The following is a 57,671-nucleotide window of genomic DNA, read 5'->3' as shown; positions in this document are numbered from 1 at the left end:
GAAATATAGCGTCGTCCAGCTATCCCTTGAACATTAACTAAAACCCGAAAATAATCCACACGTTTCATTACAATCTCACCTGCATCCCCATAACGAGTTATAGCAGTTGGATTACCCGTTAATGGGTAATACCCAGCATCGCAAGCAAGTGCTAAAGGCTGGTTCGGCTCATCACTATTATTTTTGGCATCTTTACGTAAAAAATAACGCTGAACGACAACTTGACGACCACTAGCAAGAGGAAAATTCAGATTATTTCCTTCACAATCTAGACCACCTTTATATTCATCATCATCTTGAGTTGCCGTACCTTTTGTATCAACTATATATTGTGGTACATATTGAATAACGAGCTGGTCACTAGCAATATCACTACCATTACTTTGGATGTTTGATGCACCAGTCCAAGTATTACCGCTACCAACACTATCCCCGTTACTTCGTGAAAGTAAATTAGTGTTAGCCGTTACACCAACAATAGCTTTATAAAGATTGCTAAGAGGTTCATTAGCCGCATCTTTAGCTGAATTAATTGCAGAGGTTAAGACAATACCGCCATAAGCAGTTTGATCATTAATAACTGCTTTAGGGTTATTTAAGTTGGCAAGACGAATACCTTGAGTTAAATAATTAAGACCAAAATTAGCATTATCCTGCACATCAGAAACACCAAGCTGCATAGATAAACTTTTTTGGCTTGTTAAAAATAATAGTATTGCAGCCGCACTAATTATAAGCCCCAAGGCTAAAGAAAGTATGAGCTCAATTAATGTAAAACCCTGATTTTTTATCATTTTAATAGGTCTCCATAATCACACATGTTGAATTATCGCTATATGAAGTATCTTGAGTACAATCTCCCGGACTAGTTCCATTTGTTGCACTCGTATCGCCCCACGCAATATAAATACATTGACGATTGTTAGTTTTTGGACAAGCAATCATATTCATAGTCATACCTAGAGACGATGAACTTTTAACAACCTGTGCAACATCAAAATCAGCTAAATCTGTATCGCTACAATTATCTTGAAAGCAATTTTTAACAAAGTCTTTCTGTTTACTAGGATCTTGAAGTTGTTGTGTATAGATAGATAAAGAATTACGATTAACTCTGATGCGCTCTGCAATATCACGTGCGATCGTAATTGCTTGTACTCGCGATGTGCTTTCTGAACTTGCCTCTAGTGCCCTATATTGCAAAGCAATAAATCCCAAAATACCGATTGCTAAAATCAGCAAAGCAACTAAAATTTCAATCATACCCATGCCACGTTGGTGTTCAATATTTTTCATGAACATGATCCTTCTGTGGTTGACTGAATTATTCCCATTTTAGAAATACTAATAATTTTTGATTTTTTACCATCTGCCTTATTACAAATTTCAAATGTAGTATCTCCAGTAGCATCTTTTACTAAACCGGACATCAAAAATATTATGGAGGTATCAGATCCTATCTTTAATTGAGCTTTTCCACTTGGCATCCAATTGATTTGATTGTCAGTATCGGCGGTATAAGTAGAATTTAATTGCACTTTTATTTGTCTACGCTCTAATACAGCTTTCATACGTGCCTGATTGATATTTGAAATCAGATCTTCCGTACTCTTATTCAAGTTTTGTTTAACCAACATATCCTCAAATAGTGGCGCAGCCATCATCGCGATAATAGCCATTACTGCAATCGTCACCATGAGCTCAACCAAGGTGAACCCTTCTTGCGGAATAATTCCCCTCATCCCCAGAACCCCAAATAAACTTAAGAATTTTTTATTTATTATTGAAATTTTACGGTTTAGATTTACAAAACAAATACAAAGCAGATAAAGGGTATAAAAAAACAGATAACTGTCACATCAACAATTATCTGTTTTACTATTTTAAAATCAGTATGTTAAACAAGTCACACTTTATGCTTGAGTCACATGAATACGTAATTCTTTAGGAAGACTAAAGGTTATGTTCTCTTCACGTCCATCTAATTCTTTAGGTGCTTGCGCGCCCCAGTCCTGTAAACGTTGAATTACTTGCTTAATTAGAATTTCTGGTGCTGAAGCACCCGCTGTCACACCAATTTTGCAAGTAGCATTGAACCATGACTGCTCTAACTGATCGGCATTATCTACAAGGTAAGCAGCTTTACCCATACGCTCTGCAAGCTCACGTAAACGATTTGAATTTGACGAGTTAGGCGAGCCTACAACTAATACCACATCACATTGTTCGGCCAAATCACGTACAGCATCTTGTCTGTTTTGAGTAGCGTAGCAAATATCATCTTTACGCGGACCTTGAATATGAGGAAATTTTGCACGCAAAGCATCAATAACTTTGGCTGTATCGTCAATAGATAAAGTTGTTTGAGTTACAAATGCAAGTTTTTCAGGATGTCTTACTGCAAGTGCAGCCACATCAGCTTCATCTTCAACCAGATAAATCTCACCACCTTTCAATTTGTCATATTGACCCATGGTTCCTTCAACTTCTGGGTGCCCTTCATGACCAATTAAAATCGCTTCAGTACCTTCACGTGCATATTTAGTCACTTCAATATGAACCTTAGTAACCAAAGGACAAGTCGCATCAAAAACTTTTAAGCCTCGGCGATCCGCTTCTTGCTGAACAGCTTTTGAAACACCGTGAGCACTAAAAATTACAATTGAGTCATCCGGAACCTGATCTAGTTCATCAACAAAAACTGCCCCTCTTTGACGTAAGTCATCAACAACAAATTTATTGTGTACAACTTCATGACGTACATAAATAGGAGGGTTAAAACATTCTAAAGCCCGATTGACGATTGCTATGGCTCGATCAACACCGGCACAAAAACCACGCGGATTAGCTAACACAATTTCCATAACAGCCTCAAAATTAATAAAACAGGGGAATTTCTCTTGAATATTTGCAATTAAAACTATTCAGTTTAAACGCACGGTACACTACAATAGCGAAGATATTTTATCATATCAGGAAAAATATCATGTCGGGTCTATTGTTTGTCGTTTCTGCTGCATCAGGAACGGGCAAAACATCTTTGGTGAAAGCCCTGCTTGACCGTGTGAGCAACTTACATGTTTCAGTCTCGCATACTACCCGAGGTCAACGTCCCGGTGAATTAGATGGTGTTCACTATCACTTCACTACAAAAGATGAATTCCTAGACCAAGTCAACCATGACGGTTTTATTGAATACGCTGAAGTATTTGGTAATTACTATGGCACTTCTCAAGCAACTGTAAAACAACAGTTAGCCCAAGGACACGATGTTCTACTTGAAATTGATTGGCAAGGCGCAGAACAAGTACGTAAACTTTTTCCTGAATCCAAGCAAATTTTTATTTTACCGCCAACACAGTTTGACCTACGTCAGCGTTTATCTAATCGCGGCACAGACTCAGTTGAAGTCATTGAACATCGTTTAAGCTGTGCAGTTGAAGATATGCAGCATTACACGAACTTTGATTACATCATTATTAATGATGACTTTAATAAAGCCTTACATGAGATTGAAGCTGTGATTACAGCAAACCGTCTAGTGTTATCTCAGCAAGCGAAACGTTATCAAACATTAATTCAAGACTTGATTACTCCTCAACCAAAACAGGAATAACTTGAGTCTAGATCGAAAGCCTTTTATACTGTTTAGTCTGTTCAAATTCACCATTCCAAAACGAGAACTTTTATGGCACGCGTCACCGTTGAAGATTGTTTAGATCATGTAGACAACCGTTTTGAGCTTGTGCTCGTTGCAAGTAAACGTGCTCGTCAATTGGCACGTCAAGGCATGGAGCCAACTGTAGAATGGGATAACGACAAACCGACTGTAGTTTCTTTGCGCGAAATCGCGGCAGGGCACGTTACGAAAGAAATTCTTAAACAACGTGAACAAGATTATCAAACTTCTAGTCTTGATCTTGCTCTTTCTACAAACAGCTTGAATTTAGAAGGTTTTTCTTTCTAATTTATTCTGTTTCATAAAAAAACCATCGTTTTTCTGCGGTGGTTTTTTATTTGGCTTTGCCTTGAGTTTAAAGATATTGAAAAAAGCAATTATTTTCATTGAAAAAAAAATACACTTTTTCAAATGAAAAAATTGACAAGTTCCGCAATATGCTTTTCATTAAGAAGTAGATAGATTTAGTTTCTCAGCATTAGGAAAAAGGGTGATTTATGCCAGGCGAAGAGGTCAGCCAAGCCAAGCAACAGCTTAAATTGATTATCGACCCTTACTTATCGGTAAGTGAAGTCGAGAAAGTGCTTGCTGCCTGTGATTTTGCCGATCTAGCGCATACTGGCATTACACGTAAAAGTGGTGAACCCTATATTCTGCACCCAATTGCTGTTAGCTGCATTCTTGCAAACATGCGTTTAGATGCTGAAACCTTGATGGCAGCACTTTTGCATGATGTTATTGAAGACACTCAATATACAAAAGAAGACATTACTGAAAAGTTCGGTCTAACAGTTGCCGAGCTTGTTGATGGCGTAACCAAACTTAGCCAGTCGAGTGATAAGGAATATAACAAAGCCGCCTCATTCCGAAAAATCTTGCAAGCGACCTTACAAGACCCACGTGTCATTATTATTAAATTAGCCGATCGCTATCATAATATGACAACTCTAGGTGCTTTACGTCCAGATAAACGTGCCCGCATTGCTCAAGAAACTCTTGATATCTTCGTGCCAATGGCAAGATTAGTCGGCATGAATGAAATGGGCGATAATCTAGAAAATCTTTGTTATCAAAATCTTGATCTTGACTTGTTTGATAACGTGCAAAATGCACTGCTTTTAACCAAACCAGAGCGATGTAAATATCAAAGTATCTGGGAACAAAATCTCGCTGAACTTCTTCACAATTATCACATTCAAGGCCGCATTAAAAAGAAAAATAACAATATCGAATTATTACGCCATTTCGTTAAAAATGAGATGGATCTACAAGAACTTACCCATAGTCATGCTTTTGAAATCGTTTTACAAACAATTGCTGACTGTGACCGCCTAGTTGATGCTTTAAGAGAAAACTTTCAGGTCATTCAATATCAGGATCATATCCGTCGTCCGTTACCTGGTGGCAACCAATCTTTACTGATTAAACTTAAAGGCGAGAAAACCACACTATCTCTTACCATTCAAACTGAGCTTATGCGTAAAGCTGCCCGTTTTGGAGTAGTGCTTGGTGAAAATGCGCCACAAACTTGTCGTTCAGCTATTCAGGCCTCTATGCAAAACCTGAATACGCTTATTGATGGAGAGTGTGCAAAAACAACCTTCAATGACTTATTAGATTACTTACATCAAGAAAAAATTTGGGTTTATACACCCCATGGTCAACTCCATGAGTTACCACAAGGCGCTACCGTAGTCGATTTTGCTTATTCTGCTAGTTTATTTCTAGGTAACCATGCTGTTGGTGCAAAAGTAGATGGTGAGATTAAACCATTGTCGACACCATTAATTAGCGGTCAGGTTATCGAAGTTATTACGGATGTTTTAGCAACACCAAATCCAGACTGGCTAAGTTTTATTAATACGCAAAAAGCTCGACGTGCATTACAGCACGTTCTTAAAGATCAAGACATTGAAGAACAGCGCTTAGTCGGTGCACAAGCACTTTCTCGAGCACTGAAACTCTTTAATCGTTCGATTAACGATCTCTCTGAAGCTGACTGGTTAGATTTACTTCAATGGCGCCACATCGATAATAAAAATACATTGTTTGAACAAATTGCTGTTGGTGACTTACTACCTCAACTCGTAGCGAATCACCTATTTGCTCATGACAAACATCCACAAGTGGAAAATTCAGATCGACTCATTCAAAGTACCGAAGGTATCGACGTTAAATATGCACATTGCTGCAATCCAGTTCTAGGCGACCCAATTCAAGGCCATTTAACACGTCGTGGGTTAATTGTGCATCGTATCCGCTGCCATAACTTGCTACATGAACAACATCTACATCCTGAAAATATTATGCCGCTTCAATGGAAAGCAGACGATGTAGACGATGTTCGTTTTACAGCCTACCTCGCTATAGATATGGCAATGAATGATGAGCAGGTATCAGACCTGATCTATCAATGCCGTAAAAATAATGCAGGGGTAGAAATGGTTCACTCAAATGAGCAAAGAACTTTTGTTAATGTTGTAGTCAACAACCGTAAACATATTGCAAAAGTCATCCGCGACTTACGCATGCATTATGGTTTTCCACGTATTGAGCGTTTGGATGCCCCGACTCCACAAATGGAAATTTCAAAAGTAAGCTAAGTCTTTACAAGGGCTATTGGTCAGGCTTATGTTTCTTTAACAAAATCAAACTTTCCAAATCCACTTAATCAGTTAAATCGATGATACTTTTGTCCAAACCGATCATCGATTATGATGGAAAGAGATTTAATCAAGGAGAACCAAATGTCCCGCCAAGTGATTCATACTGAAAATGCCCCTGCTGCTATCGGCACATACTCTCAAGCTATTTTAGTAGATAATACGTTATATCTTTCAGGGCAAATTGGTTTAGACCCATACAGTATGGAACTTGTAGAAGGTATCGAAGCTCAAATTCGCCGTGTATTTGATAATTTAAAAGCGGTTTGTGAAGCTGCTGGCGGCTCTCTAGCAGACATTGCCAAGCTCAATATTTTTCTAACTGATTTATCAAATTTCCAACTTGTAAACCAAATTATGGGTGAATATTTTGCTCAACCTTATCCTGCCCGTGCAGCTCTTGGTGTAGCAAGCTTACCAAAAGATGCATTAGTTGAAATGGATGGAATTGTAGTTATTAATCAATAAGATATAAAAATATATTAAATATTTTTCGCTGAATTATTAACTATAAATCATGAACCACCTTTGTATAAAATCTGGACACCACTCAGATTTCCGCTCAGGTGGTCTTTTTTTATCCAAAATCCCAATAATAATAAATGAGATTTTAAATGAATTTCATTGACAAACGATAATAATTATCAATAATATCAATTATCGCATTTATATTTGGGGATCACTCCCATGTACGTTTGCTTGTGTCGTGGCATTACCGATCAAGATATTAAAGACGCTGTTGAAAATGGCGCTGAAAGCTATCGCGAAATTCGTGATTTGCTTGATCTTGGTACTTGCTGTGGACGCTGTGCACCAGAAGCGCGTGCTATTATTAATGAAGAATTAGCAGAAATCGCTGCTCGTATTTCCGTAGCTGCGTAAAAGAATTATAAACATTTAACAGTATTTATTAGCTCCTCCACCGCTTTTTGCGGAACGTTAATAGTTCCTCATTCAAGCGGTTTTTTTTGGCTGGAAACTCTCCTTTCCTAATATTGTGTTGTTTTTGATTGCGATTTTCATTTGCTGTTCTATAAATTACTCGCCATATCAGTATTTGTTCACTAAAATGGTTTCATAGATTGCCTTAATTGAATTGAGGCAGAAATTGTTTTGGAGTAGCTACAATGAAAGGCAATCGTGATGTCATTAATCAGCTCAACCAAGTGCTGTATCATCATTTAACTGCAATTAATCAATACTTTTTACATTCACGCATGTTTAATGATTGGGGAATTGAGCAGCTAGGCTCTGCTGAATATAAAGAATCCATTCGTCAAATGAAACATGCAGACAAAATTATTGAACGTATTTTATTTTTGGAAGGCCTACCTAATCTTCAACACTTAGGCAAACTTTATATTGGTCAACATACAGAAGAAGTTCTGCAATGTGATATTCGTAAAGTGAAAGAAAATATAGAGGCAATTCAAAAAGCAGTTGCACTCGCTGAAACAGAACAAGACTATGTGACTCGTGATCTTGTTCAAGAAATTTTAGAAAAAGAAGAAGAATATTGGGACTGGTTAGATACTCAAATTGACCTTATTGGCAATGTAGGTATTGAAAATTACATCCAGAGTCAAATGTAATTTCTCATAAAAGAATCCCCTTGAGCACAAGGGGATTTTTTTATTACTTTTCTTTTAATAACTCTGGTAGCGTTATTTTTTGCTTATAGAGATGCTTTAAAATTAATATTTGCTGCTCTGCTTGCTCTGGTTTTCCATTATAAGCCAGCAATTTTGCATATTTACGTAAATTATATGGAGTTGCTTTATTCTTTACCGAGTTCCCCCACCGGACTAGATCAGCTTCAGGTAATTTAGTTTTTGGATTAAGCTCAATCCATTTTAAACGCTCTTCAAACTGCGTTAAAACAAAAATGTTACGGCTTCCCATAAACTCTGCATTTGGCTTTTTATTCTTATACAGTAAATTACTGTTCAGAACATAGACATTGTAATCACGTAAAATCGCAATAATAAGCAGTAAACTGGCTGCCCATATTAAGCGAAAAAGTTGCTTATTAAGTACAACTCCCTTGAGTACTGGAGTCTGTGCCTGAACAATACCAAGCAAGAAACCACAGGTAAGCAAGAAATAAGCATAGCGCTGTGGGAACTCGAACATGGCATGAATAAACACAGCGCACACCATCATAATCGCTATAATTGAGATGGTTTCTTTAGCCTGTTGATTTAACCAAAGGAACCAACACGCAAAGTAAGCAATGATTACAGTCGCTAATGGAATGCCATTCCAGATAATTAAATCAAGCAGTACATTATGGGCACTATTAAACCATACATGTACAGTTCCATATTGAATACTATCAACTACAGCAACACTAGTTTGACTCCACCCATACCCTGCCCATGGCTGCTGAGCTATAGCATGCAATATTTGTATCCACATACCTACACGTTCATGCCCCGAACCTGCACGAGCAACAAATGTACTTGTTTCAGTAATCTGTGTATTTGTAGAGAATTCAATAAATTGAGTAATATACGGTAAGATAAATCCAGCAATTAAGAAAAATGTTAAGCACCACAAGAAGCCTTGAACAAATCCAAATCTTTTTTGCTTTCTAAACTGCTTAATCATCCAATAGATGAGTAAGAATGGAAAAACTATCCATGAGGTTCTTGACTGACTTAATGCCACCGTAAATAAAATAATGAGCGTTGAAGGCAGCAACAACCAGATTGTTACTTTATTCTTTTCATATAAATACAAACACCCTAATAATCCAATAATTAAAAAGGTTGCCATATTATTAGGTTGACCAAAATTACCGTAAGGACGATTACCCAGTAGCTTAAGCACATAGGGAATATGAGACTCAATATTCAACCATTGGCAAATGGCAATGAAACTAGTAACAAGCGATACAATAATTACGAGTAAACTAAAACCAGAAAAGATTTGATCTCTCTTTTGCTGATCCAAAGACAGGTTATAGCCAGCCAAGACCATAAACCAAAAACCTAGCAAGTAAAATGAACTTAATAAGGCTGTGCTCAAATCAAAAACTAAACCAAAACCCCACTGCACCATTGGAATTAAAATAAATGGTAGCAACAATAGTTGTGCTCTAGGAATTTTAATATTTTGCTGAATTAGAGCGGCTAATACGCATAATCCAGCCCCAAAAGTACTCACTTCACTTGAGAACATAACCCAAGGACTATAGTGAAATGGAGACAACCATGCAAAACCTAACAGGATTGCAGCGAGGAATAAGAAGAATACTTGCATAGTGACAGGTTAGAGACCAAAACTTGAGAGAATTATACATGGAAGAGGATGCTAAGAATTAAGCCCTATTTGTATTCTCTCATCCAATTTCTCACTTCCAAGGTCTTAGATCCACAATTTTAACAACCTGAGCGGAGCTCTGATTCATTAAAACGACCATATCTATAGCATTAGCTTTTAAAGGAACCCATACATCAGCTGATGGATATTTTCTTAGTATTTCTTTTACTTGCTGTTTAGAATTATATTTTTCTAGTTGATTTAAGTTTTGAGCATGTTTTTGTATTTGTAGTTTTACTTGAGTAAGTTCCTTATAATTTTGAGGATCTTGCGTTAAAGAAACACCTTCAAATAACTCTTTAAACATTTCTTTTTGCTTCAATTTAGGATCTTGAGAGTATTGAATACCAACAAATTTTGGCCCTGTTAAAGAAGATTTATATGGTTTAGATACAATCTCATTATCGCGTATCAATTCAAATTGATCGACACTGTAAACTATCCATACTGGCCTTCCCTTAAATACATGGTAACTCCCAAAGAGAAAAGCACTAATTTGCAATATACAAATAATTGCTAAGTCAAATTTTAGAGTTTTTTTGCCTTCTTTATAAACTAATAGGCCTAAAAAAGGTCCAAAAATGACATCGATAAAAATTAATAAAAGTAATATATGCTCTAACCCAGTTGCTTTAGTCAAAGGCGAGGGATACCACATAAGAAAAATAAAGAAAAGCAATGAACTAATAATCAGAACTGAAAAAGTTATATGTAATACAAAAAACTTAATACGTTTACTCATATGTAATCCAAATAAAAAGCTGGAATAAATCCAGCTTTTTACTTTTAAAATTAATTAGTTCTTGCAAGAACCAGGAAGGTATTTAGCATCAATCGTTGTACCATTTGTAGCCTTAGTTGCTAATGTTACACCCTGTGGTTTTGCCGCATTTCCACAAACCCAAGTTACGTTTCTTGCTGCATCAACACCAGGAATTAGAGACAACACTTTAGTCGACAATGCACTTGAGTTTGCTTTATTACCATACGTAATATTAATGCCGCCATCAGCTACATCCATTTGTGATACATAATTACCTTTATAATCTGTATTGGTACCACCAGCACAAACTGTAGCAGCATTTTTACCACAAACCGCTGCTTTAATATCAGCTGGCCAATCACCTACATCAGTATAATAATCATTTACAGCTGTTTTAACACCACCAGCCATATTCAGACCTTCAGTTACTTGTGAACGAACTGTGTAATCCTGATAAGCTGGAATTGCAATTGCCGCCAAAATACCGATAATCGCAACCACGATCATGAGTTCAATTAATGTAAAACCTTTTTGTGCATTCATAGCCTTTTCCCCAAAGATTGTATGTATGTTTTTATATAAGCTTTTTCAGCTATTAACTATATTGCACCATTCATGCCAACTATTATTTTATTTATAAAACAAAAACTTATGTTAATTTTAAAATTTACTTAATCTAAAATCACTGTAAATAACTGACAAAAATCGTCATATAAATTTTGGTTATAACAGATCACACATCAAAAAAAGTAAACAAAACTTATCAAACTTTATATTTGTTTTTGTGAGCAAATTCTCTTTAAAAATAAATAAATAGGTGACATTTTTTGTCAGTCACCTTAAAAAGTAAAAATTTAAAAATTATGAGATACAGAACACTTTTAAAAAATAACTTAATTAATAATAATTGGAGCATTTCCCAATTCATTGGATTGATCCGGCATGTTTTCGTCATAAAAATGTGACAACACCTCTCCAATTTGCTGTACACCAATCACTACAGCTTGTTGATATTGTTGTTCTTTAAGCTGTTGAACGATAGACTCACAAATCTGGTGCCAGACCTGATCATTAGTCGCATTTCTAATACCACGGTCAAATATAATTTCTACAGTACGTTCACATAAATTTAGGTATAACAATACTCCGCTATTTAATGCAGTATCCCAAACGCCTAATTCTGCAAATAACTGCTGTGCTCGTAAACGTGTATTTTGTCTATAGGCTTGCGAACATGGAATATGACCTTCTATTACAACTTGTATTTCGCCAATATGCCCCTGTTCTGCTTGCTGTACAGCATCAGCAATAATTTGCTTATCTTGTTTTGAAAAATAACGACTACTGGCCGGAAAATAACATAAATGTTTAAACCAACGTTTTAGACTCGGTTCTACAGATTCCTCAATTTTGGGCTGAGTAATAATTTGTGTTGTTTCTGATGTTGTTACCATGAGCCTGAAGCACCTCCACCGCCAAAACGTCCACCGCCGCCGCCATAGCCTCCCCCACCACCGCCGAAGCCTCCTCCACGTCCACCGCCGCCGCCAGAGCCACTCAAAATGGCCTGTAAAATAAGTTGGGCAATAGAAGTAATTAATAGAAAGAAGATTCCAAAACCAAGTAATAAGCTAGTCACTAGACCTGCGCCATTTACAAAACCTGCTACCGCAGCAGTAACACCAGCAGTAGATGCGCTAAGAGGTCGTCCTACAATAAATGAACCCACAATTCCAGCAACAAGAATAAATAGAGCCATTGTGAGCGTTGTTTGTTTGGCCTGTTGCTCTTCTGCGGCTTGATGTTGTCGTTCTTTTAAATCTTGAGCCGCTTGCTGAGCGACTTCCGGATCAAGATTTAAAATCCTTCCGATTTCATCAAGACCTGCATTTAAACCTTGCGCATATTGGGCTTGTTTAAAATAAGGTGTAATTTGGTTTCGAATAATCCGACTTGCGACAATATCAGGCAATATGCCTTCTAAACCATATCCAGTTAAAATTTGTATACGGCGATCATTTACCGCAACTGCAATGAGTAATCCATTGTCACGCTTAGCTGAGCCTAATTGCCACTGCTCGCCCACTCGTAATGCATAATCAAAAATATCTTCTTGACCCGTAGTTGGAACAATAACGATGCCAATTTGGGCTTTGCCTTGTTGGTATAAACTCAGAATTTTTTGGTCGAGCTGCTGTTTCTCCGCCTCACTTAAAATATTCGCTTGATCAATAACAGGCTGATTTAAAGTTGGCAAACCACGAATTGACTCACCATCTGCCATATCGTTAGCGACTTTAGACGAAGCAGTAACACTTGAAGCAGGTTGTTCACCCGATTTAGATGCGGTGGCTTGATTTTGCTGCTTTTGAATAATTTTGCCCGCTACTATGGTGTCGGTTTCATCAGTAGCAGTTGCAATATTACTTTCACTCCATGCCGTATTCTGAAAAAGAACACCACAACAGAGCAAAATTAAGGTCGCAATAAAGACCTTAATTTTTTTAGCCTGAAGCAATATAATCTTTCTCATATGGCACTCCTTTGATTTATTAAATTAATCAAAAGAAACTTTTGGAGCCTGTTGTGCAGAAGCTTCTGCAGAGAAATTGGCTTTTGGATGCATACCAATTACTTTTGCTGTTACTGCCTGCGGGAATTGACGTACATATGAGTTATAGTCTTGTACAGTTGTAATATAACGATTACGGGCAACTGCAATACGGTTTTCTGTACCCTCAAGCTGAACTTGTAATTCTTGGAATTGAGTGTTGGCTTTCAAATCTGGATAGTTTTCAGACACAGCAATCAGTCGAGATAATGCTCCTGTTAGCTGACTTTGAGCCTGTTGATATTTTTCAAGTAAAGCTGGATCTTCTAAAACTTCTTTATCAACTTTTAAGCCCGCAACATTTGAGCGTGCCTGTGTTACTTCGGTTAACACCTGCTCTTCATGTTTAGCATAACCTTTTACTACATTTACAAGGTTTGGTACTAAATCTGATCGACGTTGATATTGGTTTTGTACTTCAGACCAAGATGCTGTTACTGCCTCATCTTTTACTTGTAACGTATTATAGCCACACCCCGAAAATAGTAAGGTACTGGCAAGTGTCGTTGCGATTGCAAATTGTTTCAACGTTTTCATCGTCACATTATCCTCAAGTTTTTCTTTATATTTTTAACCTCTTTACCCGATTGTATGATGAATTTGGCATTATTGTGTTGCTTTTATTTTATTGATTTTTAAAAACCGGATTTTTAAATCCGGTTACCTATTAACTTAATCTTTGATCTTTTTCTTGTTGAAAACTTGCCATTTGATATTCTTCGGCTAAAGAACTTTTCCAGTAATCGACCATCTTGTCGTAATCCTTTTGACTCGGATGAAAGTCTTTTTTGTAATATGCGAAGTATTCAGGCATTAATTGGACAAGCATTTTTATCAGTAAATATGACCCAAATAAATTACCTCCAATTTTAGGTAAGCTGTTCCATTTATCTTGCCAAAATAAACGAGTTGTCCCATAAAAAGCGAGACTCGCAAATCCAGTAGTGACACTTCGCATGAGTAAATGACGGATACGGTCATCTCCATATACATGCTGATAGACATCAAATGCGACTGAACGATGCTCAATTTCTTCAATCGCATGCCATACCCAAAGTTTGAGCGCATCTTGATCTAAGGTTTTCAATAGCTCTGGATGCTGTAGAACATATGCTCCAAGTAGAGCTGTAAAATGTTCAAAAGCACAGGTAAGAGCCAATTGAAGTTTAGGTGGAATCGTTCTTAAATATTTATCACGCTCATTTAACCAGTTTTGAAAACTGTCCAGATTATAATCATCACGTCGCCAAGCTTCATTAAACTCGCCATGTGCTTTGGAATGCATAGCCTCTTGTCCAATAAAAGCTGCAATTTGTGCTTGTAATTGAGGGTCTGAAACTTTATCACGTACATTACGTACGCTATTTACAAAAAATTGCTCACCCACTGGAAACGTTGATGAGAGTGCAGTTAAAAAATGAGACATGAGGGGTGAATTTGCAAAATAGTGCCGCTTGATCGCCTTTGGATTAAATTCAAGACGACGCACTGTAATACCCAACGCTTTTCGACGATTTAAATATGATTTTTCTGCCGTCATATCTGCGATGTTCATACTCAACACCTATTGTATTGAAGAAGGAAGTTTTGAGTATGTCGCGAGCTTAAAAAGCTAAAAAGGGCAAAAAAGCTTATTATATTTGCTAAAAACATCAAAGTGACTAATGGTAGACAATAAAAAAGCCTACTTGAAGTAGGCTTTTTTGAGTGTTTTAACACATTACTTTTTAAACACCAAGATAATCCAAAATGCCTTCAGCAGCTTGACGGCCTTCCCAAATCGCAGTCACGACTAGGTCTGAACCACGCACCATATCACCACCAGCAAAGATTTTCGGGTTTGATGTCTGGAATTTGAATTCTTGCTTTTCAGCTGCGACAACACGGCCCGAACCATCAAGACTAATATTCGCATTACCAAACCAGTCAGCTGGACTAGGGCGGAAACCGAATGCAAGTAGAACAGCATCAGCTGGTAATACTTCTTCAGAACCCGGAACTGGTTCAGGGCTACGACGGCCACGACTATCTGGTGCACCCATTTGTGTCGTTACCACTTTTACGCCTGTCACTTTGCCATTTTCACCAACGATTTCGATCGGTTGACGATTGAATAGGAATTTTACACCCTCTTCATAAGCATTTTTTACTTCACGTGCAGAACCCGGCATGTTGCTTTCATCACGACGGTATGCACACGTTACATCATGAGCGCCTTGACGTAATGAAGTACGGTTACAGTCCATCGCTGTATCACCACCACCAAGTACAATCACCTTTTTACCATCTAAGCTGATGTATTCACTTGGGTCTTTTTCCCAACCTTGGCAACGGTTCACGTTAGAGATTAAGAAATCAAGAGCATCATAAACGCCATTAAGATCTTCACCTGGGAAACCACCCTTCATGTAGGTATAAGTTCCCATACCCATGAACACTGCATCATATTCTGCAAGTAATTCATCAATGGTTATATCTGTGCCAATTTCAGTATTTAAACGGAATTCGATACCCATACCCGTGAAGATTTCACGGCGGCGTTTCATCACATCTTTTTCCATTTTAAATTCTGGAATACCGAATGTAAGTAAGCCACCAATTTCAGGACGCTTATCGAATACAACTGGTTTAACACCACCGCGAGCCAGGATATCTGCACAACCTAAACCAGCAGGACCAGCACCAATAATGGCAACTTTTTTGTCAGTCCATTTTACGCCTGACATATCTGGACGCCAGCCCAAAGCAAAGGCTGTATCATTGATATATTTTTCAGCATTACCAATCGTTACTGCACCAAAACCATCATTTAAGGTACAAGCACCTTCACATAAACGGTCTTGTGGACATACACGACCACATACCTCAGGTAGTGTGTTGGTTTGATGGCAAAGCTCAGCAGCTTGGAAAATTTGGCCTTCAGCGATGAGTTTTAACCAGTTTGGAATGTAGTTATGTACAGGACATTTCCATTCGCAATATGGGTTACCACAACCTAAACAACGGTGTGTCTGATTAGCAACAGTTTCCGATGTAAAAGGCTTATAAATTTCCACAAATTCTGCTTTGCGGACAGTAATATCTTTTTTCTCTGGATCTTGGCGTGCTACATCCAGAAATTGAAAGTCATTATTTAGGCGTTCTGCCATGTCTCTCTCCGTGGGTAGGCGCGGTTTTCACTGTTATCCGCACCTGCCTATGTCGTTGCAGTCGTGGAATTATTGTGGATCAGCTTGTGTAGTTTTCAAAAGCGTTTGTAAATTAGCAGCCTTCGGTTTCACAAGCCAGAATTTACGGCTGTAGAAATCGAACTCATTGCGGATTTTATAAGCCCAGGCACTACCTGTTTCTTTAATATGCTCATCGATAATACGCAACAAGAACTCTTTATGATCTTCCATAGATTCTGTTGAAATACGATTTAAATCAATCAATTCGTGGTTGTAGTAATCTACGAAGTCATTGTCAAGGTCAAGTACATAAGCAAAACCACCTGTCATGCCCGCGCCAAAGTTATGGCCTACTTTACCAAGTACAGTCACAACACCACCTGTCATATATTCACAGCAATGATCGCCAGCACCTTCAATTACAGCAAATGCACCAGAGTTACGAACCGCAAAACGCTCACCCGCTGTACCCGCTGCAAAAAGCTTACCGCCAGTTGCGCCATACAAACAGGTATTACCAATAATTGCTGTGTTTTGAGTTTGGAAAGGTGAACCTTTTGGTGGGAAAATTGAGATACGACCACCTGCCATACCTTTACCCACATAGTCGTTAGCATCACCTTCTAGACGGATATGTAAACCACCCGCATTCCATACACCAAGTGACTGACCTGCAGTACCCGTTAAGTTCATCACAACTGGATGTACTTCCATGCCTAAGTTGCCATAGCGACGAGCAATTTCACCTGATACACGAGCACCGATTGAGCGGTCACAGTTCACAACAGTAAAGTTGAACTGGCCACCTGCACTTGATTCAATTGCAGGAAGCATTTCAGCAACCATTTTCTCAGCTAACACACCTTTATCAAATGGCGCATTTCCTTGCACTTCACAATACTGCGCTTTACCGTCAGCAGATGGATGAGAAGTTAACAATGCACTTAAATCAAGATGAGCATGTTTTTCAGTTTCACCCGGTAATACTTCGAGTAAATCAACACGACCAATTAAGTCTTTCAATGAAGACACACCTAGCGCTGCCAACCATTCACGCGTTTCTTCCGCAATAAAGTGGAAGAAATTGATGAGCATTTCTGGCTCGCCAATATAGTGCTCTTGACGCAAGTGATCTTGTTGAGTTGCAACACCCGTCGCACAGTTGTTTAAGTGGCAAATACGTAGATATTTACAACCTAACGCAATCATTGGTGTTGAACCAAAACCAAAGCTCTCAGCACCTAAAATTGCTGCTTTGATTACATCAAGACCAGTTTTTAAACCACCATCAGTTTGTACGCGTACTTTGCCACGTAAATCATTAACGCGAAGTGCTTGATGCGCCTCACTAAGACCCAACTCCCATGGAGAACCCGCATGGTGAATTGATGAAAGTGGAGATGCCGCTGTACCGCCGTCATAACCAGAAATGGTAATGAAGTCTGCATATGCCTTAGCAACACCAGCTGCAATTGTTCCTACACCCGGCTCAGATACAAGTTTTACCGAAACCATTGCTTGCGGGTTAACTTGTTTCAAGTCAAAAATTAACTGAGACAAATCTTCAATTGAGTAAATATCATGGTGCGGTGGAGGTGAAATCAGTGTTACACCCGGCACTGAGTAACGTAAACGTGCAATTAAACCATTTACTTTCCCGCCCGGTAACTGACCGCCTTCACCCGGTTTTGCACCTTGAGCAACTTTAATTTGCAATACTTCAGCAGAAGTCAGGTATGCAGGAGTTACACCAAAACGACCAGATGCGATCTGTTTGATTTTCGAGTTACGAATTGTGCCGTAACGAACAGGATCTTCACCGCCTTCACCAGAGTTTGAACGACCACCAATTGTATTCATCGCAATTGCAATTGCTTCATGTGCTTCTGGAGAAAGAGCACCCAAAGACATTCCTGCCGAGTCAAAACGAGGCAAGATATCTTCAACTGATTCAACTTGCTCCACTGGAATCGAATTGGTGGTTTTTAACTTGAATAAGTCACGAATAGTCGCTACTGGACGGTTATTCACCAGCTCAGCATATTCTTTAAAGTGTTCGTATTTACCAGAGCGAACTGCTTTGTGTAATGAGTTAATCACATCTGGGTTAAACGCGTGATACTCTTTATCAAATACGAATTTAAGCAAACCGCCTTGGTCAATTGGTTTGCGATTTGACCATGCTGTAGCAGCTAATTTTTTCTGATCTTTTTCAAGATCAGCAAATGTTGCACCCTGAATACGACTTGGAACACCCAAGAAGCACTGGTCTACAACTTCTGATGATAAACCCACTGCTTCGAAAAGCTGACCACCACGATACGAAGCAACTGTAGAGATACCCATTTTTGAAAGAACTTTTAATAAGCCTTTCTCAATACCTTTACGGAAGTTTGCTTGAGCATGGATTGGATCACCTAAAAGCTCACCTTTAGCAATCAAATCATTAATTACGTCATATGCAAGGTATGGGTAAACAGCGGTTGCACCGAAACCAAGTAATACCGCAAATTGGTGCGGATCACGTGCAAAACCGGTTTCAACCATGATGTTTGCATCAGTACGTAAACCAGTTTTAATGAGGTAATGGTGTACCGCACCTGTTGCAAGCGCTGCATTTGCAGGTAAGAAACCTTGGCGAATATTTTTATCAGTTAAAACAATTAAAGTTTTACCATCACGAACCGCTTGCGCCGCTTCTTCACAAATACGTGTAATCGCAGCTTGCAAACCTTCTTCTTCAGAATAGTTCAAATTGATGTCAACAGACTCATAGCCTGCACGATCAATACTACGGATTTGCTGCATTTTTGAGTTAGACAGAACAGGGCTCGAAATAATGATTCGATCTGCGTGCTCTGGACCTTGCTCAAATACATTCTGCTCACGACCTAAACAGGTTTCAAGCGACATTACAATCGATTCACGTAGTGGATCAATTGGAGGGTTCGTTACTTGCGCAAATTGTTGACGGAAATAATCAGTCACATGGCGTACTTGACGAGACAATACAGCCATTGGCGTATCATCACCCATAGAACCTACAGCTTCCTGACCACTTTCAGCAATAGGACGCAACAATTGATCACGCTCTTCAAATGTCACCATAAACATTTTTTGAGCTGCTTTTAAAGCATCACCAGTTAAACCTTGATCAACTAATTGTTCTTCAAGTTCTGGATTCGCATTTAGGCGAATTGCATGATCACGTAACCATTCACGGTATGGACGCATGTTTTTAAGGTGTGTATTTACATCTTTTGTATCAAGTACTTTGCCGGTTAAAGTATCAACTACCAAAATTTGACCCGGTCCAACACGACCTTTAGAAACCACATCTTCAGGTTCATAACCCCAAACACCAATTTCAGATGCTAAGGTAATGTAATCATTTTTGGTAACGACCCAACGTGCAGGGCGCAAACCATTACGGTCAAGCATACAAATCGCATGACGACCATCTTGAATAACCAAGCCCGCAGGACCATCCCAAGCTTCCATGTGCTTAGAGTTAAACTCATAGAATGCACGTAAGTCTGCATCTAAAGTTTCAACGTTCTGCCAAGCTGGTGGCACGAGCATACGCAATGCACGGAATAAATCCATACCGCCACCGACCAAGATTTCAAGCATGTTATCTAAGCTTGAAGAGTCTGAACCTGTACGGTTCACGATTGGATTAAGATCAGTTAAGCCCGGCAACAATGGATTTTCAAATTTAGGCGTACGTGCCAATGCCCAGTTACGGTTTGCTGTAATAGTGTTAATTTCACCATTATGCGCAAGATAACGGAAAGGCTGAGCCAAAGGCCAACGCGGTAAAGTGTTGGTCGAGAAACGTTGGTGGAATACCACAATATGAGATTTTAAACGCTCATCTGCCAAATCTGTATAGAACTCAGCAATCGCTGCCGGCATCATCAAGCCTTTATAGCTGATTACTGTCGAACAAAGCGTGTTCACGTAGAACGACGAATCATTTAGTAATTGTTGTTCTGCACGGCGACGTGCCAAAAATAGTTTACGGTTAAACTCAACTTCTGTTACACCCATTGGACAGTTCACAATGACCTGTTCAAAAGCTGGTAAAGATTGAAGTGCAATTTCACCTAGTGCATCGTTATTTGTAGGGACAACACGCCAACCTAGTACGCGTAAGCCATCAGCCTCAATTTCTTTAGTTAAAATATTTTTAGAGTGCTGCGCCAATGCCGGATCAACATTTAGGAATACAGTACCGACAGCAAAAACTTCGCTAAGTGTAATATCACTCAGTTTTTTTGCTTCATCACGAAAAAATTGCTTTGGCATCGCCAATAATAAGCCGCAACCATCTCCCGTCTTGCCATCTGCGGCAATACCACCACGGTGCGTCATGCAACTTAAACTGTGAATCGCGGTTTCTACAAGATGATGACTTGATTCACCCTTCATATGGGCAATCAGTCCAAAACCACAGTTATCCTTAAACTCATCAGGTTGATATAAACCTTGAGCGGGAGCTACAGTATTAGGCGATGGCATGTGCATAGCGTACCCTTCTTTCAATAAGGCTCTTTCGAGCGTCAAACAAACAACTTATTTCTGCGATATTGCCTACGGACGATAGTTAGCTCAATGTTTCGCAAAAAAAAATTTTGGGCTGATAAGCCAATATACGCTGTTCCATTTTTACGTACACTGGTTTTTGCTAGAAAAATGTTTTGACTTATTTCGCACTCTTTTAAAGCAGCTCGACCCCACGACTCTGCATAGACTTCACTCTTTAGAGCGCCAAAATAGTTAGCAGTACATTAATAAGCACAAGAATAAAGCAAAAACTATGCCAATATAATTTTAACAACTTAAGTATTTATATTTATTACAAATAGATCGATTTTATTCAGGCTATCATTTTAATAAATGACCAAATATGCACCACACTTGGTCATTTATTATATATACATCTTATTATTGCACTATATTTGTGCAGATTATTCTTATCGTTAGTTCCCTCTTGTGCCCTCATTTGTTGCATTTTTAGGAGGAGCTTCAGTTGCACGATTTTGTTGAGCCTTTTTAGCCGTATCAGCAGCAGAATTCGATTGATGTACATCCACAACATTTCCTTCAGCATCTCGGCGAATAATGGTTGTCCGAGTCGTAGAGTTCGTTGCTGGAGTAGCTACTTTAGGTTGTGCACTTACAGCACTATTTGCACCTGCGCCCATGAGTAAAGACTCATCAATTTTAGGTAATGCAGCTGGGCGTAAACGCACCTCATAAGTTTGGCTAATCCCACCTTTCATTTCATCTGCACCTAAATCATTAACTAGGGGTACATAAGTAGAAAATTGTTGTGGTTGTGGCTTAATTGATTCAGGCAAATCAAGGTTCAGTTGCGTTAATTGCTGAATTGCATCTTCAGAACGTTTAAATACACCATATGTCAAAACATATTGTTCAGATTGCTTATCACCACTTAACCGGAAGTAAATAAATTTATTTCGGTCTGAACGATTCTTTAAAAAGTTTTTAACAATATCTTCATCAGATGCACGGAACAGCTCAAGCGTCCACTGTTTCTTGTTTTCGCTAATAAATTTTGTACCGCGGAACTCTGCCTCATGCTGACCTGAAGCAACCGTACGAGTCGTTAAATCAAGAGGCCTAACTTCATCAGCTAAAGCCCCTAAGTTAACCGTTGTTGCCACTTTTTCTGGCTGAATTTGTACTGGTGTTTCTGAATCGGCTGCTTTTTCTACTTCTACAAGCTTCTTACTATCAGTCATTACCCAGAAAAGAAAAGCCAGAAACAAGCAGACGATACCACCCACCAACCAGATATATTGTTGAACATTCTGCCAAAGTGTACGTGATACAGTCATGTGTTACCTTAATTTATTATCCGTGTTGATTTGCCAAAATAGCTTGTTTCATGAGTTCAACATCAAAGTCTTTAGTAATTACCGCTTGTCCAAGTTGCTTTAACAACACTAAACGTAATTGACCATTGAGGACTTTTTTATCATGTGCCATATATCCAAGGAATTCATCCAATGGAATTTTTGGACATGATATCGGCAAATTAGCGCGTTGAATAATTTTTTTTGTACGCTCTACATCATCACTTGAAATCCAGCCTAAACGCTGTGATAAATCGGCCGCCATTACCATGCCGGTAGCAACTGCTTCGCCATGCAACCAAGTACCGTAACCAAGGTAAGATTCAATCGCATGACCAAATGTATGACCTAGGTTGAGTAAAGCTCTCTCGCCTTGCTCTTTTTCATCATTTGCAACAATACGGGCTTTATGGGCACATGAACGATAAACAGCTTCTGCTAAAAGATGAGCATCTCGTCCAACCAATCCATCCATATTTTGCTCTAACCACACCAGAAAATCAGCATCACCTAACAAGGCATATTTAATAATTTCTGATAATCCAGCAGACAATTCTCGATCAGGTAAAGTATTGAGTTGGGCCATATCAGCCAAAACAACTTGAGGCTGCTGAAATGCACCAAGCATGTTTTTACCTAGTGGATGATTAATTCCAGTTTTACCGCCTACACTTGAGTCTACCTGTGAAAGAAGTGTGGTAGGAACCTGAATAAAATACACTCCACGCTGGAAACATGCTGAGGCAAAGCCAGCCATATCACCAATAACACCGCCGCCTAAAGCTAGAACCGTACAATCTCGGTTAAAACCAGCTTCAAGTAATGCATCAAAAATTAAATTTAAATGTTGAATATCTTTATATTTTTCACCATCGGGCAAAATACAAGTAGCTATCGTTTTACCCAAATTTTTTAATGCTTCTTGATAGTGAGATAAATATAAAGGAGCGACCGTTTCGTTACTTACAATCATGACCTGTTGACCATGAATATAAGGTTCAAGCAACTGCTTAGGATCAAGTTGACTGCCAATAAAAATAGGGTAACGGCGTTCGCCTAATTCAACATGTAAAGTTTGCATGAGTTTATTAAACCACGAGTAAGTTTGGCTATTTTAGCGTGTTAGACAAAATAAGTTGCAAAATCTTTTGAGCAAGATCACGTGCAGCACCCTGATTGGTTTCAATCGTGTAATGAGCAACTTCACGATATAAAGGATCACGTATTTTTAATAAATCGCGCAATTTTTGTTCAGGGTTTTCAACTTGTAATAGAGGTCGGTTTTTATCGCGATAAGTTCGTTGTAATTGTAGTTCCACTGGAGTGTAAAGATAAACAACAATACCACGCTGCTTTAGAAACTCACGATTGGGGGGTTGAGTAACCGCGCCACCACCTGTTGCCAAAACCAAAGCCTTGCGAGAAGTCAACTCATTCAACACTATAGTTTCACGAGCACGAAATCCAAATTCCCCTTCTTTTTCAAAAATCCAAGGAATAGTAGCACCTGTTTTGCGTTCAATTTCATGATCACTATCTAAAAATTCACGCCCTAATATTTCGGCTAAATGACGTCCAACGGTTGTTTTTCCTGCCCCCATGGGCCCTACCAAATAAATATTTGGCAGGGTTTCAAACGCTTTGCTTGGCAAGGCGCCACCTATTTCAATTGCTTTCATTAAAAAATATATTAATGATTTCTCACCAAAGTGTCATTAACAATTCGTGGCGTAACGAAAATCAGTAACTCTTGTTTATCATCAGATTTCACATCTTTTCTGAATAAATGCCCAAGTACAGGAATATCACCAAAGAAAGGAACCTTGGTTTGTGAGTTAGTTGTCGTCTGCTCAAACACCCCTCCTAAAATGACCGTTTCACCATCATTAACCAATACATTCGTATTAATATTATTTTTATTTAAAATTAACTCACCATTAGGGGCTTCGCCTGCTACAGAATCCTTAGAAATATCTAATTTCATTTGAATTTTACCATCAGGCGTAATACTTGGGGTAACATCCAAGCTTAGGAGTGCATCTTTAAATGAAGTAGTTGCTGTGGAACCAGCACCAGAAGTAGTCGTCATCAGATAAGGAACTTGCTGACCAGTAGCGACTTTTGCAGATTGTTTATCTGCTGTCATGACTTTAGGAGTAGAAATAACTTCACCATAGCCATCGGCTTGTAATGCGGAAAGTTCAAGATCAAGCATAAAATCAGACATGCTAATTAAACCAAAGGCAATACTTCCCGCAGGATTGGTTACCCCTAAATCGACATTTAAGTTATCTGGACGTTCAATCGTATATTTATAGGCACCCGTAGTAGTGTCTTTTTCTGGCTTTCTTAAATTCCATAAGGTTGTTTCACTACCACCAACCAGCAAGTTATTATTATTGGTAATCCCTTGCGACAATATTCCCCATTTAACGCCTAGTTCTTTGGTGAAAGATGTAGATGCTCTTACAATACGCGCTTCGACCATGACCTGCTTCACTTGTACATCAAGCAAATCAATCATTTTACGAATTTTATCAATATTTTGTGCTGTATCATTAATAATTAAAGTATTAGTACGGGTATCAGCCACAGCACTACCGCGTGAACTTAATAAGCTCTCCAACGCAAGAGAATCCGAGTTTGCAGTACGATTCGCAACTGCCCCCTTACCATCACGAGAATCTTCGATTAACTTAAGTAAATCTATGGCTTTAGCATAACTCAAATGAATATAATCAGTTTGAATCGGTGCTAACTTAATCGTTTGTGCTAAAGCTTTTGATTCATCATCTTCGGCCTTAATCAGCTCTGCAACTGGAGCAATCCAAATAACATTGCCATTTCTGCGTTTATCAAGATTTTTGGTCTTTAAAATAATATCAAGTGCCTGATCCCACGGAACATCTTTCAAGCGCAAAGTAATATTACCCTGCACACTATCGGCAGCTACCATATTAATGCCCGTAAAATCAGCAAGTAACTGTAGAACTCTACGAACTTCAATATCTTGAAAATCAAGAGAAAGCTTATTACCAGAATAAGATAGCTTAGATGCAGTATTTACATTTTTGTCCTGAGGACGCTTTAAGCTAATGGTGAGTTTATTTTCCGCCTGATAAGCCATATATTCATAGCTACCACTAGATTGGATCGTAATAACGCCATTACCTTTTTCGTTATAAGACTCGATGGTAGAAACAGGGGTCGCAAAATCGTTCACATTTAAACGTTTAGCCAAATGTGTAGGAATTTTAGAGCCCAGAGTTCTCACTACGACTTTGCTACCTTGTTGCTGAACATCAACAGGGGTATTGCTTCCGAGTAAATCAATAACAATTAACCCTTCACCTTGACTTCCACGCTGAAAACCAATATTTGAAACACCTTGGGATTGCACTGTAGCTGTTGGTAAAGGCTTAATAGCCGCTTGAGCTGAATTAATCTTTAAAATAAAAGTATTGCCTTCAATACGTGTTGTAAACGCACCTGCCTCTTTTAAATTGACAGTTAAACGTGAACGCTGATCGTCAGAACTTACATCAACAGAGCTCGCTTCATTTGTAGCAACCGCTACTTTTGACTGTGTTAAAGTCTGGTTAGCTTTATTAAAATCCAAAATCAAACGTGAAGGATTTTCAAGCTGATATGCCTGTGGCTGTGGTGGCAAACCATTGAACATAACTCTAATTTCTGTACCCTGACCTGCAATTTGTGTCGGTACAATATTGGTCATGCTGACCTGTGCAGAGGCAACCTGCATAAGTGCAATGGCTACAGCCCCCATAGAAAACTGACGGAATACGTGATTCATTGTCTGACCATCCCCAATTAAATAATCTTTAAAAATACTTTTTCTTTGTTATTCCCTAAATTTTAGGGTGCGGGCCCAATTAACACTAAGGTTCTTGGTCTCTCCACATAGCCTTCGCGCCCATCAGGGACAATTTCTACCAGATCAATTTGGGTTGGACCAATATGAGTAATACGTCCTTGATTCATCCCAATATAGTTCCCCACCTGTACCCGCTCAATTTGCTGATCAGGTGATTGGATAAGAGCCAGTACTTGCCCACGGTTATTACGTATACTTCCTTTCATGTTTAAGGATTCTAATGCATAACTTTCTAGGGGCTGAGGTGCACGTGAAAAATTCGGATAGACTCGTTTTCCTGCCATAATTTTGAGCTCAGCAGCAAGTGAGCTTGGTAAAAATGGACTCTTTAGCTGATGAGCCGCATAATTAAATTGTGGCACAGCTGTAAAAACAGGAGCTGGGTCGATCGGCTGTGGTGGCTGATTACGTATATTTGCCATTTGCTGATTTACAGCATCAATTCTCGAGTCACATCCAACTAAAACTAAACATGCCAAAATAGAAAAAGAAATTTGCTTAAGTTTCATTGTAATGCTCCTATTTCGACTGTGTATTAGCAGTAGAGGAAACAGGTGCTACAGAAGCCGAAGCATTATTTTCTGGATGTTCAGCATTTTCTACGGCGCCCATATAGCGATAAGTTTTTGCTTTAATAGAATAGTTAAGTACAGGAATATCTGACTTACTATCTTTAACAGGTGCAGCCTCTACAACAAAATCATGCATCGTCACAATACGTGGTAATGCCGCAATACTACTAACAAAGGCACCAAAAGCGTGATAATCGCCAGTTGCTTCCATCGTAATAGGCTGTTCAATAAAGATTTCCTGCTTCACTTCATCTTCTAAACGGATATTCTTAAACTTCAGACCAGAACTCACACCAGTTAAGTTAATATCCTCAACCAAGCTTGGAATTTCGGTTTCTTTTGGCAGTTGCTCTAACTGCTGATTAAAGTTTGCTTGCATCTCTTGAAGCTGAAGCTGATACTGCTGCAAATTACGTAATTTTGAATCCTTTTCTCGAAACTCATTCAACAAATTACTTTCTTGCGCCTCTGCATTATCAATTGCTTGTAGCTTTGGCTGAATAACAACAAAGTACCCCAAAGCCAATACAGCAAAGAAAATAAAAAACCAGCACGTAATTTTCACAGATAATGGCCAGCTACCATAACTGTTCATATCTAGGGTGTTAAATTGCTGAAGAAATTTTTCTAAAGTGATCTTTTTTTTCTTAGATGGAGCTTGTTCTAACGACAACTCATGAAGTTCATCCGGACTCATTTAACTGCCCCCTTATCCGTGCTTACAGATGTATTGGTGGTATCAGCTGTTGTAGTCACCCCCGCTTCACCCAAATCAACAGTCACAACAAAACTGCCATAGCCATCTTCCACTCTAGGAAGCAGCGAACTCGCAGTCTTATCTTTTTTCTCTTCAGTCGCCAAGAATGAATTCATAAAAGCATTGCGATACCATTGTGATGCTTCGAGATTACGTAATAACTCTGCGACCGTATTTGGACTTTCAGCCTTACCTTCAATGGTAAATTTATCTCCAGTCCGGCTAAATTTAGTCAAGTACATTGCTGCTGGGGTCACTCGTACCAATTCATCTACCAAACGCACAACAACAGGACGTTGACTTTGCAATCCCTGAATAAGTTTCATACGCTCGATAATGGCATCACGCTGTTCTTGCAAGCCATTTAAGGTTTTAAGCTGTTGATCTAGACTCTGGTTTGTACTGGTGATGAGTTGATTAGCTTGTTCTTGATCATCTAATTTTTGATTCAAATAAAACCACCCAGAAAATACAGTGGTGATCCCCAGAACAACGACCCCAAAACATAAAATAATAAATTGTTTTTTGCGCTGTTCCCTAAGCCCATCACGCCAAGGGAGTAAGTTAATTGTTGCCATTAATCAAAACTCCTTAAAGCCAAGCCACATGCCACCATTAATGATGAAGCATCATTTTCAATTTTTTGAATGTCGACTTGAGGAGAAAAACCCATTTGTAAAAATGGATTGGCAATGGTCACACGGTAACCAAGCTTTTGTTGCAACAGTTTAGCAAGCCCAGGAATATTGGCATTCCCACCTGCTAGTAAAATATGGTCTATTTCATTGAACTGTGACGAAGAAAAGAAAAATTGTAGAGACCTAGCCGCTTGCTGCACGACCGCATCTAAAAATGGCTCTAAAACTTCGATATCATAGTCATCGGGTAAAGAGCGCTCTTTTTTAGCTCGCCCTGCTTCTTCTAAAGACAAACCATAACGGCTTTGAATTTCCAGTGTAAGCTGTTTGCCACCGAAGACTTGTTCACGGGTATAAATGATTTTGCCACTTTGCATAACCGATAATGTGGTCATGGTATGGCCGATATCTAAAATACCAATGGTATTTGCACCCATGGGCAAACTATCAGCAAATACACTAAAAGCACGCCCGACAGCATAACTTTCGACATCAGCAAGCTTAGGCGTTAAATCCACCAGTTCCAGCACTTCTACTCGTGTTTCAACATTTTCTGTTCTTGTTGCAACTAGAAGTACATTTACACGGTTTGGATTAGGCAGTCGATCTGGTAAAACCTCAAAATCAAGACTCACCTCATCCAAAGGGAACGGTATATACTGCTCCGCATCTAAACGAATCTGAACTTCTCGCTCATCATCATTCATATCTGCATCCATTTCGATGGTTTTATGAATAACCGTCGATGTTGGAACAGCAATTGCAGCGTTACTGGTTTGGGGATTTGCTAAATTCATCGCCCGTTCCAAAGCTTCTGCCACTGCCTCTGGATTCAAGATATTTTTTTCAACTACACTGTTCTCGGGTAAAGGCATCAAAGCATAGCTTTCCACCCAATATTTACCGTTCTTAACAGAGAGCTCTAACAACTTAACAGAAGTCGAACTAATATCGACACCCATTAACCCCTTATTCGGTTTACGATATAACCTGAGCACACTATTGTCCTATTATTTTTTTATCCCCAAAAAAATTACAAACCAATAATCTAGGTCTTTATTTTTACACGGATACAATATCTCATCTAACAATCCGCATGTCTAAAGGCTATACTGACCACAATTAGTTTGTATTCGATCTTATTAAAGCTTACTTATCATGAAAAAGCTATCCAGTTTGGGCTTCGTGCGTCCAATTTTTTTGATCATTATTATTATCTTAGTCTCACTTCCGATGGGCTTTTATGGCATGTATCTCTATATCGCCCCATCGCTACCTGAAATGAGTTCACTAAAAAAAGCTCCGCTTTTAAAACCTCTACAGGTCTACACATCGGATAATCAACTGATTGCCGAGTATGGTGGTAAGCTTTCTATTCCAGTTGAATACAAACAAATTCCTCCTGCTTTTATTCATGCATTTTTAGCAGCAGAAGACTCTTCTTTCTTTGAACATAGCGGGATCAGTTTTAAAGGTTTAGGACGTGCTTTAAGTGAAAGTGTGACTGGCTCTGATGTGCAAACTGGTGGTTCAACCATTACCATGCAGGTTGCAAAGAACTATTATTTGAGCCCAGAAAGAACCTTAAAACGCAAAATAACTGAGATCTTTTTGGCTCGAAAAATTGAGCAAAATTTATCTAAAGAAGAAATTCTCAGCCTTTATGTGAATAAAATCTTCCTAGGAAAAAATGCCTACGGTATCGCAGCGGCAGCCAAAATTTATTACAACAAAAGTATTAATGAACTCAGCATTGCTCAAATGGCAATGATTGCAGGTTTGCCAAAAGCACCTTCTAAATACAATCCTGTGGTTAATCCTGAGCGTGCGCTTGAAAGACGTAACTGGATTTTAGGCCGTATGTTACAGCTGGGTTATATCTCTCAAGCAGAATATCAAAAAGCTGTAGCTGAACCGATTAACCTAAACATGCCCAATCGGGATTTAAATAATATTCACCCGTATGCGGGCGAAATGGTTCGCTCGGAACTCGTTAAGCATTTTGGCGAACAAGCCATTGATTCTGGTTATAAAGTCTATACAACCATCAATGCTAAACGCCAAGCGATTGCAGAGAAATCTGTACAAGATGGTCTTGAAGCTTACGACCGTCGTCATGGCTGGCGTGGTGCAGAAGCACACGATAAACCATTAAATGAATTTAGAGCATATGCCAATACCTACCCTGCACAAATCACCAAGGTAAATAGCAGCTCTTTTGACGCATTAATGCAAGATGGTACCACCGTTACTGTACAGTGGTCAGGTATGTCATGGGCTCGCCCCTATCGCAATGCGAATAGTGTAGGTGGTGCTCCTTCGCGCGCGTCTCAAATTGTTCAAGTTAAAGATATTGTTCGCTTACGTCCAAATGATGCAAAAACAGCATGGTCTTTAGTTCAGGTTCCAAAAGTTCAAGGTCAACTTATTGCGATTAACCCGAATGATGGTTCAATTGAAGCAATTGTAGGTGGTTATAACTTCTATCAATCGAAATTTAACCGTGCCTTACAAGGCTGGCGCCAACCCGGTTCAACGATCAAACCGTTTGTCTATGCATTGGCATTAGAACGCGGTATGACGCCGTACAGCATGGTGAATGATAGTCCTATCACGATTGGTAAGTGGACACCTAGAAACTCAGATGGTCGTTATTTAGGAATGATCCCTTTACGCCGTGCTTTGTATTTGTCTCGTAATACCGTATCAGTACGCCTTTTACAAACGGTGGGAATTGAACGTACACGCCAGTTATTCATGGATTTTGGTTTACAAGAAGATCAAATTCCACGCAACTACACCATTGCCTTAGGTACCCCTCAAGTCTTACCAATTCAAATGGCAACTGGATATGCAACTTTTGCAAATGGTGGTTATCGTGTTCAACCACACTTTATTCAGCGTATTGAAGACGCATACGGTAAAGTGATTTATGAAGCTAAGCCAGAATATGCATGTATTTCATGCATTAATGCGCCTGACACAACTGATGACGAGCAGAAAGCTACAACAACAGATGATGAAGTCATTGAAGTTACGAACAAAGATGTAGAGCAGAAAGAAAAGGCTGCTAAACAACTTAATCTTAAACAGAGTGATAAAGCGAATAGCGAGTACCGCCAAGCTCAACGTATTTTAAAATCAAGCTCTGCTTATGACATGGCCAATATTTTACGTGATGTAATTGAGCATGGTACAGGTCGTGCAGCACTTAAAATTGGTCGTAGTGATTTAGGTGGTAAAACAGGTACAACCAATGACGCAAAAGATGCATGGTTTGCAGGCTTTAACGGTAAATTAGTGACTGTAACGTGGGTTGGATTTGACCAGCCGACTACATTAGGTCGTCGTGAGTATGGCGGTATTGCTGCATTACCAATCTGGATTAACTTCATGGGTCAAGCATTGCAAGGTACACCAGCATCTTGGGTTCGTTTAGATAAAGATGCTCAAGGCCCTATTTCACGTGACAAACAACAAACTGTTACTGAGGTAGGCGATAAGAAAACTTATCGTGCAGCTCCACCATTAGCACGCCCGCTTTATCGCCCAGCACCACCACAACCAAAACTAAGCAATGACAATGACTTTTCCGATTTGCCAGGTGAAGAAATTGTTATTCCATCAAAAGCAGCACCTCCTGCTATGAAGCCTTCACAGGGAGCAGCACCGAAGCGTGAGAAAGATGAACTAGAAAATCTGATTAATCAGATTGAGTAAATATAAAAAAGCCATCGTATGATGGCTTTTTTTACGCTTTTAAAAATGAACTGCTAGCTAGCTGTTTTATTACGTTTCTGAAAGACATAAATTTGAAAAGATGCTGTTACCTCTAATTGCGACTGCTGCTCTAACTGCAAACGACGCTCAGGAGATGCTTTATAAGCATAAGGTGTCATAGCAATCAGATTTTTTAAAGCCTGTTGATCAAGCACAAAAGGGGCATTAATAATTTGCTCTTGTTTGAGCTCAAACAAATCTTGCAACTGCTCTACAAACTTTTCTGGTGTATGAGGGTTAACCTGTTCAAATAAAGCTTCACGCATTGCATATAAATGTTCAGATGCAGGAGTGACAACAATTAAATATCCATCATCTTTTAAAACACGTGCAATTTCTGCTTGTGGAATTGGGCTAAACAAACTGGTACATGCATCCATACTTTGATCAAGTACAGGCAAAGTCGCACCAGTTCCCACAACCCAAGTCACCTCAGTATTGAGCTTTGCTGCACGCTGTACCGCATTTTTTGCAATATCAACACCAATACATTGCTCAACGACTTGCTGCATGGCACTTGTGTAATAGCCTTCACCACACCCAATATCAAGTACGGTTTTTACACCTAATTGTTTTAATAAAGCGACTACGGCATGTTGCAAAGGTTGATAATAACCACCTTGTAAAAAAGCTCGTCGCGCATCGACTGACTCTGGTGTATCTCCAGGGTTCTTACTATGTTTATGTTGCACAACATGTAAGTTCACATAACCTTGTTTAGCGACATCATAACTATGCCCTTGTCCACACCGCCAAGTTTTTTCATTTAAATTGAGAGACTGACGACACACAGGACACATTAAAATTTGCTTAGTCACTTTTAATTATTCTCTTGTTCTTTTTGTTGTAAATAACTTTGTGCATGCATTCCCACAAATGTACGTCCCGCATTAGCTCCACTAATCCATTCATCTACCTGAAATAAATCAAATAGCCCCACTTTGACTAAAGTTGGAATAGCAATCTTTAATTCTTCCTCAATCTGGCCTCTTTGGCCTGCATTATATAGTTTAATATTATGCAGCATTGTAGCGACAGTTCCTGTTTGCACCTGACTTCCATCTTTCAGTACGACCTGAGGTAATACCTCGCCCTCTCCAACTACTTTCTGATTAATTACAGATAATTGGTCTAGACCAGCAACTTTTGTCATTCATCTCTCCAATAAAAAAAGCCAGTAGAACTGGCTTTATATTGACACTAAAATAAGATCTATCGCAATTTTAAAGTCATTAGACCTAAAACTACTAATATAATTGTAATAATCCAAAAACGAATCACAACTTGGGTTTCTTTCCAGCCCTGCTTTTCATAGTGATGATGCAGCGGCGCCATTAAGAACACACGTTTATTACGCATCCGCAGCGATCCAATTTGCAAGAAGACAGATACTGCCTCCATTACAAACACACCACCCATAATCGCAAATACGATTTCTTGGCGCACCATAACAGCAATCGTTCCAAGCATTGCACCTAAAGCTAATGCGCCAACATCACCCATAAAGATTTGAGCAGGGTGTGCGTTATACCAAAGAAATGCCAAACCTGCACCAATCATGGCAGAGCAGATTACAACAAGCTCAGAGGTATATTTCACATAGGGAATATGCAAATAGTTTGCGAAACGGATGTCACCTGACAAATAAGCAAATACACCTAAGCCAGTAGCAACCATTACAACAGGCATAATTGCCAAACCATCTAAACCATCAGTTAAGTTAACGGCGTTAGAGGCACCATTAATAACCAGATAGGTAAATACAATAAACGCCAAGCCCAAAGGAACCATAGAAAGTGGAATTGAAAGATTCTTAAAGAATGGAATCAATAAATCCAGCATGTTTGCAGTATAATCAGCATTCGACTGTTGGGTTGCAATTAAATATAAAGCAATACCCGCCCCAAGCGATGCAACTGAAGTCCAGAAAAACTTCTTACGTGCAGGTAAACCTGCATTGTCTTTATAGCGAATTTTAATCCAGTCATCTGCCCAGCCCACAGCACCGAACACAACCATTACACCAAGCACAATCCAAACATAGGGATTAGATAAATCAGCCCAGAGTAAAGTACTAATACCAATTGAAAGCAGAATTAAAATCCCGCCCATGGTTGGTGTACCCATCTTTTTAGCATGATTTTCAGGAGCAAATGAACTTACTGCCTGACCGTATTTTAACGCTTGTAATTTACGAATCATGATCGGTCCGAGGACCAGACCAATGGTCAGTGAAGTTAATACACTGAGTAAAGAACGTAATGTTAAATAACGAACGACCTGAAACGAACTGTGATAGCCCGCAAGTTGTTCAAACAACCATAACAGCATTTAAAGTTTCTCCATCAAATCAGCCATCAACGTTTCCATATGAGTAAAGCGAGAACCTTTAAACAGGAAACTCATGGACTGTGGTTGATGTGTTTGGATTAGATTGATTAGAAATGGAAGCGCCTCAGCTTGTGTCTGAAATGCTTTCACTTTATTGGAATGAGAGTGTGCACCCTCGAAAGCGGCTGGAGCAAACTGCCCAACTGCAATAATATGATCTAAATGAAGCTCAGCAAGATCACGGCCTAAATCGTGGTGTTCTTGCCAACTGCTCTCACCTAACTCACCAATATCCCCCATGACCATCACTTTTACGCCTTGTTGCTGCAATAACACTTGTGCAGCAGCACGCATAGAAGTTGGATTGGCATTGTAGGTATCATCAATAAATAAGTAAGGTGACTTTTGAATAAAGTTAAGACGACCTTTAGCTCCCTGAGCTTGCTCTAAGCCTTGAACAATATCTTCCAGTCCAATACCAATTGCTAAAGCAAAAGCTACAGCTGCGGTCGCATTTTGAACATTATGCTCACCAGCAAAAGGAAGCTTAACGGTACTGCTGCCTTGTGGTGTATGTAGCGTAAAATTTGTTGATTGAGGTAGTAATTCAATATCTGTTGCATAAACATCGCCACCCACACCAAATGTAGAAATACGATACGCTTTTGCAGCGTCAAAAATCTCAGCAGCGAAATCATCTTGTTGCGGTACGATTGCAACGCCATTTGGTAAAATATGACGATAAATTTCCGATTTAGCTCGGCAAATACCTTCACGACCACCAAATTCGCCCAGATGAGCTGTACCAATATTCAAAATGCCTGCAACATGGGGCTGAACGAGTTTTGATGTGTAATCAATCTCACCTTGATGGCTTGCACCCAACTCCATCACCGCATATTGATGTTCCTTGCGAAGCTCTAGCAGCATCATGGGTACACCAAGGTCATTATTTAAATTACCACGGGTGATCAATGTCGGAGCTAAGCGCGACAATATACTTCCTAACATTTCTTTAGTTGTCGTTTTACCGCTACTGCCTGTTAAAGCAATCACTTTTAATTGAGTATTTTGCTCACGGCGATAAGCACCGAGTTGCCCCAAAGCCAAGCGCGTATCAGCAACAACCAGTTGTGCAATTTCTACATCAAGCGGGTGTTCAACAATTGCGATTTGACAACCATTCGCTGCAACCTGAGCTACAAAGTCGTGCGCATCAAAACGTTCACCTTTTAGTGCTAAAAAGGCGTCCCCAGTTTCAGCATGACGAGAGTCCGTTAAAATACGTTTAATTTCAGTTTGAGGGATCTGGTCTTTATGCCAATAGCCCTGCGTTGCCTGTTGTAATTGTTGAGCTGTCCACGGTTCCAAAGGCACGGTACTGGTGGTTGAAGTATGCATAAATAATCCTATTGTGCAGGGTAAGCAGCGTCTACAGTATGATGCTGCGCAGCAATTGCTGATTGTACTTCGACAACATCATCAAACCAGTGACGCACACCATTAATTTCTTGATAGTTTTCATGACCTTTACCAGCAATAACCACAATATCACCAGCTTGAGCTTGCTGTGCAACAAACTTAATTGCTTCACGGCGATCATGAATTTCCTGCATGCGATGCCCAGAAAAATCAATTCCTTGCTTCATATCAGCAAAAATTTGTTCAGTATCTTCGGTTCTTGGATTATCCGAAGTTAGAATAATCGGATTCGCTCCATCTAAAGCGGCTTGAGTCATGAGTGGACGTTTACCACGGTCACGATCTCCACCACATCCGAATACTGCCCAAAGCTGATTAGATACATGACGTTTTAAAGTTTTAAGCACCTGAATTAAAGCATCAGGTGTGTGTGCATAATCCACAACAAATAAACGCTCACCATCGCGAATAACCTGCATTCGTCCCGGTGCACCAATAAGCTTAGGAACAAAAGCGACTAATGCTTCCAAATCAAAACCTGCTTGTTCAGCAGCAATAAGTGCTGCTATTAGGTTTTCGACATTGAAATGCCCCAATAATGGACTTTGAACAGCAAAAGAACCTTGCTGACTGACTAAATTAAAAGTCGCCCCAGCTAAAGAGTAACTTAAGTCACTAATATAATAGTCAGCCGTATTTTGGGTAAGTGAATACGTCAGAATCTTTGGCTGAGCAGGATTTTGTTTTGCTGCATTTATCATAAGAGCAGCATGTTCATCATCAAGATTAATAACAGCTACTTTTAAAGAATTAAAACGGAATAAGAGAGCTTTTGCTTCTGCGTAAGCCTCTAAAGTGCCGTGATAATCCAGATGATCGCGACTCAAATTACTATAAACAGCAATCTCAATCGCACAACCATTTAAACGACCTTGCTCTAAACCATGTGAGCTTGCTTCCAGAGAAGCGAAAGTCGCACCTTGTTTAGCATAATCATGCAATGCATTTTGTAGCTGTAAAGCATCGAGCGTAGTATGAGTTGATGGCGTCAGATCAGGCAAAATACCATTACCAGTTGTACCCATCACAGCACAGCGCTGTTGTTGCGAACTAATTAATTCAGTAACTAGACGTGAAATTGTCGTTTTACCATTTGTGCCTGTTACTGCAACAATACGTGCTGGTGTAACAGGATCTATATATTGCAAATAACGCTCTTGCCATTCACCCATACGCTGACGTACGTCAGGGCATACCCATTCATTTGCCACACCCAGCTCAGTCTCACTAATGATCGCAAGTGCGCCATTAGCTAAAGCTGACTCAGCAAAAGCACATGTTTTTTCAGGTTGGCTATAACTAGTCAAAGCAATAAAAATCTGGCCTGATTCAACCTTACGGCTATCTAGACTAAAGCCATGAAAGGGCTGCTTAGACCACTGTGCATTAATCTCGACTGGATTAATTTCTTGAAAAGAAACAGACATAGCTTACCTGCGAATAGGATTTACTGAAGTATCAAGGGGCTTATCAAGCGGGACATTCATTAAACGTAATGATTCTTGCATAATGCGTGCAAAAACAGGTGCCGCAACCAAACCACCGTAATAACGACCTTGTGGGTTTTCAACAACGACTATAACGGCTAAACGTGGGTCGCTAATTGGAGCAACACCAGCAAATAAAGCACGGTATTCATTATTTGAATAACCTTTACGGTCTGCACGAAGTTTATGGGCCGTACCTGTTTTACCACCAACGCGATAACCCGGAATATTAGCTTGCTTTGCAGTACCACCAGGCATCGTAACTTGCTCTAGCATGAGCAAAACCTGATCGGCAATTTTTGGAGCAAGAACTTGTTCCCCTTTAGGTGCCTGATCTAATTTATGCAGGCTTAAAGGCATTTTCTCGCCATGATTTGCAAGCATTGCATAGCCTTGAGCTAACTGAAGAATAGTCGCATTTAGACCATAACCATAAGCCATAGTACCAATTTGAGAAGAGTTCAATTTACTCACTGGAAGCACTAAGCCTGAGCTTTCCCCAGGGAATTTCACAGCCGAGCGTTTACCAAAACCAGCACGATTAAAGAAGCTTGGTAGTGTTTCTTTTGGAAGTGACAATGCAATTTTTGCAGAACCCACGTTTGAAGACTTAATAATGACGCCACTAACAGTTAAAGCACCATAGTTATGAGTATCACGAATCGTATGCCAACCTAAACGCATTGAACCCGGAGACGTATTTACAATCGTGTTAGGCGTATATTGCCCAGTTTCTAATGCAGAAGAAATTGTAAATGGCTTCATGGTAGAACCCGGTTCGAACATATCAATCGCACCGCGGTTACGCATGGCATCTTTATTAGACAAACCATTTTTATCATTCGGGTTATATGACGGCCAGCTGGTCATCGCCAGAATTTCACCAGTCTTAACATCTACAGCAATTGCAGTTGCCGAACGGGCATTATTTGCAACACCAGCTGCGGTCAACTCTCTATACATAATGTATTGCAAACGAGAGTCGATACTTAAAGTGATGTTTTCGCCCGGCTCACCCTCACGGATAACCTCTGAAACTTTTAAGCGATTTCCGCGCTTATCACGAATAATTTTTTGCTCACCATCCACACCCGACAGCTGTTTATTGAGCTGCATTTCTAAGCCTTCAATCCCTTGGCCTTCACTGTTGGTTAAACCAATAATCTGGGCATTTGGCTGTGGTTGAGGATAATAACGCTTATACGTTTTCTCGGCATACACGCCTTGAAAGTTACCCTTCGTAATGAGGTCTGCCTGTTGCGGTGGTATTTCTTTTTTCAAAACCAGATACCGAGAACGCGGTCGTGCATTCATCTGCTTTTTAAGATCGGCACGATCTAAACCAACGACATCCGCTAACTCATCAAGATTCAAGTTTTTATCGGGTAATTGTCTTTTTAATTTACGATTATTCGGATCTTTCTTTAATTCTGCTGTAATTTGGTCATATAAGTGCTTTGTATCGAAATAATCACGTGGATCCATTACGATTTTCATGATCGGTGTACTAATTGCTAAAGGCACACCATGGCGATCACTAATCACGCCACGCATAGCTTCCACACGCTCAGTACGCAAAATATTGGCATTAGCCTTGTTTTGTAAAAAATCCTTATTAATTACCTGTACATAGAATGCACGTGCAATTAAAACAACAAAACAGAGTAACACTACTGCCCAGAGCAGATAAAACCGCCACATATCAAAGGCAAGAGTTGGTTTTTCCGAAATAGACTGCTGTTTTTTCCGTGTTTGTTTTGTTCGCTTATCTACCATACAGCAAGGCCTTACTTATTTTGCTCTGAGGTCATTGGTAAAGAAATTACCACCGTTTCTGCAGCCGGTGGAGAAAACATCCGTAGCTGAGTTACAGCACGCGTACCAATCTGTGCCGTTGCACCAAAGGTTTGTTGCTCAATGAGCAAACGCCCCCATTCAGCATTGAGATCATCACGTTCACGCATATAAGAGCTAAGCTCTCTATAATCATGACGATATTCAAATACTTGAAATACCACCATCATGGCACTTATAAAAACAAGTGCCACCAAGACTGTATACAGCACAACTTTTTTCACCACTTTGTTTTCTGTGGTGGCGATTTCATCACTGCTTTTCATTACGCGCCTTTTTCTTCCAAGCGTTCAGCAACCCGAAGCCATGCACTACGTGACCGAGGGTTCGCTTTTACTTCTTCTTCACTCGCACGAACCCGTGAAATTTTCTTTAATCTTCTTGTATCTACCCGCTGTTCAGGCATTCCCCAACCGAAATCTTCTGCTAACGTCGATTCTTTTTGAATAAACTGTTTAATCAGTCGGTCTTCAAGAGAATGGAAACTAATAACAGACAAACGTCCTTCCGGTTTGAGTAAGTCTACAGCTTGCGGCAAAAACACTTCAATATCTTCTAGCTCTTTATTAATAGCAATACGAATAGCCTGAAATGTACGTGTCGCTGGATGTTTATGTTTTTCCCATTTTGGATGAGCAGTTTTAACAACTTCCGCCAATTGAGCAGTCGTATCTAGTTTTCCAGCGAGTTTAATGGCTTTAGCAATACGTCGACTATAACGCTCTTCACCATATTGATAAATAATATTTGCTAATTGTTCTTCTTCAATTTTGAGTAACCACTCAGCCGCAGTTAACCCCTTAGAATTATCCATTCGCATGTCCAACGGACCATCTTGCATGAAACTAAAACCACGCTCTGCCTGATCAAGTTGAGGAGATGACACCCCTAGATCAGCCATAATGCCATCAACACTCATCACGCCAATTTCCTGCATCTTCTCTTTGATATCAGCAAAACTGGCATGGATGATGGTAAATCTTGGATCTTCTTGTGCCAAAGCAGCAGCAACTTCCAATGCTTGAGGGTCTTTATCAAATGCATACACTCGTGCATTTTCATCAAGTTTGGAGAGCAATAAACGTGTATGCCCACCTCTTCCGAAGGTTGCATCGATATACACCCCTGTTGTGCGATCTGCCAATAAGCTCTCAACGGTCTCAAAAAGTAAGACAGAAATATGCGACATAGGTGTTAAATCATTGCGTAAAAATGTAACTGCACATTATCACCTTGTTTATGACCAACGCCAAACGGCTTTTTGTAGGAAAATATTAATTTTTCATAGATAAAACCGTTTTGTTGGCACTTTTTAAGCAAAATAAGAAACTAAGAATAATTTTTTTGAGTTAAATACGAATTTATAAAACTTTTTATTAAACGCTTCACCTAAAAAATTCTCTTTTTCTTTTACGATTATTCCGTAGAGACACTCACAGATTCGCCTTAGGAAGAGATGCATTGGCAATCTTTCTCGGCATATTTACCGATTTGATTTAACCATTTTTGCCTTTGGTCTGAACTTGCTCCGCGCACCGTTCCAACATAATTAACTTTGACTTTATTAACCCCACAAAATTGCAAAGTCGCTTTTTTAAGTTGGCGCGTACTTGGCTCGCCATAGTACCAACGATAAAACCAGCCTGGCTGATCTAAAGTCGTAATTAGTCGTGCTGTTTTTGAATGTAAATGGCCAATAACACGATTACTGTTTTCTCGGTAACTAAAGACAAGATTTGGTAAAAAGAGTCGGTCAATAAAACCTTTAGCGATGGCTGGAAGCCCTCCCCACCAAACTGGGAAGAACCATACCAAATGATCAGCAGCCTGAATTTTCTCAAGCGCATTCATTAAATCAGGTTCCAGATCCATCCGTTTCTCATAACCATATTTTAAATTAGGCTCGAAATCCAACTTCGCAATTTCGATGAGATCTACTTGAACACCTAATGTTTTTACGTGCTCCACATAGTTGTAAGCCAATGCATGATTAAAACTAGTATCGGATGGATGACCATTGATAACTACAATACGTTTAGAGACTTGAGACATATATCGCCTTTATTGTCGCGCACTCAGATATCAAATGATATCTGAAATAAATAAGTAGCGAAAATATCTTATAAAAATTAAGATATCAAGTGATATCTCAACTATTCTTTTATTTGGCTCTTATGACTCTTTCTCGCAATAAAAAACAGATACAAACTCGACAGCATCTCATTGAAGCTGGGTTTGCTCTCATTTCTGAATTTGGTTATAACGCAGTATCAATCAGGAATCTTTCTAAACAGGCAGGCTATACTCAAGGTGCCTTTTACTCGAATTTCAACAATAAAGAAGAGTTTTTACTTGAGCTGATGCAGCTTCAATTCGCTAAAGAGAATTTACAATTACAAGAAATCTTTACCAGCACCCCTTCAAATACAGAGCAACTCATTGATTCGTTACGGCAGTGGCTAATAGCTTTTTTTACAAATGATGAATGGCTTAAAATATCAATAGAACTACAACTATTTGCTGCACGTGATATTACCTTTGCCAAGGAGTATCAAAAGGTTTGGAAAACTCATCAGCAAGAAGTAACGAAGATTATGAAGCAATTCTTTTCTTTAATGGAGATGACTGAGCCTGATGACTATGATTCTATTGTTGTAGAGCTCGTATCATTAAGTTATGGGCTGGCTTTACAATATATGATTTTCAAAGATGATATAGATCACTACATTAATATCTTTATCAACACTTTATTAAAAAGATTGGGCAACTTCTAAGTTAATCAAAATTAGATGTAAAAATACAAAAAGCCGCTTAATGATTAAATAAGCGGCTACATAGAAAAACTTAATTCATTATTGCTTCCCATCGTAAATTTGATCGAAGACAGCCCCATTAGCAAAGTGAGTTTTTTGAGCTTTAGCCCAGCCACCAAAAACATCATTAATGGTAAATAATTTAATTTTTGGGAATTGTGCTGAATATTTAGCAGCCACTTGTGCATTGCGTGGTCGGAAATAATGTTTAGCAGCTAACTCTTGCCCTAACGGTGAATATAAAAAATTCAAATAGCCTTTTGCTAACGTTCGGTTGCCATCTTTATCTACGGTTTTATCTACAATTGCGACAGATGGCTCTGCCAAAATTGAAATTGATGGATAAACAATTTCATATTTATCTTTATCAAGCCCTTTAGTTGCCAATAAAGCTTCGTTTTCCCACGATAATAAAACATCACCAATGCCACGTTCGGCAAATGTTGTTAGCGAACCGCGAGCTCCCGAATCAAGCACTTTTACATTGTGATAAAGTTTTTTAACTAACTCTCGAGCTTTAGCATCATTTCCACCCGGTTGTTTTAAGGCATAACCCCATGCCGACAAATAAATCCAACGTGGCGCGCCCCCTGTTTTAGGGTTAGGGGTAATAATTTCCACACCTGGTTTGGTTAAATCATTCCAGTCACGTATATTTTTTGGATTACCTTTTCGTACGAGGAACACAACTGTAGAAGTATAAGGCGCAGAATTATTCGGAAATTCTTTTTGCCAATTCGGTTGGATAAAACCAGCTTTCACAATCTCATCAATATCATTCGCCAACGCTAACGTTACAACATCGGCTTCAAGACCCGTGGCTACTGCCCGAGCTTGTTTACCAGATCCACCATGCGATTGTTTAAAATCAACATCCTGACCTGTACGCTGTTTCCAGAACTTCCCAAAAGCCTGATTATATTCTTGATAAAATTCTCGGGTCGGATCATAAGAAACGTTTAAAAAAGAAGTAGCAGCCTGAGCCGCTGTTGCCATTCCCAAGTACACCGCTACAGCCATTATTGATATTTTTTTCATTTACAAAATCCATCATTGGTTTTAGTTTTACTATATTTTTAATTTTATAATTTACAATCAATTACTTATATTAATATATTTTTTATTAATCTCTTTAAAATATATAGATTAAGATGTCTAAATCATTTCATTTTTGAAATTTTTTGTAATTATTCTTACAACTTAATGAGGGCCTTCACTTTATCTACACATTAATTTGTTAAATAATAAAGCGCAAAGGATACATATGACCTACATTTGGGTCGACCAGATTAAAATATAGATATTTTTTGTAAAAAGTGTGACACAGTTCCACTTTTTTATTAAGATTTATGTTTAAATCGTAGCATTACCGTAATTTTACATTTCGTTAAACTCAAAAAATAGATGAAATGTAATAAACAGAGGGGATGATTAATAATGAAAATTCATTATGGAAAAGCGTTAAGCTTAAGTTTGGTGCTGGGTTTGGCATCACAATTTTCTACAGCAGCAGTACTTAAAGATACCCCAAATAAAACTGGGTCAGATAAGCAGACTTCGCTTATTGAAAAAGCTTTAGATCAACAGAAACGTAATCCTATTGTATTACCTTCTACAGATGATGAGCTTAAAGTACTCAATACTATTCGCGTTACACCGACTCAAAATTTTCTCGCTGCTCAACATGAACGTTTTTCACGTTTTGTTCAGGCAATCTTTCAGCCGCATACCTCTTAAAACCTGAAACACCCCCTCTTCGTTTCAGTTTTAGCCCAGTCTGATGTTAAATAAAACGTCAGAATACTGGGCTTTTTCGTTATAATAGTTTCAATTTTTATTTTGACCCATTACCTATGAAAGTTCGTACTCGTATTGCACCTTCTCCTACCGGTTTTCCTCATGTCGGCACCGCTTACATCGCTTTATTTAACATGTGTTTTGCCAAACAACATGGTGGAGAATTCATTTTAAGGATTGAAGATACAGACCAGCTTCGCTCTACACCAGAATCTGAAAAAATGATTTTGGATTCATTGCGTTGGTTAGGTCTAAATTGGTCAGAAGGTCCAGATGTAGGTGGTCCTCATGCGCCGTATCGCCAATCTGAACGTATGGGAATTTATAAGCAATACGCATTAGAACTTGTTGAAAAAGGTCATGCTTTTTACTGTTTCGCTACAGCAGAAGAATTAGACCAGATGCGTGCTGAACAACAAGCACGCGGTGAAACACCAAAATATGATGGTCGTGGGTTAAAACTTTCTCAAGAAGAAGTGACTCGTCGCTTAGAAGCGGGTGAACCCCATGTCATCCGTATGAAAGTACCTGAAGAAGGTATTTGTAAATTTAATGACTTATTACGCGGGGAAGTTGAAATTCCTTGGGCACAAGTCGACATGCAAGTTCTTCTTAAAAATGATGGGTTACCGACTTATCATTTAGCGAATGTTGTTGATGACCACTTAATGGAAATCACTCATGTATTGCGTGGTGAAGAATGGCTTCCATCTGCACCGAAGCATCAGTTGCTTTACCAATATTTTGGTTGGGAAATGCCAACACTTTGCCATATGCCATTGTTACGTAATCCAGATAAATCAAAATTATCTAAACGTAAGAACCCGACATCAATTAACTACTACCGCGATATCGGCGTTTTACCAGAAGCCTTATTAAACTATTTAGGCCGTATGGGTTGGTCAATGCCAGATGAACGTGAAGTGTTTACGCTACAAGACATGATGGATAGCTTTGATATTCAACGTGTTTCACTAGGTGGACCAATTTTTGATGTTGAAAAATTAAACTGGCTTAACGGTCAATGGATCAAAGGTTTAACACCTGGCCAATTATTAGACCGTTTATTAACATGGAAGAGTGACCGTAGTACTTTAGAAGATATTGCTGCCGCTATTCAACCGCGTATTAATTTACTTTCAGAAGCTGTGAATTGGGCTGGTTTCTATTTTAACCATATGCCACAAATTACCGCGGAAATGTTTGAAAGTAAAAAATTGACTCAAGAGCAAGTTCGTCAAAGTTTACAATTTGCAATTTGGCGCCTTGAAGGCCAGTTTACTTGGAACAATGACACTGTTAGCCAAACTCTAATGGATCTTGCGAACCAGATGGAGATTAAATTACGCGATTTCATGCCAGCGTTCTTTATCGCTATTGCTGGTTCAACTAGCTCAACACCTGTAATGCAGTCGATGGTTACTCTTGGGCCTGATTTGACTTTCGCTCGTTTACGTCGCGCTTTAGAAATCGTGGGTGGACCAAGCAAGAAAGAAGTTAAAAATTGGGAAAAACTCAATGAAAGCTTAAAATTGCCGAAAAATGAAGCAACTAGCGAAGTTTAATTCACTTTTTTGTTGACGTGTGAGCGCATTAACCCTAATATTGCGCTCACACAAACTGGGGTCATAGCTCAGTTGGTAGAGCGCTACAATGGCATTGTAGAGGTCAGCGGTTCGATCCCGCTTGACTCCACCACGCTCCTTTGTGTATGCCTCATCAAGTCCCTATCGTCTAGAGGCCTAGGACATCGCCCTTTCACGGCGGTAACCGGGGTTCGAATCCCCGTAGGGACGCCATATTCTGCTTTAAAAATTATAAAAAGACTCTATCGTCACCTTACTGTTTATTCTTTATCTCTTTCTAGATTGCACATTTGTCTATTTTATCTAAAATAGCGTCTTTCTTAATTCTCTCAATGTGTAATATGCAGCCATCTGACAATCAACTAGATGCTCATCAGCATCAGAACAGTACTGCACCTTTAAAAAGAGCCATGAGTACTCGCCATCTTGTGATGTTATCACTCGGCGGAGCTATTGGAACTGGTCTCTTTTTAGGTTCAGGGGAAGTCATTTCACAAACTGGAGCTATTGGCGCAATTATTGCCTACATTCTTGGTGGCGCGATTGCGTATATGGTCATGCTCTGCCTAGGAGAGCTTGCTGTACACATGCCTGTTTCTGGCTCTTTTGGTGCATATGCCAAAAAATATATTAGCCCTAGTACAGGCTATATGATTTCTTGGATGTACTGGCTGACTTGGACTGCAACGCTTGGAACTGAATTCACAGCTGCTGCATTACTCATGCAGGAATGGTTCCCACATATTTCAATGTGGATCTGGACAATTGTTTTTGCAATCACTATTTTTGGTTTAAATATTAGTTCAACTCGCATTTTTGCTGAGTCTGAGTTTTGGCTCGCTCTTATTAAAGTCATTACTGTTATTGCTTTTATTGTGCTCGGCCTATTAGCAATTTTTGGTTTAATTCCTTTTCATGGTAGTCAAACTGCACCGCTATTTAGCAATCTTACAGCCCAAGGCTGGTTCCCACATGGTTTAATTCCTATTTTCACCACCATGCTGATTGTTAACTTTGCTTTCTCAGGCACTGAATTAATTGGTGTAGCAGCAGGTGAAACCAAAGATCCGGCTCAGAATGTACCCAAAGCAATCAACGCAGCGATTTGGCGTCTTCTTATTTTCTTTGTCGGCACCATTATTGTTATTAGCGCCTTACTACCCTTCCAGCTTGCAGGTTTAGGCAGCGAAAGCGTAAGTAGCAGTCCTTTTGTTACTGTATTTAATTATATTGGCATTCCATATGCTGATGACATTATCCGGTTTGTAATTATTACAGCTCTGCTTTCAGCAGCAAACTCAGGACTTTACGCTGCTTCACGTATGATGTGGTCACTATCAGAACAAAAATTATTACCTAGCGTATTTGCTAAACTTTCAAGAAGTGGAACACCTATTGTTGCTCTAGTTGTAACAATGTTTGGAGCAATTCCTGGTTTGTTATCAGAGCAATTTGCACCAGAGACTATTTTTAAAAATCTACTCGGTGTAGCTGCTTTCACCATGGTTATTGTCTGGATGAGCATTTGTTTAAGTCAGTTCAATTTCCGCCGCCAATGGTACAAATCTGGCCATACTGTAAAAGACTTACAATATGCCGCTCCATTATTCCCTATCGTCCCGATTTTAGGTTTTATTTTCTGCTTTATTACCTGTTTAAGTATGGCAGCAGACCCTGAAATGCGTGCTGGTTTTGTGGGCTGTCTTATTTTTACAGCTTTATGTTATGTCAGCTATTTTATTTTTTACCGCAATAAAGTCTAAATCGCTTTTATTGAATTAAAGTGTAGCAAAAAGCTACACTTTTTTTTGTCTATACACTGGTTTTATATAACGCACCATTGTAGATTTAAATTCATATTAAAAACAATTCCTTGTATAGAATGAAAATTATATTTATCCACGGGATGAACCAACAGAATTACACAGCGCACAGCTTAAAAGAGCATTGGTTAAAAGTGTTTAAGCTCGGCCTAAAACAAATGCCATGCAAAGTTAACGTGCGCGATCTTCATATTCACATGCCATTTTATGGCGATCTGATGACTAAGTATCAATTAAGCAATCAATTAGACCTGAACACATTATTACCTAAGTCATTTTTACATAATTATTTACCTATTCATTTACATCACCATAATCCCCCTACCAAAGAGCACACTCCATTTGTTCCTTTATTGCTACCAGCAACTAACTCTGCTGAAAAAAGCTTTTCGGAACGAGTTTATCTGACCTCACAACTCGTCAAAGACCGCGTACTTAAAGAGTTGGTTGTTCTTTTAAACAATTTCCCTAAATTACATGAGAGTTTGATACAACAGTTTCTGATTGAAACTTATATGTACTTATCTAATCCTGAATTTATGGAGGAAGTAAATGAGCGGATTTTAAAGAAAATGCGAGAAGATGAAGATTATATTGTCGTTGCCCACTCTCTCGGCTCAGTGATCGCTTTTAACTTACTTTCAAACCCTTCATATCGATTTTCAATTAAACGATTTATAACTTTAGCCTCTCCTTTATCTTTTCGTGTGATTCAAAGTAAGCTTCCGATTCCAATTGTCAGACCGTCATGTATTCACGGCGATTGGTTTAATTTTTACTCTCAAGATGATTTTCTAACTGCATTCCCATTATGCGAAGCCCCATTTAATTTTGATCCCCCAATTATTAATCAGAAAATTTATACTTTCGCCAACCAGCCACATGAGATTTTAGGATATTTACAACATCCATCCGTTATAAAGGCAATTATTGAGCCTTTTCAGAAAAATGAGGGCTAAATGTATATATTTTCTACAATTTGAGTTATTTTTAATCGCTTGACTGCTTTTTTTAATATTTCTTCAGAAAACTATTTGACACTTTTATTAAATCGACCTAATATACGCCCACCTCTGAAACGTCCCTATCGTCTAGAGGCCTAGGACATCGCCCTTTCACGGCGGTAACCGGGGTTCGAATCCCCGTAGGGACGCCAGTAATTTTTTCAGATGTATGCCTCACATATGTCCCTATCGTCTAGAGGCCTAGGACATCGCCCTTTCACGGCGGTAACCGGGGTTCGAATCCCCGTAGGGACGCCAAATTCTAAAAAGCCACTGCATAACGTCAGTGGCTTTTTTCTTGCCTAAAAAAATGAAAAACCAATCAATGACTAGCTTTTCCTTTGCTCTATTGGCTCGCAATTCCGACCTGTACTTCGAGGCGACCTGACTGTACCCGTAGCCCTCTAATTTCAAATTGATCTACCAATTGCTGGACCAGCTCTCGGCTTTCTCTCAAAATATTTAAACCCGGTAAAATACTAAAATCAGTCAAGCTCAAAAGCTTTTCAACCATCCAAGAGCGGTTATTAATAAAGTCAATAAATCCTGCTTGTTCTAGATCAATAAACCACATGCGGTGGCCATCGCGTTGGATGCCCGGAATATCACCAATCAAATGATTAATGAGCGATGGAATGGGCAACATATTTACGACTTCAAAACCAACTCGACCAATACGGCGCACAGCCCAATTAGACAGCGTTCCCCCATGACGAATCTGGACATCAAGACTCTCATCCATTTGACGTAGGCGCAAAAATTTTTCCTGTCCGATACGACATTCCAATACTTTAAAATCTAAACTTAAACGATACATGAAACGATGATAATGCCCATCGATCTCGACTTGGAAACTGTCATTGCCACACTTGATTTTAATATCATCAATTTCAGAGCGGTCTATGCGCTTACGAATTTGATTGTTTAATAACATTTCGGGTAAGTACAACGTTAAGGTACTCTTCCCCAAAAATGTACGTGCCATTATCAATGCAACTTGGCGTGCAGTTTCACTGGTTTCAGACACCATATCTCGTACAGTGCCAGCCGCCAGATTTGTCATTCCGACAACGCCACGTCTCGTATGAGTAGTCACTTGGTCGAGCGCATCTAATGCAGCATCCGCGACCTCTGCAATATTACGTGTCGTATCGCTAGCAAACCCTACCGCATCTTGGGCATGTTGCAATGTCTTATGCAGTAATCGACGAGATAATGATGGTTTTGCGGTATCTGGGGTGGCTACAACTGATGGTGTCGTTGTAGGCTTCGACTCATTGTCATCTTGTTGACCCAAGTCCCTCTCTCCTTTTTATATTTATTCCACGTCCTATTTACGAGTGTTTAAGCTCATTTATAGTGCTAATCACACTTCATTTTTCTGTAGATTAGCATGCTCTACAATATTATTTTAATTTTTATGTGTACGGATAAATCATCCGTTTTTTATATTTCTTTGTTTATTCATAAGTAATTTTTTGCTAAATCACAGCGCTTCATCGATATCTTACAAATTTTTTTCTTTTTCGACATTTCCGTTAGAATAGATTCAAACTAAATGTGGAGTTCTCATGCAATATCGTTGCCCTCAATGTCAAAGTGTTAAAATTATGCCTGTAAGCCAAGGTATTAACAGCGCAAAACCAGCAGTTCCTAAAAGCCTTGCTATCTTAATTCCTGCACTTTTTATGCTTTTACTCTTGGTTGTGATTAGCATTTTTATGTGGATTTTTGGCAATGGTGCAAGTAGCTCTCTTCAAATTGCAACAGTAGTTGTTTTTGTTGTGACTGTAGGGGCAGGTTTTATGTTTTGGCGTGATTTGCCAGACTTTAAACTGTCTATGCAAGCATTTATGCAGTCACAAAAACATTGGAAATGCCGTGACTGCAATCACGAATGGGAAATTTAAAAAAAGTGTTCACATCAGCTTAATGCTGATGTGAATGTTCTTTGTCATTCTCATCATGCTCGTGTGAAGCATGTTGAGCAATATGCTGACAATTGATCTCGGCATCATCTTCAATTTGTAATGTCACTTCGCCAATACCATGTTCATGGGAAAGCATTTCAACAGCATCTTGATAGAGCTTGGTACGATCCGCTTGTGGCGCAAATAAGTGCACCGTTAAATGGATGTTTTTAGAAGTAATTGCCCATACTTTGAGTTGGTGAATGCTCTCAACACCATTTAATGAAAGTAAATCTGCACGTAACTTCTCAATATCCACTTCTTCTGGCACGCCTTCGAGTAAAATATTAATGCTCTGTTTAAGCAAAATCCATGTACGCGGTAATACCCAAAAGCCAATCAGCACCGCAATAATCGTATCTACCCAGTACCAGTTGGTGAAGTAAATGATGAGTGCCCCAATAATAACGCCAACCGAGCCTAGCGCATCACTCAATACTTCTAGATAAGCACCTTTCACATTTAGACTGTTGTTGGCACTCGACATGAGAATTTTCATTGAGATGAGGTTAATCACCAAACCAATGGTCGCTACAATCAACATTCCCACGCTTTGAATTTCAGGTGGCTTAGAGAAGCGGATATAAGCCTCATATAAAATATAAATTGCCACCACAAAAAGCATGAGTGCATTAAATAAAGCAGCCAGAATTTCAAAGCGTTGATAACCGAAAGTGCGTTTATTATCGGCAGGACGTTTGGAAATTTGAATGGCGACCAAAGCAATTGCCAAAGCAGCTGCATCTGTAAACATATGCGCAGCGTCAGAGAGTAATGCCAAACTTTGTGTGATTAAACCTGCAATGACTTCAACGATTAAAAACGTTGTAGTAAGCGCTAAAGCAATCGTTAATTTCTTAGCATTACCTTCAGTCACTACAGCATGACTATGATCATGACCATGATGTCCACCCATTTTGCGGACTCCTTTTTATTTATCTTTATGGTGAGGTAAAAGTAATGATGAATGCATCATTATTTTTACCTCTTTAAAACACTTTTTTGACTTAGATTCTGTCATCAAAAAAGATATCTCAAATCGATGACATTATGAATGCTCAACACTTTTCGCCTCGCCTTCATTCATCCACCGATAAATGACCGGTAATAAAACCAGCGTTAATATCGTAGATGAAATAATGCCACCAATTACTACAGTTGCCAAAGGTCGCTGTACTTCTGCACCAGTTCCTGTGGCTAGAGCCATTGGAATAAAACCAAGTGACGCGACACAAGCCGTCATGAGTACTGGTCTTAAACGTAAGATCGCCCCATTCCATGTTGCAGTTTGAATATCAAATTTTTCTCTAAGCTCTTTAATAAAGCTCAGCATCACCAGACCATTCAAAACAGCAACACCTGACAAAGCAATAAATCCGACACCAGCCGACATGGACAGCGGAATATCTCTTAGCCAAAGCGCAATAAGACCACCCGACAAAGCAAATGGTACGCCGCTAAACACTAACAGACTTTCCTTAACATTATGGAATACAGCCATGAGTAGAATAAAAATCATCGCAAGCGCCAATGGAACAACAATTTTCATTCGGGCAGCAGCTGAGGCTAGATTTTCAAACTGACCGCCATATTCCAACCAATACCCAGCTGGTATTTGTTCTTTTGCCAAAGTTGTTCTTAACTCTTGAACAAATGACCCTAAATCACGACCTTCTACGTTAGCTGTAATAATGACACGGCGCTTACCATTTTCACGTCCCACCTGATTTAAACCTGAGGTACGTTCAACTTTCGCGACATCTTGAAGCTGGATGAGACCACCATTTGGCAGTTGAATCGGAAGTTGAGCTAAGTTTTGGATAGTACGCTGCTGATCTTCTAGGCGAATTTCAAAATCGAATCGTCTATCGCCTTGTAAAATCTGCCCAACATTTTGTCCACCTACACTTGCCGCCACAATATCTTGAATGGCTTTTGCAGATAATCCGTATTGCGCGGCCAACGGTCGGTTAATTTCAACACTCAACACAGGCAAACCGCTCGTTTGTTCGACCTTAACGGCTGTCGCACCAGAAATTGTCTGTATTTTTTGAGCAAACGCCTGAGCCTGCTCATTAAGTACTTGCATATCATCGCCAAAAATCTTGACGCCAATATCACTACGAATACCCGAAATCAGCTCATTAAAGCGCAGCTCAATCGGTTGTGAGAACTCACTGTTATTACCGGGTAAGGTCGCCAAGAAAGCCTCCATGCGCGAACGTAGCTCATCTAATGTTTCTTTAGAGTTTGGCCATTGGTCATGCGGCTTAAGCAAAATAACTGCATCAGAGATATTAGGCGGCATCACATCAGTTGCAACCTCAGCCGTTCCTGTTCGCGCAAAAACAGCTTTTACCTCTGGAAAGTTTTTCAAAATGAGCTTTTCAGTATTTTCCTGCATTCGCAGTGATTGCTCGAGTCCAGTACTCGGTGAACGCATTTGCTGCAAAGCAAAATCACCTTCGCTAAGTTGCGGAGCAAACTCACTGCCCATTTGGGTAGCTAACACACCTGTAAGCACCAAGATACTTAATGCAAAACTAACAACTACAATCTTAAGTTGATAAGCCTGATCGAGGACATCGCGGTATTTCTGCTTTAAAAGTAACATCCAACGTGTTTCTTTTTCTTTCACTTCACCCGTAACAAAAAGAGCAACTGCCGCAGGTACAAATGTTACAGAAAGAATCATGGCACCTAATAACGCCATCACCACAGTCATTGCCATTGGATGGAACATTTTGGCTTCAACACCAGATAAGGCAAAAATAGGTAAATAGACCACTAAAATAATCATTTGCCCAAAAATAAGTGGTCGACGGGCTTGTTTTGCTGCAAGGAATACTTCTTTAAATCGCTCAGCTCGTGTAAGGGGGCGATGTAAAGCATGCTGTGCTTCTGCTAGGCGTCGAATACAGTTTTCTACAATAACAACTGCACCATCTACAATAATCCCGAAATCAAGCGCTCCTAAGCTCATGAGGTTGGCACTAATGTTTTGCTCAGCCATACCTGTCAGGGTAAATAACATCGAAAGTGGAATAACGCAGGCTGTGATTAAAGCGGCTCTAAAATTTCCTAGAAAAATAAACAAAATCACAATAACCAGAATTGCACCTTCAACAAGGTTCTTCTGTACGGTTGCAATTGCTTTGTTTACTAAACTTGTTCGGTCATAAACCGTTTCGATTTCCACACCTTTAGGCAAAGTAGGCTGAATCTCCTTAACTTTGCTATCAACCGTCTGAGCAACGGTACGGCTGTTTTCTCCCATCATCATCATGGCTATGCCAAGAACCGTTTCCTCACCATTGTAAGTTGCAGCTCCGGTTCTTAAATCATGCCCAATAGAAACATTTGCTACATCGGCCACGCGAATAGGTAACCCATTTTTGGTACTTACAGTAATATTTTGAATATCTTCAACACTACTTAACATGCCAGGCACACGAACGGTGAGTTGCTCTCCGTTTTCTTCAATAAAACCTGCACCGCGATTTTCATTATTTTCTTGCAGAGCAGTTTGAAATTCATTGATTGAAATCTGAAGCTGCTGCAAACGTTTTAAATCAGGTGACACAATATAGGTTTTATTGTAGCCACCAATACTATTAATTTCGGCTACACCTTTCACACGCTGCAATTGAGGACGTACAATCCAGTCCTGAATTTCACGTAAATCCATGGCTGTATAGGCCGTGCCATCTGCTTTTTTAGCACCAGATTTTGCTTTTACGACCCATTGGTAAATTTCACCTAAACCTGTTGAAACTGGAGACATCACTGGATCAACTGATTCAGGAAGTTGTCCGTCCGCTTCTTGTAAACGCTGGTTAATTAGTTGTCTTGCCCAATAAATATCTGTCCCATCTTTAAAAATAATGGTGACTTGAGAAAGACCATAACGTGAAATAGAGCGGGTTTGTTCCAGATTAGGAATTCCAGCCATCGCATTTTCAATAGGATAGGTAATCCGCTGTTCAACCTCTAAAGCGGTATATCCATTTGCTTGAGTATTAATCTGGACCTGAGCATTGGTAATGTCTGGAACTGCATCAATAGGAAGCTTTTGATAACTCCAGATCCCCACGCCAATCCACGTCAGTACAAATAACATGACCCAAATGGCATTTTGAATAGCAAACTGAATAATTCTGTCAAACAGTCCTTCTGGTTTGGGCAACTCAGGTTTATTAATGTCCATGCTCCGCCTCTCCTTTTTCCAGTTCGGATTTCAGTAAGAAGCTGCCTTCTGCAACATAACGCTGGATTGGATTAATACCTTTTACAACTTCGACCCACTGACCATCTTTAGAACGTTGCCCCAACTGTACAGTGACAGGTTCAAATTCAAAGCCTGTTTTGACCATTTGGGGGGTAAAGATAACGTCTTTGCCTTCGACTTGTTGAATCGCCTGAGCTTTTACACGTGTTACTTTTTGTGTGGAACCTGAATTTAACTCCACGTTAACCATTAAGTTTGGACGCAATTCACTACTATTTGCCAAGACCTTGGCACGCACCTGTAAACGACCGGTTTGAGCATCAGCTTCAGTTGTTAAACTTTGAACTTGAGCTTTAAATACATTCCCAGTTTGCAAAGATTTAAATTCGATCTGCTGATTTGGCTGTAAATTCAGATTTGCGGTGCTTGGTAAAATAAACTCAAGCCACAACTGATCAAGCTGATTAATAATAAAAAGCTGATCTGCTAACTGTACGTTTTCACCTACCACAATATCTTTATTACTGACCATACCAGCAATTGGAGCTGTTAGAGTGTAGCGTCCTCCTGAGCCGGAACCCGCCCCGAATGCACTTAGACGTGAGCGAGCTGCTTTAACTTGAATTTGGGCTTGTTGATAGGCGTTATAAGCTCGTTGATAATCTTGTTTGGCAGAAATTCCTTGAGACCATAAGCTACGTTCGCGTTCATAGTCCTGACGCGCTAAATCAAGATTAGACTGTGCAATTTGCAAATTCGCTTGTTGATCGACCAGATCTGGAACCAATAAGCTTGCAAGAGCCTGCCCTTTTTTAACCTGTTGCCCCAATTCAACATATACCGCTTCGACACGACCACTAAAACTTGGTGAGACATGGGCTTGTCGGTCTGTATTCACAACCAGTTTTGCTGGATAAGTTTGAAGTTGAGGAACTTCACCTAGTTCAGCTTGTTCAATTTTTAAATTTTGTTCCTGCATTTGCTGAGCAGTGAGGAGCAGTGGTTTTTCACCTTCTTCATGGTGTTCTTCACCCTCTTCCTCAGCATGCCCGTGGCCTTCCGATGCCTCCGAAGAATTAGATTTACTTTTTGAATTTAAAACCAGTAAACCAATTAATATTGCAGTGATTGCAGCAATCACCCCGACCCAAAGCCATTGAGAATTTTTCTTTAAATTTAACGACATTATTATTCTCCTGCCTGAGTTGGGAATGTTTGACTTTGTTGCCAAGCACGTTGATTGAGCTGCATTAAGGCATCTTTCGCCATGATCTGTTCTGGTTCTAACCCAAGACGCAAACTTTGAATTTCAATTGAATTTTGCCAAGCCTGTTTTAATAGCTCGACTTTACGTAAGCGCACGTCTTGCAATTGCATGGTGGCTTGCTGAACATCGGTAACAGCGAACTTACCTAAACGGAAACCTTGCAATGTTTTTTGCTGAACTTGAATAGCAAGAGGAACTTGCTGATCATTCAGTTGTTTAAACTGGATGCGTAAACCTTTTAACTCTGACATTAAGGTTTCAATATCAACCTGATTTTGCTGTCGATAAAAGCTTTGCTGGCGTTGAGATAACTCTTGTTTGGCCTGAGCAATCTTGATTCCATATTGCTGACGATTAAAAAGATTTAACGGAATTTCTACACCTAAACGAATTTGGTTATCTGTACTCTGTTCTGGAGAACGAGTGTTATTAACACCCAAAGTTACAGTAGGTTGCGGTCTTGCTTTTGCTTTAAGCTGCTGAATATTCGCTTGCTGTGAAAGAGCATCTAGCTGGAAAGAGCGCTCTAACAAATTATTTTGTGCATCTTGACTGGGTTCTACATTCGCTGCCAAAGCCCATAGTTGATTCGGGCTTTGGAATAGCTGAAACTGACTTGAACCACCTCCCCATAAGTTCACCAACTGTTGTTTCGCAACTTGTAGTTTTAAATCGACTTGTTGATATAAACGCTGATTTTCCAAGTGAGACATCCTCACTCGGTCTACATCAACTTGCGCAATACTTCCTGCTTGATAACGCTTTTCCGATGCCAACAAATTTTCTTGACTAACGGATAACTGCTCTGCAATGAGAGACTTTTCAAGCTCAAGCAAAGCTACTTGTGACCAGAAATATTTAACAATTAATCCAAGCTCAGCTTGATAACGCTGCTCAGCCAAATCAATTTTTGATATTTCCACTTTTGCCAAGTTTTGCGCAGCCTTACGCTGCCCGAAAATATCCAAAGGCTGAGAGATTCCTATTGCGAGTTCTTTTTCTTGATCACTTTGGAAACCTGTTTGCTCAATTGAAATACTCGGGTTGGCCCATAAACGGCTTTGCTTTAAATTGGCCTCAGCCATTTGCTGCTGTGCTTGCCATATACCTTGCTGACTTTGATATTTTTGTACCTGCTCTAAGGCTTGGTCAAAAGTAAACGCTGCTTTTTGAATATAACGTTCTTGTTGAATATCAGACTGAGCCATCGTTACTTGTCCAACCAATAGCATGGCAACAGATAGGCTTGAGATGGTTAAAACCTTTTTTAAGGTTATCTGAACGTTATTCTCTAAGTGAGAAGTAGAACTCACTCGATTTGAAAAAATAGAAGACATGTTTTGCCCCGCAATAAATAAGAGATGCGGCGGGCTTGTTTTGGCTACCCCACCTATAGCGGGGTTAAAACAGGAGGAGGTTTTAAAGCAGTAAGATGGGGCGACTGGTAAGAATTAGACCAGTGATAAATTTGTGAGAGTTCCTGCACATGCACAACAGGTGTTTCAGCTTGCTTTGCAACTTCAGTCATCACCACATGAAAACATGAAGGCAAATGATCATGATGATCTTGCAAACTTAAAGGTGCTTTATGAGAAGTATTTACAGCATCTTTCTGTTCTGTATGAGCTTGATGTGAAGATTGATAAACATTCAAAGCTGCATGATGCCCAAAATGATGCAATGCTTTTTCCTGATTTTCATGCGCACAAAATGCAGCCGCTACATTCCATAAACTTTGGAATATAAGCAAACTAAACAAGACGGACATAAAAATTGCGGAACGTGGCAAAAGCACACCATTAAACTAAAAAGTTGAACAAAGGCACTATAACAGGCTCTAGGCATGTAATAAAATTACAAAACCTCGATTCATAAATCTCCGTTTTTTTAATTTAGAACTTATCTCACTCTATACGAGACAAAAATAATTTCTTTTGAGTAACCCTTATGTACAAGCTTTTTTCTGCATCTATATTAACAATTTGTCTGGGCTTAGCGGGCTGCGCAACCAATATGTTGTCTACAGCCTTACCAAATGAAACAACTGAAATTAAAACAACCACTTTAAAAACCGATCAAATTATTGCCTTAGGTCAAGCAGTTAAAAATGAGCAAGAACAAGGCTTTGTATTTATCGGTCAAGATTATAATTATTTAATGACAGATGGCAGCTCAAATCTTCTAAATATTATCAAAAGCATTCCAGCAGAACAGAGAACAATAAAGACACCATCACCTCTTGTACTAGAGATGGATGATTCCACCTATTTCCATGGAGAAATAACGATTCGT

At 39.4% G+C, this 57,671-nt stretch carries 51 protein-coding genes, 4 tRNA genes and 2 pseudogenes (2 of these 57 cut by a window edge); 20 read left to right on the top strand and 37 right to left on the bottom strand.

From position 1 onward, the window contains the following. The 3 genes in view from MMY79_RS01655 to MMY79_RS01645 are tightly spaced (at most 1 nt apart) and all read right to left on the bottom strand, a layout consistent with a single transcriptional unit that may run on beyond the window. On the bottom strand, positions 1–794 hold the 5' portion of the coding sequence (locus MMY79_RS01655; RefSeq protein ID WP_252611547.1) for a PilW family protein. 244 nt of this gene lie to the left of the window's left edge; 794 of the gene's 1,038 nt are visible here — the first part of the coding sequence; it begins with the start codon at positions 792–794; its stop codon lies off the left edge, out of view. 1 nt (position 795) lies between these two features. Next, positions 796–1,296: a type IV pilus modification protein PilV gene (gene pilV, locus MMY79_RS01650; protein ID WP_252613401.1), complete on the bottom strand. Its 501-nt coding sequence runs from the start codon at positions 1,294–1,296 to the stop codon at positions 796–798. After that, entirely contained in the window at positions 1,293–1,742 is a 450-nt protein-coding gene (locus tag MMY79_RS01645) for a GspH/FimT family pseudopilin (RefSeq protein WP_252611545.1), read from the bottom strand. The genes pilV and MMY79_RS01645 overlap by 4 nt, the downstream gene beginning before the upstream one ends. On the opposite strand from MMY79_RS01645, the pseudogene MMY79_RS01640 reads away from it, so the two are divergent. Continuing rightward, positions 1,651–1,948, top strand: a pseudogene (locus MMY79_RS01640) (hypothetical protein); the annotation flags it as partial. The gene MMY79_RS01645 and the pseudogene MMY79_RS01640 sit on opposite strands and share 92 nt — an antisense overlap. Here MMY79_RS01640 and ispH read toward each other — a convergent pair. After that, a complete protein-coding gene (gene ispH / locus MMY79_RS01635; protein ID WP_252611542.1) occupies positions 1,914–2,864 on the bottom strand; it encodes a 4-hydroxy-3-methylbut-2-enyl diphosphate reductase in 951 nt (316 codons plus the stop codon). The pseudogene MMY79_RS01640 and the gene ispH sit on opposite strands and share 35 nt — an antisense overlap. Before the next feature lie 122 nt (positions 2,865–2,986). On the opposite strand from ispH, the gene gmk reads away from it, so the two are divergent. The 7 genes and pseudogenes from gmk to bfr all read left to right on the top strand — a co-directional run bounded on the left by gmk (position 2,987) and on the right by bfr (position 7,934). Beyond that, on the top strand, positions 2,987–3,616 hold the full coding sequence (gmk, locus tag MMY79_RS01630; RefSeq protein ID WP_004789787.1) for a guanylate kinase: 630 nt from the start codon (positions 2,987–2,989) through the stop codon (positions 3,614–3,616). A 72-nt stretch (positions 3,617–3,688) separates the two neighbouring features. After that, positions 3,689–3,967: a DNA-directed RNA polymerase subunit omega gene (gene rpoZ / locus MMY79_RS01625; RefSeq protein WP_002116990.1), complete on the top strand. Its 279-nt coding sequence runs from the start codon at positions 3,689–3,691 to the stop codon at positions 3,965–3,967. 38 nt (positions 3,968–4,005) lie between these two features. Next, positions 4,006–4,137, top strand: a pseudogene (locus tag MMY79_RS01620) (hypothetical protein). A 39-nt stretch (positions 4,138–4,176) separates the two neighbouring features. Continuing rightward, positions 4,177–6,282 carry an HD domain-containing protein gene (locus MMY79_RS01615; RefSeq protein ID WP_252611540.1) on the top strand — a complete coding sequence of 702 codons (2,106 nt, stop codon included), beginning with the start codon at positions 4,177–4,179 and terminating at the stop codon, positions 6,280–6,282. Between the two features lie 144 nt (positions 6,283–6,426). Next, a complete protein-coding gene (locus tag MMY79_RS01610; RefSeq protein ID WP_202743343.1) occupies positions 6,427–6,810 on the top strand; it encodes a RidA family protein in 384 nt (127 codons plus the stop codon). A 219-nt stretch (positions 6,811–7,029) separates the two neighbouring features. Beyond that, complete coding sequence (locus MMY79_RS01605; protein ID WP_004789790.1) at positions 7,030–7,224, top strand: bacterioferritin-associated ferredoxin; 195 nt, start codon at positions 7,030–7,032, stop codon at positions 7,222–7,224. Positions 7,225–7,469: 245 nt separating this feature from the next. After that, complete coding sequence (bfr, locus tag MMY79_RS01600; protein ID WP_107880565.1) at positions 7,470–7,934, top strand: bacterioferritin; 465 nt, start codon at positions 7,470–7,472, stop codon at positions 7,932–7,934. A 43-nt stretch (positions 7,935–7,977) separates the two neighbouring features. Here the strand turns inward: bfr and MMY79_RS01595 are convergent, their stop codons facing one another. From MMY79_RS01595 to MMY79_RS01515, 17 genes are all read right to left on the bottom strand, one after another. Continuing rightward, on the bottom strand, positions 7,978–9,606 hold the full coding sequence (locus tag MMY79_RS01595) for an O-antigen ligase family protein (RefSeq protein WP_252611538.1): 1,629 nt from the start codon (positions 9,604–9,606) through the stop codon (positions 7,978–7,980). A 91-nt stretch (positions 9,607–9,697) separates the two neighbouring features. Next, positions 9,698–10,408, bottom strand: coding sequence for a TfpX/TfpZ family type IV pilin accessory protein (tfpZ, locus tag MMY79_RS01590; RefSeq protein ID WP_252611536.1), 711 nt, complete (start codon positions 10,406–10,408; stop codon positions 9,698–9,700). Between the two features lie 54 nt (positions 10,409–10,462). Then, the gene (locus MMY79_RS01585; protein ID WP_252611534.1) at positions 10,463–10,972 is read right to left on the bottom strand and encodes a pilin; all 510 of its coding nucleotides are present in this window, start codon (positions 10,970–10,972) and stop codon (positions 10,463–10,465) included. Between the two features lie 350 nt (positions 10,973–11,322). Next, positions 11,323–11,883 carry a TPM domain-containing protein gene (locus MMY79_RS01580; RefSeq protein WP_252611532.1) on the bottom strand — a complete coding sequence of 187 codons (561 nt, stop codon included), beginning with the start codon at positions 11,881–11,883 and terminating at the stop codon, positions 11,323–11,325. Continuing rightward, positions 11,877–12,962: a TPM domain-containing protein gene (locus MMY79_RS01575; protein ID WP_252611530.1), complete on the bottom strand. Its 1,086-nt coding sequence runs from the start codon at positions 12,960–12,962 to the stop codon at positions 11,877–11,879. Before MMY79_RS01575 ends, MMY79_RS01580 begins: the two co-directional genes overlap by 7 nt. Positions 12,963–12,986: 24 nt before the next feature. Then, complete coding sequence (locus tag MMY79_RS01570) at positions 12,987–13,577, bottom strand: LemA family protein (protein ID WP_252611528.1); 591 nt, start codon at positions 13,575–13,577, stop codon at positions 12,987–12,989. A 130-nt stretch (positions 13,578–13,707) separates the two neighbouring features. After that, entirely contained in the window at positions 13,708–14,595 is an 888-nt protein-coding gene (locus MMY79_RS01565; RefSeq protein WP_252611526.1) for a metal-dependent hydrolase, read from the bottom strand. Positions 14,596–14,767: 172 nt separating this feature from the next. Beyond that, the gene (locus MMY79_RS01560; RefSeq protein WP_252611524.1) at positions 14,768–16,189 is read right to left on the bottom strand and encodes a glutamate synthase subunit beta; all 1,422 of its coding nucleotides are present in this window, start codon (positions 16,187–16,189) and stop codon (positions 14,768–14,770) included. A gap of 69 nt (positions 16,190–16,258) precedes the next feature. Continuing rightward, complete coding sequence (gltB, locus tag MMY79_RS01555) at positions 16,259–20,734, bottom strand: glutamate synthase large subunit (RefSeq protein ID WP_252613399.1); 4,476 nt, start codon at positions 20,732–20,734, stop codon at positions 16,259–16,261. Positions 20,735–21,195: 461 nt separating this feature from the next. Then, positions 21,196–22,077: a hypothetical protein gene (locus MMY79_RS01550; RefSeq protein WP_252611522.1), complete on the bottom strand. Its 882-nt coding sequence runs from the start codon at positions 22,075–22,077 to the stop codon at positions 21,196–21,198. 16 nt (positions 22,078–22,093) lie between these two features. Beyond that, a complete protein-coding gene (aroB, locus tag MMY79_RS01545) occupies positions 22,094–23,176 on the bottom strand; it encodes a 3-dehydroquinate synthase (protein ID WP_252611520.1) in 1,083 nt (360 codons plus the stop codon). A 28-nt stretch (positions 23,177–23,204) separates the two neighbouring features. Next, a complete protein-coding gene (aroK, locus tag MMY79_RS01540) occupies positions 23,205–23,774 on the bottom strand; it encodes a shikimate kinase AroK (protein WP_252611518.1) in 570 nt (189 codons plus the stop codon). An 11-nt stretch (positions 23,775–23,785) separates the two neighbouring features. Continuing rightward, on the bottom strand, positions 23,786–25,909 hold the full coding sequence (locus MMY79_RS01535; RefSeq protein ID WP_252611517.1) for a type IV pilus secretin PilQ family protein: 2,124 nt from the start codon (positions 25,907–25,909) through the stop codon (positions 23,786–23,788). Positions 25,910–25,971: 62 nt separating this feature from the next. Beyond that, on the bottom strand, positions 25,972–26,499 hold the full coding sequence (locus MMY79_RS01530; RefSeq protein ID WP_252611515.1) for a pilus assembly protein PilP: 528 nt from the start codon (positions 26,497–26,499) through the stop codon (positions 25,972–25,974). A 10-nt stretch (positions 26,500–26,509) separates the two neighbouring features. Continuing rightward, positions 26,510–27,259: a type 4a pilus biogenesis protein PilO gene (locus MMY79_RS01525; RefSeq protein WP_252611513.1), complete on the bottom strand. Its 750-nt coding sequence runs from the start codon at positions 27,257–27,259 to the stop codon at positions 26,510–26,512. Beyond that, on the bottom strand, positions 27,256–27,897 hold the full coding sequence (locus tag MMY79_RS01520) for a PilN domain-containing protein (protein ID WP_252611510.1): 642 nt from the start codon (positions 27,895–27,897) through the stop codon (positions 27,256–27,258). The genes MMY79_RS01525 and MMY79_RS01520 overlap by 4 nt, the downstream gene beginning before the upstream one ends. Beyond that, on the bottom strand, positions 27,897–28,955 hold the full coding sequence (locus MMY79_RS01515) for a pilus assembly protein PilM (RefSeq protein WP_252611508.1): 1,059 nt from the start codon (positions 28,953–28,955) through the stop codon (positions 27,897–27,899). The genes MMY79_RS01520 and MMY79_RS01515 overlap by 1 nt, the downstream gene beginning before the upstream one ends. A 160-nt stretch (positions 28,956–29,115) precedes the next feature. On the opposite strand from MMY79_RS01515, the gene ponA reads away from it, so the two are divergent. Then, positions 29,116–31,677, top strand: coding sequence for a penicillin-binding protein PBP1a (ponA, locus tag MMY79_RS01510; protein ID WP_252611506.1), 2,562 nt, complete (start codon positions 29,116–29,118; stop codon positions 31,675–31,677). Between the two features lie 53 nt (positions 31,678–31,730). On the opposite strand, the gene MMY79_RS01505 is transcribed toward ponA, so the two are convergent. The 9 genes from MMY79_RS01505 to MMY79_RS01465 all read right to left on the bottom strand — a co-directional run bounded on the left by MMY79_RS01505 (position 31,731) and on the right by MMY79_RS01465 (position 40,943). Then, on the bottom strand, positions 31,731–32,555 hold the full coding sequence (locus MMY79_RS01505; protein WP_252611504.1) for a putative RNA methyltransferase: 825 nt from the start codon (positions 32,553–32,555) through the stop codon (positions 31,731–31,733). A 2-nt stretch (positions 32,556–32,557) separates the two neighbouring features. Then, entirely contained in the window at positions 32,558–32,890 is a 333-nt protein-coding gene (locus MMY79_RS01500) for a hypothetical protein (RefSeq protein ID WP_252611502.1), read from the bottom strand. Between the two features lie 59 nt (positions 32,891–32,949). Continuing rightward, a complete protein-coding gene (gene mraY / locus MMY79_RS01495) occupies positions 32,950–34,068 on the bottom strand; it encodes a phospho-N-acetylmuramoyl-pentapeptide-transferase (protein ID WP_252611500.1) in 1,119 nt (372 codons plus the stop codon). Continuing rightward, positions 34,069–35,469, bottom strand: coding sequence for a UDP-N-acetylmuramoyl-tripeptide--D-alanyl-D-alanine ligase (gene murF, locus MMY79_RS01490; protein WP_252611497.1), 1,401 nt, complete (start codon positions 35,467–35,469; stop codon positions 34,069–34,071). An 8-nt stretch (positions 35,470–35,477) separates the two neighbouring features. Next, entirely contained in the window at positions 35,478–36,977 is a 1,500-nt protein-coding gene (locus MMY79_RS01485; protein WP_252611495.1) for a UDP-N-acetylmuramoyl-L-alanyl-D-glutamate--2,6-diaminopimelate ligase, read from the bottom strand. A 3-nt stretch (positions 36,978–36,980) separates the two neighbouring features. Further along, positions 36,981–38,813, bottom strand: a complete 1,833-nt coding sequence (gene ftsI, locus MMY79_RS01480) for a penicillin-binding protein PBP3 (protein ID WP_252611493.1) — start codon at positions 38,811–38,813, stop codon at positions 36,981–36,983. A gap of 11 nt (positions 38,814–38,824) precedes the next feature. Continuing rightward, positions 38,825–39,157, bottom strand: a complete 333-nt coding sequence (ftsL, locus tag MMY79_RS01475; protein ID WP_252611491.1) for a cell division protein FtsL — start codon at positions 39,155–39,157, stop codon at positions 38,825–38,827. Beyond that, positions 39,157–40,080: a 16S rRNA (cytosine(1402)-N(4))-methyltransferase RsmH gene (rsmH, locus tag MMY79_RS01470; RefSeq protein ID WP_252611489.1), complete on the bottom strand. Its 924-nt coding sequence runs from the start codon at positions 40,078–40,080 to the stop codon at positions 39,157–39,159. The genes ftsL and rsmH overlap by 1 nt, the downstream gene beginning before the upstream one ends. A 257-nt stretch (positions 40,081–40,337) precedes the next feature. Next, entirely contained in the window at positions 40,338–40,943 is a 606-nt protein-coding gene (locus MMY79_RS01465; RefSeq protein WP_252611487.1) for an NAD(P)H-dependent oxidoreductase, read from the bottom strand. Between the two features lie 122 nt (positions 40,944–41,065). Between MMY79_RS01465 and MMY79_RS01460 the strand changes: the two genes are divergently transcribed. Further along, on the top strand, positions 41,066–41,665 hold the full coding sequence (locus MMY79_RS01460; RefSeq protein ID WP_354669040.1) for a TetR/AcrR family transcriptional regulator: 600 nt from the start codon (positions 41,066–41,068) through the stop codon (positions 41,663–41,665). 78 nt (positions 41,666–41,743) lie between these two features. Here MMY79_RS01460 and MMY79_RS01455 read toward each other — a convergent pair whose 3' ends face one another. Further along, a complete protein-coding gene (locus MMY79_RS01455; protein WP_252611483.1) occupies positions 41,744–42,742 on the bottom strand; it encodes a sulfate ABC transporter substrate-binding protein in 999 nt (332 codons plus the stop codon). 399 nt (positions 42,743–43,141) lie between these two features. On the opposite strand from MMY79_RS01455, the gene MMY79_RS01450 reads away from it, so the two are divergent. From MMY79_RS01450 to MMY79_RS01415, 8 genes are all read left to right on the top strand, one after another. Next, positions 43,142–43,441 carry a DUF4179 domain-containing protein gene (locus tag MMY79_RS01450; RefSeq protein ID WP_252611480.1) on the top strand — a complete coding sequence of 100 codons (300 nt, stop codon included), beginning with the start codon at positions 43,142–43,144 and terminating at the stop codon, positions 43,439–43,441. A 116-nt stretch (positions 43,442–43,557) separates the two neighbouring features. Next, the gene (gene gltX / locus MMY79_RS01445; protein WP_057085633.1) at positions 43,558–45,066 is read left to right on the top strand and encodes a glutamate--tRNA ligase; all 1,509 of its coding nucleotides are present in this window, start codon (positions 43,558–43,560) and stop codon (positions 45,064–45,066) included. 57 nt (positions 45,067–45,123) lie between these two features. Beyond that, positions 45,124–45,199 (top strand) — tRNA-Ala (locus MMY79_RS01440). A 25-nt stretch (positions 45,200–45,224) separates the two neighbouring features. After that, positions 45,225–45,300: transfer RNA gene (locus MMY79_RS01435), tRNA-Glu, on the top strand. A gap of 128 nt (positions 45,301–45,428) precedes the next feature. Continuing rightward, complete coding sequence (locus MMY79_RS01430) at positions 45,429–46,850, top strand: amino acid permease (RefSeq protein ID WP_252611478.1); 1,422 nt, start codon at positions 45,429–45,431, stop codon at positions 46,848–46,850. Between the two features lie 119 nt (positions 46,851–46,969). Then, positions 46,970–47,869 (top strand): hypothetical protein, encoded by a 900-nt coding sequence (locus MMY79_RS01425; protein ID WP_252611476.1) that lies wholly within the window; start codon positions 46,970–46,972, stop codon positions 47,867–47,869. 121 nt (positions 47,870–47,990) lie between these two features. Then, positions 47,991–48,066 (top strand) — tRNA-Glu (locus MMY79_RS01420). Between the two features lie 30 nt (positions 48,067–48,096). Next, a tRNA-Glu gene (locus tag MMY79_RS01415) sits at positions 48,097–48,172 on the top strand. 88 nt (positions 48,173–48,260) lie between these two features. On the opposite strand, the gene MMY79_RS01410 is transcribed toward MMY79_RS01415, so the two are convergent. Then, positions 48,261–49,211, bottom strand: coding sequence for a hypothetical protein (locus MMY79_RS01410; RefSeq protein ID WP_252611474.1), 951 nt, complete (start codon positions 49,209–49,211; stop codon positions 48,261–48,263). 274 nt (positions 49,212–49,485) lie between these two features. Here MMY79_RS01410 and MMY79_RS01405 point away from each other — a divergent pair, with 274 nt between their 5' ends. Further along, complete coding sequence (locus MMY79_RS01405) at positions 49,486–49,824, top strand: zinc-ribbon domain-containing protein (protein WP_252611471.1); 339 nt, start codon at positions 49,486–49,488, stop codon at positions 49,822–49,824. Positions 49,825–49,843: 19 nt separating this feature from the next. Here the strand turns inward: MMY79_RS01405 and MMY79_RS01400 are convergent, their stop codons facing one another. The 5 genes from MMY79_RS01400 to MMY79_RS01380 form a co-directional block, all read right to left on the bottom strand. Then, complete coding sequence (locus tag MMY79_RS01400; RefSeq protein WP_252611470.1) at positions 49,844–50,800, bottom strand: cation diffusion facilitator family transporter; 957 nt, start codon at positions 50,798–50,800, stop codon at positions 49,844–49,846. A gap of 132 nt (positions 50,801–50,932) precedes the next feature. Further along, entirely contained in the window at positions 50,933–54,091 is a 3,159-nt protein-coding gene (locus MMY79_RS01395) for a CusA/CzcA family heavy metal efflux RND transporter (RefSeq protein ID WP_252611468.1), read from the bottom strand. Further along, positions 54,081–55,298, bottom strand: coding sequence for an efflux RND transporter periplasmic adaptor subunit (locus MMY79_RS01390; RefSeq protein ID WP_252611466.1), 1,218 nt, complete (start codon positions 55,296–55,298; stop codon positions 54,081–54,083). The genes MMY79_RS01395 and MMY79_RS01390 overlap by 11 nt, the downstream gene beginning before the upstream one ends. Before the next feature lie 2 nt (positions 55,299–55,300). Beyond that, on the bottom strand, positions 55,301–56,716 hold the full coding sequence (locus tag MMY79_RS01385; protein ID WP_252611464.1) for a TolC family protein: 1,416 nt from the start codon (positions 56,714–56,716) through the stop codon (positions 55,301–55,303). 53 nt (positions 56,717–56,769) lie between these two features. Beyond that, complete coding sequence (locus tag MMY79_RS01380; RefSeq protein WP_252611462.1) at positions 56,770–57,168, bottom strand: cation efflux protein, CzcI-like; 399 nt, start codon at positions 57,166–57,168, stop codon at positions 56,770–56,772. 158 nt (positions 57,169–57,326) lie between these two features. Between MMY79_RS01380 and MMY79_RS01375 the strand changes: the two genes are divergently transcribed. After that, on the top strand, positions 57,327–57,671 hold the beginning of the coding sequence (locus MMY79_RS01375; protein WP_252611460.1) for a hypothetical protein. 348 nt of this gene lie beyond the right edge of the window; only the first 345 of its 693 coding nucleotides appear in the window; it begins with the start codon at positions 57,327–57,329; its stop codon lies beyond the right edge, outside the window.

Source organism: Acinetobacter sp. XS-4 (genome assembly GCF_023920705.1).
GTDB lineage: Bacteria > Pseudomonadota > Gammaproteobacteria > Pseudomonadales > Moraxellaceae > Acinetobacter.
This window is presented reverse-complemented; position numbering and strand designations above follow the sequence as displayed.

What these genes read in the sequence shown, in the direction of transcription:
- pilV (WP_252613401.1), bottom strand. Translation starts at nt 1,296, where the DNA reads ATGAAAAATATTGAACACCAACGTGGCATGGGTATGATTGAAATTTTA.
- MMY79_RS01645 (WP_252611545.1), bottom strand. Translation starts at nt 1,742, where the DNA reads ATGAGGGGAATTATTCCGCAAGAAGGGTTCACCTTGGTTGAGCTCATG.
- ispH (WP_252611542.1), bottom strand. Translation starts at nt 2,864, where the DNA reads ATGGAAATTGTGTTAGCTAATCCGCGTGGTTTTTGTGCCGGTGTTGAT.
- gmk (WP_004789787.1), top strand. Translation starts at nt 2,987, where the DNA reads ATGTCGGGTCTATTGTTTGTCGTTTCTGCTGCATCAGGAACGGGCAAA.
- rpoZ (WP_002116990.1), top strand. Translation starts at nt 3,689, where the DNA reads ATGGCACGCGTCACCGTTGAAGATTGTTTAGATCATGTAGACAACCGT.
- MMY79_RS01615 (WP_252611540.1), top strand. Translation starts at nt 4,177, where the DNA reads ATGCCAGGCGAAGAGGTCAGCCAAGCCAAGCAACAGCTTAAATTGATT.
- MMY79_RS01610 (WP_202743343.1), top strand. Translation starts at nt 6,427, where the DNA reads ATGTCCCGCCAAGTGATTCATACTGAAAATGCCCCTGCTGCTATCGGC.
- MMY79_RS01605 (WP_004789790.1), top strand. Translation starts at nt 7,030, where the DNA reads ATGTACGTTTGCTTGTGTCGTGGCATTACCGATCAAGATATTAAAGAC.
- bfr (WP_107880565.1), top strand. Translation starts at nt 7,470, where the DNA reads ATGAAAGGCAATCGTGATGTCATTAATCAGCTCAACCAAGTGCTGTAT.
- MMY79_RS01595 (WP_252611538.1), bottom strand. Translation starts at nt 9,606, where the DNA reads ATGCAAGTATTCTTCTTATTCCTCGCTGCAATCCTGTTAGGTTTTGCA.
- tfpZ (WP_252611536.1), bottom strand. Translation starts at nt 10,408, where the DNA reads ATGAGTAAACGTATTAAGTTTTTTGTATTACATATAACTTTTTCAGTT.
- MMY79_RS01585 (WP_252611534.1), bottom strand. Translation starts at nt 10,972, where the DNA reads ATGAATGCACAAAAAGGTTTTACATTAATTGAACTCATGATCGTGGTT.
- MMY79_RS01580 (WP_252611532.1), bottom strand. Translation starts at nt 11,883, where the DNA reads ATGGTAACAACATCAGAAACAACACAAATTATTACTCAGCCCAAAATT.
- MMY79_RS01575 (WP_252611530.1), bottom strand. Translation starts at nt 12,962, where the DNA reads ATGAGAAAGATTATATTGCTTCAGGCTAAAAAAATTAAGGTCTTTATT.
- MMY79_RS01570 (WP_252611528.1), bottom strand. Translation starts at nt 13,577, where the DNA reads ATGAAAACGTTGAAACAATTTGCAATCGCAACGACACTTGCCAGTACC.
- MMY79_RS01565 (WP_252611526.1), bottom strand. Translation starts at nt 14,595, where the DNA reads ATGAACATCGCAGATATGACGGCAGAAAAATCATATTTAAATCGTCGA.
- MMY79_RS01560 (WP_252611524.1), bottom strand. Translation starts at nt 16,189, where the DNA reads ATGGCAGAACGCCTAAATAATGACTTTCAATTTCTGGATGTAGCACGC.
- gltB (WP_252613399.1), bottom strand. Translation starts at nt 20,734, where the DNA reads ATGCCATCGCCTAATACTGTAGCTCCCGCTCAAGGTTTATATCAACCT.
- MMY79_RS01550 (WP_252611522.1), bottom strand. Translation starts at nt 22,077, where the DNA reads ATGACTGTATCACGTACACTTTGGCAGAATGTTCAACAATATATCTGG.
- aroB (WP_252611520.1), bottom strand. Translation starts at nt 23,176, where the DNA reads ATGCAAACTTTACATGTTGAATTAGGCGAACGCCGTTACCCTATTTTT.
- aroK (WP_252611518.1), bottom strand. Translation starts at nt 23,774, where the DNA reads ATGAAAGCAATTGAAATAGGTGGCGCCTTGCCAAGCAAAGCGTTTGAA.
- MMY79_RS01535 (WP_252611517.1), bottom strand. Translation starts at nt 25,909, where the DNA reads ATGAATCACGTATTCCGTCAGTTTTCTATGGGGGCTGTAGCCATTGCA.
- MMY79_RS01530 (WP_252611515.1), bottom strand. Translation starts at nt 26,499, where the DNA reads ATGAAACTTAAGCAAATTTCTTTTTCTATTTTGGCATGTTTAGTTTTA.
- MMY79_RS01525 (WP_252611513.1), bottom strand. Translation starts at nt 27,259, where the DNA reads ATGAGTCCGGATGAACTTCATGAGTTGTCGTTAGAACAAGCTCCATCT.
- MMY79_RS01520 (WP_252611510.1), bottom strand. Translation starts at nt 27,897, where the DNA reads ATGGCAACAATTAACTTACTCCCTTGGCGTGATGGGCTTAGGGAACAG.
- ponA (WP_252611506.1), top strand. Translation starts at nt 29,116, where the DNA reads ATGAAAAAGCTATCCAGTTTGGGCTTCGTGCGTCCAATTTTTTTGATC.
- MMY79_RS01500 (WP_252611502.1), bottom strand. Translation starts at nt 32,890, where the DNA reads ATGACAAAAGTTGCTGGTCTAGACCAATTATCTGTAATTAATCAGAAA.
- mraY (WP_252611500.1), bottom strand. Translation starts at nt 34,068, where the DNA reads ATGCTGTTATGGTTGTTTGAACAACTTGCGGGCTATCACAGTTCGTTT.
- murF (WP_252611497.1), bottom strand. Translation starts at nt 35,469, where the DNA reads ATGCATACTTCAACCACCAGTACCGTGCCTTTGGAACCGTGGACAGCT.
- MMY79_RS01485 (WP_252611495.1), bottom strand. Translation starts at nt 36,977, where the DNA reads ATGTCTGTTTCTTTTCAAGAAATTAATCCAGTCGAGATTAATGCACAG.
- ftsI (WP_252611493.1), bottom strand. Translation starts at nt 38,813, where the DNA reads ATGGTAGATAAGCGAACAAAACAAACACGGAAAAAACAGCAGTCTATT.
- ftsL (WP_252611491.1), bottom strand. Translation starts at nt 39,157, where the DNA reads ATGAAAAGCAGTGATGAAATCGCCACCACAGAAAACAAAGTGGTGAAA.
- rsmH (WP_252611489.1), bottom strand. Translation starts at nt 40,080, where the DNA reads ATGTCGCATATTTCTGTCTTACTTTTTGAGACCGTTGAGAGCTTATTG.
- MMY79_RS01465 (WP_252611487.1), bottom strand. Translation starts at nt 40,943, where the DNA reads ATGTCTCAAGTCTCTAAACGTATTGTAGTTATCAATGGTCATCCATCC.
- MMY79_RS01460 (WP_354669040.1), top strand. Translation starts at nt 41,066, where the DNA reads ATGACTCTTTCTCGCAATAAAAAACAGATACAAACTCGACAGCATCTC.
- MMY79_RS01455 (WP_252611483.1), bottom strand. Translation starts at nt 42,742, where the DNA reads ATGAAAAAAATATCAATAATGGCTGTAGCGGTGTACTTGGGAATGGCA.
- MMY79_RS01450 (WP_252611480.1), top strand. Translation starts at nt 43,142, where the DNA reads ATGAAAATTCATTATGGAAAAGCGTTAAGCTTAAGTTTGGTGCTGGGT.
- gltX (WP_057085633.1), top strand. Translation starts at nt 43,558, where the DNA reads ATGAAAGTTCGTACTCGTATTGCACCTTCTCCTACCGGTTTTCCTCAT.
- MMY79_RS01430 (WP_252611478.1), top strand. Translation starts at nt 45,429, where the DNA reads ATGCAGCCATCTGACAATCAACTAGATGCTCATCAGCATCAGAACAGT.
- MMY79_RS01425 (WP_252611476.1), top strand. Translation starts at nt 46,970, where the DNA reads ATGAAAATTATATTTATCCACGGGATGAACCAACAGAATTACACAGCG.
- MMY79_RS01405 (WP_252611471.1), top strand. Translation starts at nt 49,486, where the DNA reads ATGCAATATCGTTGCCCTCAATGTCAAAGTGTTAAAATTATGCCTGTA.
- MMY79_RS01400 (WP_252611470.1), bottom strand. Translation starts at nt 50,800, where the DNA reads ATGGGTGGACATCATGGTCATGATCATAGTCATGCTGTAGTGACTGAA.
- MMY79_RS01395 (WP_252611468.1), bottom strand. Translation starts at nt 54,091, where the DNA reads ATGGACATTAATAAACCTGAGTTGCCCAAACCAGAAGGACTGTTTGAC.
- MMY79_RS01390 (WP_252611466.1), bottom strand. Translation starts at nt 55,298, where the DNA reads ATGTCGTTAAATTTAAAGAAAAATTCTCAATGGCTTTGGGTCGGGGTG.
- MMY79_RS01385 (WP_252611464.1), bottom strand. Translation starts at nt 56,716, where the DNA reads ATGTCTTCTATTTTTTCAAATCGAGTGAGTTCTACTTCTCACTTAGAG.